Here is a 57,671-nt window from a genome sequence, read left to right as displayed (position 1 = left end):
GTGGCGCTGTCCCGCGCGACGATGGCCAACATCCACCAGAACGTAGTGTTCGCCATTGGCCTCAAGGGCCTGTTCCTAGTCACCAGTGTGCTGGGTATCACTGGCCTTTGGGTTGCTGTGCTGGCCGACACCGGTGCCACCGCTTTGGTCACGCTCAATGCGCTGCGCCTACTCCGCTTTAAGGGTGCCCAAGAGCCAGCCGATGGCCAGAACGGAGGTCATCAAAGCTCTGTGTCCGTACAGGATGCCCATTGAGGTATTGCAGAGGGCTTGAACTGCCGTTGTTGCGGCGCCAAGCCCTTCCATATCTTCATCTGTAAATCGATCTCCGAAAACATCGATGTTAGGCGATAAACGAATGCCTTTAGAACAACGAGTTTAAATAGATGGGATGATCGGACGTGGATAATGGGCTCAGATGCGTCCCTTTCGGCCGTAACTGCATCTCATGCGTTCACCGGGAGGCCGGAAGGTTCCAGAGCTTGTAGTCCAGTCCCATGCTCGTCATGGTCATCGAAAAAGGCTTGACCTTGACGTGGTTGTAAGGGCTAGCCTTTAGAAACATATGCGAACCGCTTCGGATGGACCGAAGCCCCGTAATAAAAAAGGTAACTTCCATGCATAAAAAAATCAGGATCATTTTGGTAGCTAGCGTCATCGCGGCCGTCGGGGGGATAGCGGTGGCTGCCCGAGATGGCAAGGATGAAAGTAAACCAGCAGCACCACCAGCTGGCGCGCCGATGGCGCCGATGGCGCCGCAGGTGCCCGTGGCCGAGGTCATCACCCGCACGGTCGCGCCATCGGCCGAGTACACCGGCTTCCTGGCCGCGCCCAAGACCGTCGAGCTGCGCTCGCGGGTCGGCGGCGCCGTCGATGCTGTGAGCGTCCCCGAGGGCAGCCTGGTGCGCAAGGGACAACTGCTGTTCCAGATCGACCCCCGACCGTTCCAGGTCACGCTCGACACGGCTGCGGCGCAACTGCAACAGGCCGAGGTGCTGGCCAGTCAGGCCCAGGCCGACTTCGACCGCGCCGAGCGCCTGGTGGCGACCGGCGCTGTCGCGCGCAAGACCTACGACGATGCCGTCTCCGCGCGCAGTGCGCGCCAGGCCCAGGTGCAAGCGGCCAAGGCCGCCGTCGCTGCGGCGCGGCTGGATCTGTCCTACGCCCGCGTCACGGCGCCCATCGCCGGGCGCGTTGACCGCGTGCTCGTGACCGAGGGCAACCTGGTCAGCGGCGGCGGTGCAGGAGCAGCCACGCTACTTACCACGATCGTGTCCATCGATCCTGTGCACGTCTATTTCGACATCGATGAGGCAACCTACGTCAATGTGGTGAGCCGCTCGAGACCTGGTTCAGGGACTCATGCTTCGTTGCCCGTTCAAGTAGGCTTGAGCACTGACAGAAACTTTCCGTACAAGGGCGTGCTCGACTTCGTCGGCAATGCGATTGATAGAAGTACCGGCACGATCCGCGCTCGCGCGGTCGTCCCCAACCCTGATGGACGGCTGACGCCTGGGCTGTTTGCGAGGGCCAAGCTCTCCACCGCAAGCTCTCGGCAGGCCGTCCTCATCGACGACCAAGCGGTTGGCACCGATCAAGGCCGAAACTATGTTCTGGTCGTGGGTGAAAACAACCAAGCTCAGTATCGTCCGATTGAGCTGGGTCCCGTAGTCGACGGTCTGCGCGTTATAAACGGTGGCCTGCAGGGTGGCGAAAAAATCATAATCAAAGGCCTCGTACGACCTGGTATGACTGTCACGCCGCGCATGGTGCCCATGCAGGGGCCGGCAGCACCGGCCGCCGGCGCTCCCGACGCGACTAAGACTGCGGCTAGTGCCCCGGCAGTCCCTGCGGAGTCTGCCAAGGCCGCTGGGGCGGCTGGGGCCGATCAGGTCAAGGCTGACAGCGCAGCTGGCTCAGCGGAGGCTCGCAAATGAATTTCCCCCGTTTCTTCATCAACCGCCCTATCTTCGCAATCGTCCTTTCGGTGCTGATGCTGATCGCGGGCGCGATCAGCTACTTCCAGTTGCCACTGAGCGAGTACCCTCAGGTTACCCCCCCAACGGTACAGGTCACGGCGAGCTATCCCGGCGCCAATCCGCAAGTGATCGCCGATACCGTGGCATCACCGCTGGAGCAGGCGATCAACGGCGTAGAAGGCATGATGTACATGCAGTCTCAGATGTCCACCGACGGGAAAATGGTGCTCACCGTCTCCTTCGAGCAGCATATCAACGCCGACATTGCGCAGATCCAGGTGCAAAACCGGGTCTCGCGGGCGTTGCCGCGCCTACCGCCTGAAGTTCAGCGCATCGGTGTTGTCACCGAGAAAACGTCGCCGGACGTTCTCATGGTGGTGCATTTGCTTTCGCCTGGAGGTCGATATGATCCGCTGTACGTCTCCAACTACGCCACACTTCATGTGAAGGATGAGCTGGCTCGTACGCCAGGCGTCGGCGATGTCCTAGTCTGGGGCGCCGGGGAGTATTCGATGCGGGTCTGGCTCGAACCCGCCAAGGTCGCTGCTCGTGGGCTGATCGCGAGCGACGTGGTTGCCGCCATCCGCGAGCAGAACATACAGGTTGCCGCTGGTTCGGTTGGTCAGCAGCCGGATGCCTCGGCGGCGTTCCAGGTCACGGTCAACACTCTGGGCCGACTGTCGAGCGAGGAGCAATTCGGCGAGATCGTCGTGAAGACGGGCGCCGACGGCCAGGTAACTCGCCTGCGGGATGTCGCCCGCATCTCGATGGGGGCCGATTCCTACTCTTTGCGCAGCCTGCTCAATGGCGAGCCGGCGGTGGGGATACAGATCATCCAGAGCCCGGGCGCGAACGCGCTGGATGTGTCTAGCGCGGTGCGCGCGGCAATGGACCGACTTCAAGCTAAGTTCCCCGACGGCATTGAGTATAGGATCGCCTACGACCCCACGGTCTTCGTGCGCGCCTCGCTCCAGTCCGTCGCCGTCACGCTGCTGGAGGCCATCTTCCTGGTGGTGATCGTGGTGGTGCTGTTCCTGCAATCCTGGCGCGCGTCGATCATCCCGCTGATCGCCGTGCCGGTCTCGCTGGTCGGCACGTTCGCGGTGATGCACATGTTCGGTTTCTCGCTGAACACACTGTCGCTGTTCGGACTGGTGCTGTCCATCGGCATCGTGGTGGATGACGCCATCGTGGTGGTGGAGAACGTGGAGCGCCACATAGCGCTGGGCGAATCACCCAAGGACGCGGCGCGCAAGGCGATGGATGAAGTGACTGGCCCGATCCTGGCCATCACCTCGGTGCTGGCAGCGGTCTTCATCCCCTCGGCGTTCCTGTCGGGGCTGCAGGGCGAGTTCTATCGCCAGTTCGCGCTAACCATCGCGTTCTCGACCATCCTGTCGGCGATCAACTCGCTTACGCTGTCGCCAGCGCTGGCCGCCATCCTGCTCAAGCCGCACCACGGCGCGGCCAAGCCCGATCGCGTCACGCGCATCATCGACGGCGTGTTCGGCGGCTTCTTCCGCCGCTTCAACCGCTTCTTCGACCGCGCCTCGAATTCCTACGTCGGGGGCGTGCGCCGCGCGGTGCGCGGCAGCGCCATCGTGCTGCTGCTCTACGTCGGCTTCCTGGGCCTGACCTGGCTGGGCTTCCACAAGGTGCCTGCGGGCTTCGTGCCCGCCCAGGACAAGTACTACCTCGTGGGCATCGCCCAGCTTCCGACCGGCGCCTCGCTGGATCGCACCGAGGCGGTCGTCAAGGAGATGACCAAGATCGCACTGGCTGAGCCGGGCGTCGAGAGCGTGGTGGCCTTCCCGGGCCTGTCGGTCAATGGACCGGTGAACCAGCCGAACACCGCGCTGATGTTCGCCATGCTCAAGCCCTTCGATGAGCGCAAGGACCCGTCGCTGTCGGCCTTCGCCATCCAGGGCAAGCTCATGGGCAAGTTCAGCCAGATCCCGGACGGCTTCGTCGGCATCTTCCCGCCGCCGCCGGTGCCGGGCCTGGGTTCTATGGGCGGCTTTAAGCTGCAGATCGAGGACCGGGCGGGCCTGGGTCCCGAGGCGCTTGCACAAGCACAGGGCCAGATCATGGGCAAGGCCATGCAGGCGCCCGAGCTGGCGAACATGCTCGCCAGCTTCCAGACCAATGCGCCGCAGTTGCAGGTGGACATCGACCGGGTGAAGGCCAAGTCGCAGGGCGTGTCGTTGACCGAGGTGTTCGACACCCTGCAGGTCAACCTTGGCTCGCTCTACGTCAACGACTTCAACCGCTTCGGTCGCACCTACCGGGTAATGGCCCAAGCCGATGCGCAGTTCCGCATGCAGGCTGAGGACATAGGCATGCTCAAGGTGCGCAATGCAGCGGGCGACATGATCCCGCTGAGCGCGTTCGCGACCATCGAGCGCAGTTCCGGCCCCGACCGGGTGATGCATTACAACGGCTTCCCCTCGGCGGACATCAGCGGCGGGCCAGCGCCGGGCTACTCATCCGGCCAGGCCACCGCCGCGATTGAGAAGATCGTGAGCGAATCGCTGCCTGACGGTATGACCTACGAATGGACGGACCTGACTTTCCAGGAAAAGCGAGTTGGCAATACTGCTATCTATATCTTCGCGCTGGCGGTGCTGCTCGCCTTCCTGTTCCTGGCGGCCCAGTACAACAGTTGGTCGCTGCCGTTCGCTGTGCTGCTGATTGCACCCATGGCGCTGCTCTCGGCGATCGCCGGCGTCTGGCTCTCTGGGGGGGACAACAACATCTTCACGCAGATCGGTTTCGTGGTGCTGATCGGCCTGGCCGCCAAGAACGCGATCCTGATCGTGGAGTTCGCCCGCGCGAAGGAAAGCGAAGGGGCCGATCCGCTGGCAGCCGTGCTCGAAGCCGCGCGCTTGCGGCTGCGCCCGATCCTGATGACGTCGTTCGCCTTCATCGCTGGCGTGGTGCCGCTGGTGCTGGCCAGCGGTGCGGGCGCCGAGATGCGCCACGCCATGGGCATCGCGGTGTTCGCCGGCATGCTGGGCGTGACGGTATTCGGCCTGGTGCTGACGCCGGTGTTCTACGTCGTGGTGCGCAAGCTGGCGCTGCGCCGCGAAGCGCGCCATGCCCGTGTCGGCATGAGCGACAAGCATAACGGCCAGGAGGAATTTTGAGATGAAGAAACCTTTCGCACTCACACAACCTGCCAAGAGCTTGGCACCGGTAGCTTTCGCGATAGCGTTAGCCGGTTGTTCCATGGCACCCAAGTACGATCGGCCGCCAGCGCCGATTGATATAGTATATCCTTCGGGCGCGGCCTATGCAGAACCGGCGAAAGCGACGCCAGAGGCCCCAGTCACGGACGCGGCCGATATCGGCTGGCGAGATTTCTTCCGCGACCCGCTGTTGCAACAATTGATCGGTATCGCGCTGGAGAGCAACCGCGACATGCGCAAAGCTGCGCTCAACGTTGAGGCGGCGCAGGCACTGTACCGCATTCAGCGCGCTGAGGTGCTCCCGAACTTGGGGGTATCCGGCAGAGGGGCCGCAGAACGACTGCCAGCCGATCTCAGCAACACCGGCGCTGCCGACGTCGTGCGTCGTTACGAGGTTGCTGGGGTGACCGCTGCCTGGGAACTGGACGTCTGGGGCCGTATCCGCAGCCTCAGCAACCAAGCGCTGGCTTCCTACTTGGCTATGGACGAGACTCGCATAGCGACGCAGATGAGTTTGATCTCTGAGGTTGCTAACGCCTATCTCACGTTGCGGGCTGACCAGGAGTTACTGCAGTTAACAGGCGAGACGCTCGGCACGCAAAAGCGTTCGCATGAACTTACTGCCCAACTGTTCGAGGCTGGCAATGCCACGCAACTTGACGTGCGCCGCTCGGAAATTGTACTGCGTACAGCCGAGGCCAACTTCGCGGACTACACACGTCAAACGGCCAAAGACCGAAACGCGCTAGTGCTACTGCTCGGCCAGCCGCTGACGCTTGAGCTGTCGCAGCAACTTGACAAAGCCATAGTGCTGCCGGATGGCATCGTGCCGACCGAACTGCCCAGTGGCCTACCTTCTGAGTTGCTCGTGCGCCGACCGGATGTGCGCGCGGCCGAGCAGGTACTTCTGGGTGCCAACGCCAGTATCGGAGCAGCGCGAGCCGCTTTCTTCCCCACCATCAGCTTGACGGGTTCGGCGGGGACGGCAAGCGCATCGCTTGATGGGCTCTTCGAATCGGGTTCGCGCGCCTGGAGCTTCTTGCCGCAGATTACGGTGCCTATTTTCCGGGGTGGCGCGTTGCGCGCCAATCTGGATGTGGCGCACGTAAAAAAGCGCATCGAGATCGCCAACTACGAGAAGTCCATTCAAGTTGCTTTTAGTGAAGTGGCTGATGGCCTTGCCGGCAAGCGAACACTTGATGAGCAGATTCGTTCAGAGCAATTCCTGGTTGCTGCTAGTCAGGGCATGTATGACCTGGCCGAGCAACGTTTCAGGGAAGGTGTGGACGATAACCTCACCTTGCTTGACGCGCAGCGTACGCTGTACAGCGCGCAGCAGACGTTGGTGCGTACGCGTCTGGCTCGGTTGAGCAACCTTATCGCGCTCTACAAGGCTCTGGGAGGCGGGTGGACAGAGAGCACACCAAGTGGTGTGGCGCAAGCGAGTCGATAGTTAGTTTTTCCCTACTGGCACTGGTATTGGATATTCGTACCAAGAAATGACGCATGGTGGCAGTCGCCTCCATGCGTGTGTAGATGAGTATGAAAACCGGCGAGCTTGCAAAGCTAACGAGGACTCCCTGGGTTCTACGAGGCTCAGGGTCTTTTACCTGCTCCTGATCGTTATAGCAACAACTAAAGGCAATAAAGGCAGGAGCAAGTTGAGCGGTTGCAGCTTATACTAAGTTGCAAAGTATTAGGTATCAGTCTGGAGCAGATCCGGACTATCTCAGGGGGTAGCTTTGACCGACATTTTTGATGTATTACAGGTAAATTTGGGATCGCTTTACGTCAATGATTTTAATGGATTTGGCCGTACCTACCGTGTAATAACTCAAGCTGATGCCCCATTCCGTATGCAGGCAGACGATATTGGATTATTGAAAGTCAGGAATTCTGCTGGTGATATGATCCCTTTATAAGTATTGATCAATATCAAACTAACTTCAGATCCTGATCGCGTTATGAGATACAACGGCTATCCATCCGCTGATATTACGGGAGGTACTGCATCAGGATATTCTTTTGGTCAGGCTACAGATGCTATTGAGAAAATAGTTAAGGAAAATCTACCTGAAGGTATGGCGTACGAATGGACTGATCTGACCTATCAGGAAAAATTAGCGGGCAATTCCGCACTGTATATTTTCCCATTGGCGGTATTCTTTGCATTCTTGATTCTTGCCGCTCAGTACAACAGTTGGTCGCTTCCATTTGCTGTGCTGCTTATTGCACCAATGGCACTCCTTTCTGCAATTGGCGGTATATGGATCTAAACGGTGATAATAACATCTATACTCAAATTGGCTTCGTTGTTTTAGTCGGGCTGGCCGCAAAAAATGCCATTTTAATCGTTGATTTTGCAAGGACTCAGGAGAATTAGTGACGATCACCGCTTGGGGCCGTACTCGAGGCAGCGTACTTACGTTTGCGTCCTATTTTGATGACTTCTCTTGTATTTATTGCTGGTGTGATATCTCTTGTACTAGCTAGTGGTGCTGGAGCAGAAATGCGTCACGCCATGGGTATTGCAGTGTTTGCCGGTATGCTTGGTGTAACCTTCTTTGGATTACTACTTACGCCGGTGTTTTACGTTATAGTAAGAAATCTGTCATTAAGAAAAAACGCAGAAAGTATAGTCAATCTTTAGTGAAAAGATATCAGAGTGAAATGAGTTTAGACCTTGACCTTACAACAGTGGAAAGCCCTACAATCAGAAGTACTCAAACCAAACTGGAGGTATATAAATGCAATTTCATTTAGAAAATATGACATGTGGGGGCTGCGCCCGGACGGTAACTAAAGCAATTAAGGATATAGACCCAGAGGCTACAGTTTTAACTGATCCTCCGACTCGTAAGGTGACGGTAAAAACTTCATTATCAGTTGAAAAGGTCTCCTATGCTCTAATTGAAGCAGGCTTCCCTCCTCGGGATTAGTATTTTCCTTTTACGGTTGCCTCCTGAATGAGGCAACTTTAAATTTCGCATTCAGGGCATTCATTCATAGACTGGACCTTAAGAATTAAGCCCATGCAGTATCCCATCTAACGTGATGTTTTGTTTGTCTTTTGACTGTTGGGCTTTTTGGGCGTTCTTCGTTATATAACGGGTCGCCCAATCTATCCTCTCCGCTATTTCTGACCATGCGTGCTGGCTGATGCTTTCAAGATCGGCAACAGCCAAATTTCCACATTTTTGGCGGCCTTGAATAGCTAGACTGATGGCATGATTTGAAGAAAGACGCTTCGCCGAATGATCAGAGCGAGCAGGCTTGACCATACCAAACCATCTACAATCGCTTTCTGTGCCGCCATAAATTTCTGCAAGTTTGTATGGGATTTCAACTCTTTGAATCGCAACTTCACCTGCCAGCGACAACGATAGATTGCCATAACATCATCCGCTTAGTAGGTTTCCCGCGGGAGGTTGATAAGCCAGATGCAAAATCGTATTTCTCCGGCAAAACAGAGCCTTATTACTCTGAATATCTGCTTTCCTCGACGAACTTGCAAATCGAGCGTAAGCGCCTCATAAACCGCGCATTCTAATCACCTAACACGCAGAATAAGATCAAGTCTCCAACCATAAGGAGATTTAAAATGGCAAACGATGCACCAACCAATAATGGCAAACGCTAATCAAGCAATCTGAATCGAGTTCATTATCAACACTCACATTTTGTAAGCTCAATCAACTCAATCCCTCAACGTTCTCTGCCAAGCGCCAGCAACTCAACAACACTGGCGCATCTCAAGGTTTTGTTAGAGCAGAAGTCGTTGAAAAGATAACTCAGTATCAGGCCCAAGTGGCAACCGCCAACATGACACTCTTCGTCAATGATATCGAACTGCGCAATCCCCAATGCACGCCAGTAAGTAACCTGGCTGAACTCATCGGTGCGCTATCATGAAAGGCATGCTGAGCTCACTAGAGATTTATCTGTATCGTGAAAGTGTCGATTTTAGAAAGTCCATCAACGGCCTTGCCGCGATTATCGAAAGTGACACCGATTTACCGTTAGTAAGTGGCGCATTATTCCTGTTCACCAAAAACAGCGCGATAAAATCAAAGTGTTGTGCTGGCGTGTGCCACGAACAAAAGGTTAATACCTTTTGGATCTGTATTTCTGATGAGAGAAGGCCTCTCGAAATCTACCTGTAGGGGGCGGTTTCAAAACCACCAAGTGCTTCTGTAAAGTGCGGTTTGGAGACTTATCTGATCGCTCATTCAACACTGAGTTCACCTTCGCAGGTGATCTACACTTCGGAGCAGCTATTTAGTAAGGTATTCAATTCTTCAATCTATCTAACCGAGTCCACATAGGACAACTGCATAGACTGGAGCCTCGATTTACATTAACGAGGACTCCTCATGCGAAAACTATCTCCAATTATTCTGGCGCTTGCGCTGTCTCCATTGGTTCAAGCTGAACCTGTGTCTGAAGTGTCGCCCGTTGGCAAAATTGACGGCATGGTTTCTTTACCTGTCACGGGTATGAAAGCGGTCGAAAGCAATGGCCGTATTGTTTTCATGTCAGACAGTGGCCGGTTCGTCATTGATGGCACGCTCTATGATGCCTGGTCCAAAAAGCCGCTTACCAGTCTTGAAGAAATTCGTGAAGCGGGGAACACGCTGGACTTAAGTCGTCTTGGCTTAAAAATGGATGATTTGAACCCACTGACGCTGGGCGAAGGCAAAAAGAAAGTGGTGGTCTTTGTTGATCCACGATGCCCGCACTGCCATGAGCTTTTGAAACAAGCTTTACCGCTAACCAAAGAATACACCTTCCAAATACTCCCTGTGCCAGTGCTTGGTCCTGATTCAGAGCGTCAGGTTCGCCAGCTTGGCTGTGCGCGTGACAAGAAAGCGGCCACCGATGCATTGCTCAATGGCCGGATTGGTAACCTAGAACAGGATGATGCCTGCAACTTAGAGCCAATGCAGCGTACCTTGGTGACGGCTCAAATCCTGGGCATTCAAGGTGTGCCTTTCATCGTCGCCAATGATGGTCGCATCAGTCGAGGCCGTCCTTATGATCTTTCTGCTTGGTTGGAGGGGCGTTAATGAAAGCCTCTCTGTATTCAGGGCAACGCGCTTCAGAGCTGTTGCCAGTATTGGCCTATTCAGACGATGAGCAACTGTTTTTCATGGAAGACCAGAGTGTTGGCTTTGGTTTTCTATGTGACCCATTGCCGGGTGGTGATGAGTCTGTTGCAGATAGGGTTAATGTTCTACTCAACAACGACTGGCCAAAAGACACTTTGCTGCAATTTGGCCTGTACGCCTCGCCTGATATTCAAACCGACCTTCAACGCATGATGGGCTTACGGCATCGTCAATCCGATCCATTGCTCAGGGCGTCGATACGCAAACGTGCGGATTTCCTCGATGGGGGCACGGTTCAACCGATAGAAGAATCGACCCAGACTCAGGTACGCAACTTTCAACTGATCGTCACCTGCAAATTGCCTTTGGAAAGTCCTATACCGACGGAGCGTGAGTTGAGTCGAGCATCCGCGATTCGGGCTTCTTTCTCGCAAGCGCTGGCAACGGTTGGTTTTCGCGTCACTGAGATGACTGACCGAAATTGGCTCGCGGCATTAAGTTCGCAACTTAACTGGGGAAAAGATGCTTCTTGGCGCAATCCATCTCCAATCCGCAGTGAGGCAGATAAACCACTTCGAGAGCAAGTGTTGGATTATGACCGAGCTATCAAGGTGGATAGCCAAGGTCTGATGCTGGGCGATTACCGAGTTAAAACCTTATCGTTTAAGCGCTTGCCTGAGCGGATCTGGTTTGGTCATGCCGCAAGTTTTGCGGGCGATATGATGACGGGCAGTCGCGGTTTACGCGGCAGCTTTTTGCTGAATGTCACCATTCACTTTCCTTCAGCCGAGGCCATGCGATCTCGTTTAGAGACGAAGCGTCAATGGGCGGTCAATCAGGCCTATGGCCCGATGCTCAAGTTTGTGCCGGTGCTTGCAGCCAAGAAAAAGGGATTTGATGTTCTTTTTGAAGCCTTGCAAGAAGGTGATCGTCCTATTCGGGCAAACATGACCTTAACGCTGTTTTCCCAAACGGAAGAAGCGTCCATCAGCTCTGTTTCAAATGCTCGAACTTATTTCAAAGAACTCGGATTTGAGCTGATGGAAGACAAGTACTTCTGTTTGCCCATTTTTCTGAATGCCCTGCCATTTGGTGCCGACCGCCAGGCGATGAACGACTTGTTTCGATTCAAGACCATGGCGACACGGCATGTGATCCCTCTGTTGCCTTTGTTTGCGGATTGGAAAGGCACGGGCACGCCAGTGATTAACTTTGTTTCCCGTAATGGCCAGATCATGAGTGTGTCCCTTTATGACTCGGGCAGTAATTACAACTGTTGCATCGCGGCGCAATCGGGGTCGGGTAAGTCATTCCTGGTGAACGAAATCATCTCCTCCTACTTATCTGAAGGCGGCCAATGCTGGGTGATTGATGTTGGCCGCTCTTATGAAAAGCTGTGTGAAGTCTATGACGGTGAGTTCTTACAGTTCGGGCGGGACAGTGGCATTTGCTTGAATCCGTTTGAAATTGTTGAGGACTATGACGAAGAAGCGGATGTGCTGGTTGGGCTATTGGCTGCAATGGCCGCACCTACGCAGTCATTAACTGATTTTCAGATGGCCAACCTAAAGCGTCAGACCCGTGAACTTTGGGAGAAAAAAGGTCGTGCCATGTTGGTTGATGATGTGGCTGAGGCCTTAAAAAATCATGAAGACCGTCGTGTGCAAGACGTGGGTGAGCAGCTCTATCCGTTTACGACACAGGGCGAATATGGCCGTTTCTTTAATGGTCACAACAATATTCGTTTCAAAAACCGTTTCACTGTTCTGGAGTTAGAAGAGCTCAAGGGGCGCAAGCACCTACAACAAGTGGTGTTGCTTCAGCTTATCTACCAAATCCAACAAGAGATGTACTTAGGTGAGCGGGATCGTCGCAAGATTGTGTTCATTGACGAAGCCTGGGATCTGCTGACTCAAGGTGATGTCGGTAAGTTTATCGAGACGGGTTACCGTCGATTTCGAAAATATGGCGGCAGTGCTGTAACGGTAACGCAGTCGGTCAACGATTTATACGACAGCCCTACAGGTAAAGCCATCGCTGAAAACTCGGCCAATATGTACCTGCTTGGCCAAAAAGCTGAAACCATCAACGCGCTCAAAAAAGAAGGCCGCTTGCCACTCGGTGAAGGCGGTTATGAATACCTGAAAACCGTTCATACCGTCACTGGTGTCTATTCCGAAATTTTCTTTATTACCGAGATGGGCACCGGGATTGGCCGCCTCATCGTCGATCCGTTTCACAAGCTGTTGTACTCGTCCCGTGCAGAAGATGTAAACGCGATTAAGCAGTTAACGCGTAAAGGCCTTTCTGTTGCTGATGCCATCTCCCAGTTGTTAAAGGAGCGAGGCTATGAATAAGTCCACGCTTTGGCCATTTATGGCCTCTATTACTTTGTCTATTGCAGGCAGCGGTTTAATGACCAGCTGGCTCTTAATGAAAACACTCGAACCTATCCACAGCCAGTTGGCGTTAAGTACGCCCATTGCAGTCGTGGATTTTGGGGAGGCGGTGCTGTCACTGGGCCCCAATGCCAGCGAACAAGACATCGAATCCAGGTTGCTTCAGACCAATCAGCAAATTGAAAAGCTAAAAGCAGCCGGTTTTATCGTGCTGGATGCCCAAGCGGTGGTGGGTGCTGATGATTCCATATTTGTGCCAGTAGGCTCAAAGGAGGTGTCTCATGCAGATACTCCGTAAAAGAATGCCTTGGCGGCCATATCTCATCCGGTTGGCCGCTCTTGCGTTAATCATGGCCTTGGTAGGCACCTACGCCATGATGCGCTACCGAATAGGTATTGATACCCAGCAAGAGCGCTGCCTGCCTGATACCACGGTGTATCTGATTGACCTATGGAATAAAGAGCCCGTTAAGGATGGTTTGTATGCCTTCCACTCAAAAGGACTTGCTCCGTTATATAACGACGGTACTCGTATGCTTAAACGCCTAACAGGGATGCCAGGGGATGAAGTCAAGGTGACGCCTGAGCATGTGCTGGTGAACGGTGCTGAAGTCTCTACCGGCATGGCATTAGCCCAGCGTCTTGGTGTGGCTGAAACAGAATTTAGCCGCTCATTGATGCTGCAAGAAAACGAATATTGGTTTTCCGGCGAGGCCGCAACGAGTTTCGACTCCCGCTATTGGAATGCCGTTAAGCGCGAGCAGATTGTCGGTCGCGCTTGGCCGCTTTGGTAGGAGGTGGAAGATGAGAAGACTATACCTCTTATTTTTGTTGGTTGCGCCATTGGCTTGGGTTCAAGTGTCCTGGGCACAAGAGCCTTATCCGTTGTCTGACGAGGACAAAAAGATCGTCGAAATGAGCCGCAGCATTTTACAAAGTGCTGTGGATGGTTCATCTGAATTTATCGAGCCTTTTTCACCGATTGAACAACCTGCGTCGCTCAAAAACAACGATGAATGGTTGATATTTGCGTCGTCCTCACTGGGAGATTCCTCACTGAAGCAGCTATTTAAAGAGGCCAGTGCTACCGGCGCTATTGTGTTGTTTCGGGGAATTCCTGAAGGAAAGAACTTGGGGGCGGCTATCCGTGATTGGCATACGCTGATGACGGGGCTTGATCCTGTTCCTCAGGTTCGAATCGATCCGAAAGCCTTTGTGCACTGGCGGGTGACTAGCGTGCCTGCCATTTTCCGCATAGAAGATGACAAGGTGACTGCAAGTGCACTAGGGGTTTACAGCAAGGACTGGTTGCAGCGTCAAATTGAAAAAGGCAATACCGGTTCATTGGGTCAACGCGGTCCTATTCATTCCATTTTAGAACCGGATTTGATGCAAGTGGCGATGCAGCGTTTACAGTCGATTGACCTGGGCGCGTTAAAGAAAAAAGCCATTGAGCGATTCTGGTCTCGCCAAACTTTCACTGAGTTACCCAAAGCCACGCAGTATCGGATAAGAATGGTTGATCCAACCATCGTCATGCAGCGGTCACTATTGGATGCCAGTGGCCGAACATTGATCCCAGCAGGAACGCGTATTAACCCGCTAAAAGCCTTGCCGTTTACTCAGCAGCTTGTGGTGTTTAATGCGTCGAACGCTGAAGAAGTGGACGCAGTAGCGCATTGGCTTGAGACGCAAGATAGGACACTGCGCCGCATTACGCTTATCACCACGCAGCTCGACCGTGCCCAAGGCTGGAATCGCCTCAATGCGCTCGAAAAGACATTGGACAGTCCGGTTTACCTTCTCAATGGCTCGCTAAAGCAGCGCTTTGATTTGCAAGTCACCCCGTCGTTTGTTCAAGCAAAGGGGCTCGCGTTTGAAATAGAAGAAATTCCAGCAAAGGAGCTTGTTCATGAAAAAGCTCAATAATACGTATCGTCTGTTGCGGACTCTCATTGTCATGTTTGTCCTTGGCGCATCTATTCCTGCAAAAGCCGAACTGACCTGCCCAGACGCGGGTTTATTGTCGGGTAAGTTGCTGACGGATGTTTGCTGGTCATGCATTTTTCCTATCCGAGTTGCGGGTCTTCCTCTTGGCTCTGGCAGTGTCCCAAGCGGCGCATCAAACAAGTCATTTTGCTTATGTGAAGATAACTTAGGCGTGCCAAGGCCAGGTATTGTTACCAGCATGTGGGAGCCAGCGCGTTTAATTGAACTGGTCAGAACGCCGGGTTGCTCGCCTTCCCTGGGAGGGATTCGTTTACCGTTAGGTGATAGGCGGCTGCAAGGTGGTCATGGCGAGGGTGAATACGATACCGGTGATCTCGCTTTCTACCATTACCATTATTACGCCTTTCCGCTTTTGGTCATGCTCGATTTGTTCATGGATGGCAATTGCAATGCCGATGGTTACATGGACTTTGACTTGATGTATTTGTCCGAATTGGACCCCACATGGATGAACGATGAACTGGCCTTTTTTACTCAGCCTGAAGCTGCTGCCGTTGCCAATCCATTGGCTATATCTGCTTGTACCGCTGACGCTGCTTCATCAACGCTTGGTAAACCCATCGATCAGTTGTTTTGGTGTGCTGGCAGTTGGGGCCATCTCTATCCCTTATCTGGCCACACCTTAGCCTTTGGCTCATTAGCAGAAAACACCAGCCATTTAGCAGCGCGAGCAATCGCGGCTCAACACAGGCGTGGTCTTGCAAGGCGAACAATGGGGAACAGTGCGCTATGCCGACCTGTTATCGAACCCATGCTGCCGAAATCCCAATACAAGATGAGTATGTTCTTCCCTGTACCGGAAACTGAAAGTGCGCATGTCATCGGTGAAAGCACCATGAAATGGGGAGAGTGGCGAACGATCCCCGGTGCCGGTGAAGATGCGCTCTACATTTTGTGGCGCTGGCAAGACTGCTGTAACTCGGGAGGTTAACCATGAAACCAACACTTTTTACCCGAGTTTTAGCGGGTATTTTATCAATCACTATGGCGTGCCTGCCCTTACATGGTGTGGCCGCTGATGTGCAGCGCCAATCCGGCCTAAGCGGACAACAAGAAGGTAAGCAATTGCTGCAAAACTGGACGATGCCCGCACTCAATGGCAATACATTGTCGGTGCCGAATGGCAGTGGTAATGAGTCCATTAACTTGCAAGAGCTTTTCCCTGGTATGGATCAGGGCTCATTGGATGTCTTAACGGGCGTTTATGGCTCTGATGCCAGCATGAATCAAATGGGGACACAGCGCCAAGAGAGCATGGCATCCGAAAGTGGCGCTACGGGTGAGGCGTTTCGTTCGCTACAGCAAATCAAAGACAGGTCTCGGCCAGATATGGTCAATGATCCGCTTTGGGCATTAACTGATGCGGTTCAAACTGCCCCCAATCTATTAACGCAAAGCTTCCCCGGCTGTGAGTCTCAAGGTGAAGGTAGCCCAAATTACCAGCAATGCGACAGGCTCAATACAGCGGTTAACAGCTGCACGATTACTCACGATTACACGGCAGGCATTATTGAGCATGTTTCAGGACCAATGAACCTTCGCTCTTGTGGTGAGGGATGTCTTGAAGTTTGGATTGGACGAATTGGCGACAACTACTGGAGTGGCCGTTGTAAAGTGTTTGAACAGGCCATCACACTCAAAGTCGTGAACCCCGATGCGATTACTTCAGCCGTTCTTGAGTACGCCAAATGGGATGACTACATGCAGGTGTGGCTTGGCGATCAGAAAGTCTGGTCTGGGCCGAACAATAACTTTCCACCAGAAACGGCAGGTCGCTGCGAGCTCAGTACCAGTTGGGAGCGCAATCCAAATACCGATCTCACTGCCAGGCTAAAAGCGGTAGAACCAGGTTTAGAAGTGCCGGTAAAAATTCGCGTATCGGTCACTGGTAGTGGTGAGGGGTATGCACGCATCAAGGTGCGCTTTGATCCAACCAAGGTGGTGATGAATGATAGTTGGTCGCCACAATCCTGTATCGAACAAGCAGCGGATATCCCGACGAAGTTTTCAGACTACAGCATTCAATGCACGGATCAGCCTTCTTCAACCAACGGATGTACGGTGGTCAATGGTGTTTCAGTTTGTGAATCCTACTTTGCCCCAAGCCCAGTGGCTGGCATATCGCCTTTGTGTCGGCGTGTTCAAGTTAGTGTGGATGATGAAAGCTATAAGGGGATTGAAAATCAGGCCTGCCAAGTGCTTGAAGCGAATCCTTCCTGTGGATTCATGTCGTCAGAATGTGCCGAGACCAATGATAAAGGTGAATGCATTCGTTTTACCGATACCTATGACTGTGGATTGCAAACCAGCGATCCAAAGTGTGTGGTATCCAACCTTATGCCAAGTAGTTTTGAAGCTTGTGAGCCTACTCAGACGATTACGCCATTTACTGAAACCAAGCATGTACCGGATTACCAGGTGTGCGAGAAGATCAGCACGCTTACTGAGTGTCAGTTAGAACGACGTATATCCGCCCAAACCCATCAACAAAGCTGGTCCATTGAGCGTGGTTGCTTTAGCTCCGAAACGCTCAGTTTTGTTCCACAGCACAGCAGCACTATGCAAACTGGAAACGCGACGCTGAGAGTGTTTGATAATCAAAATACTGAGATAAAAATCACCGAGTCGCCGTCCAAGGCAAATGGCTGGAAAACGACACTCTCATTGACGGGCAACAAGGAGACGGTCACAGAGACGAAACCGTCCATTAAATACCCTGAAATGACCTGTCCAAAAGGAACCTTAGTTGGTTCATTGTGTAAGGTCGTTAATGGGTCGATTATTTCGTGGCATGAACCTCAGGAAGTTACTCGTTCCAGATGTGAATCCGGCTGGAACAAAGTCGATTTCGATACTTGCAGCCGAGAAGTTCAGAAGTGTTTGGCTCCTGCGAAACTGAGCGCTTCATTGACCTTCTCTGGCAAGTACTTAGAACAGGACGTTGTTCATCAATCAAGTGATCCGGGCATAGACCAATGCTTGATGCAAACGGATCAGTTTACTGCCGTGCAGTGGCAGTGTTTGGATACGGGCACAAAACGAATCGACGGGTTAACGGTTGGTAGTGGCGAGTTGGCCAATCTTGGGAGCCTTTATCCAGCGGTTGTTTCGTCTCCTGTTCATTTAACCAGTCGTGGCAGCTCTGATGGACTGGGGCTCTCATGCTGGAGGGCAAGAGCAACCTACAATGCTTCGACTGCTCATCCAGAGTTCAACATGGGCAGCTCAGATAGCTGGGTAGATGCCAATGGTAATACACAAACCATCGTTAATAACGGACAAAACACGACCACCAATACGTGTGCCGCGCTGGAGCAAAACCTGGCCTGCCAGTACGTCAGAACCGAATGCACTGAAGGCGGGGCTGGTCATGAAGGCTTCTGCTATATCCAAAGTTTGGTGTATGACTGCGGACAAAGCGTTGAAGTGCAAAATGCACGAATGGAAACTCAATACAACTGTGAGGGGCCAGTTCGCTGTATGGGCACAGATTGTTTAGAGCCAGAGTCAATCAAGCAGGCTAACTTTGCAGAAGCCGCAGCGATGCTTAATGCGGCGCAGTTTATGACCAATGATATGTCATGTACGGGAGCTGATGGCCAAGATAACGTCGAGTGTACGGTCTTTAAAGGTAATGCTGGCCAGTGCAAAAAAGCCGTTGGTGGCATAGTGGATTGCTGTGAAAAGCCAAGTGGCGTGTCGTTATCGGATTACATCACAATGATTGTGGCGGTCAACAAGCTTGATACGGCAGTCATGGCCATGAATCCGTCGTCGGCAATCTATGGTTCCTGGAATACGCTTAGGGAGCCAATCACGAGTACTTGGAGTGCGGTCAAAGAGCCCTTTGTGTCTGCTTGGGACTCTCTTATGGGGGCTGGGCCATCAACGGCTGCTGGCGCGGGAGCGGAGCAAGCTGCGACTGGCTTCATGCAGGTGTTGACCAACAAAACGGCTGAATGGGTAGGTACGACCTTTGGTTCGGGGGCGCAATCGGCACTGTTTAGTAACGTTGGTGGCGCAGTTGGAGCCGATGGTGTCGTTTCGGGTGGTAACTTTGCGCTGGGTGGCGCTGCGGGCGCGGTTCTGAGTACGGTTATGACGGCCTACATGATTTACTCAGTCACCATGATCCTCATTCAGCTTATCTGGAAATGTGAGCAGAGTGAGTTTGAGATGAACGCTAAGCGGGTATTGAAGAGTTGCCACTATGTGGGCTCTTACTGCAAGTCTAAGTTCTTAGGTGCCTGTGTTGAGAAACGGCAATCATATTGCTGCTTTACTTCGCCGCTTTCACGGATCATTCAAGAGCAAGTGCGTCCGCAATTGGGCCTTGGCTGGGGCAGTGCGAAATCTCCAAACTGTGAAGGATTGACCGCGAGTCAGTTAAACCAGGTGGATTGGAGCCAAGTCAATCTGGATGAATGGATAGGTATCTTATCGATAACAGGCAACCTACCCGAAGTACCGTCACTGGATCTGGAAAGACTCACAGGCTCAGGAAGTACGCTAAACGTTGATGGAAATCGTCAGAGTGCCGCAGACAGAGCCCTTGAACGGCTAAACGGAATGGATGCCCAGAAACTGCGTCAGGAGGCGACGGAGGAAATTTCGGGGAATAACTAGAAGAAAAAATCTTTGTCAGCTCCAGTATATTTTGGAGCTGACATCGCGCTAGATGTTGCATTATATTTAGTAAAGAGAACGTTTTTGAGGACGGTTTATGGCTTTGCAAGTTTTGAACTGAGTAGTTTAGCTAATGACTTTTTAAATGTGCGTTAAATCGGTAATAAACTGTGCTGCATATTGAAGATATTCCTGTTGTGGAGTTCGAATTACATCCCATCTTTTAGCATAGTTAAGGGGCCTGTCGCGTTGTTTAGCGTATGTAAGAACAAGCCGACGCTTGGCACGGGATACACCAACAAAGAAAGCACACAGATTAGAATCTTGATCCCCAAAAAATATTTCGTTCTCAACGGCCAAAATTATCGTTGAGTCGAACTCCAATCCTTTGCTCTTATGGATAGTCAGAATACGCACAGCCTGATCATCAGAGAAACGAGTCAAGGCTTGAGGCAAGTCGGGGGTAAGTTCAAGCAATTCTTCAATGCGCGCTTTGGTATCTCCCACAACTTCACCTAATCTGGCATGTGACTCATAGTCAGGCGAGAGAGCAACAAGAGTCTCCATTCCTATTTTCTTCAAAAATCTACACACAGAATCCCACCATCCCGAAAACGGTTCATCCAACAACTCGGCCATGGCGATGATTTTTCGCTGTTCCTTGAAGAAGCTTTGGAAATTTTGCCTGACGCTAGACTGCACCTCGTCATCGGCAAAGGGAATCAATTGATTCATCAGCCGAATCCAGGCTTTGGGCTCTCGCTGGCCATAGAGACAGGACAAATAGTCAACAACGAGCCTTGCGGCAGGTTCGACAGTAATATCCTGCATCTCCTGCTCATTCCGGTACGGTATTCCCCTAACTTCCAATGCCACCATCAGGTGATTGGCGTAAAGATCTAGTTGTTTGGACACTAATACGGCGATTTCGGATAACGGAACCTGTTCATTTCTTATCCACCCGGCAATCAAATCGGCCAAGTACTCAGCTTCACCCTGGGCATTCTCGAATTGCCACGCGAAGACCTCTCCCTCTTCACCAGCAAGTTGGTGATCTGGCATGACGGAAGCCGGATCGAGCACGCGAATTATCTCGTTCTGCATCCGAAGCAGGCGTGGTTTTGAACGAAAGTTTCGGTACATGTTTAATGGGACCGCTGAAAAATCCCTAGCGAACGTTTGGAAAATTCCGTCCAATGCACCTGCCCATCCCATGATTTTCTGCTTGGTATCACCGACAGCAGTGAGACGAATGCTCGTACCTTGGAAGGCTACCTTCACGAGTTCATACTGCTGATCCGTGCAGTCCTGGAATTCATCCAAGAAAACATCGCTGTAAGTTTGGCGTATGGCATTTCTTGCGACAGTGGAGGCCTTAAGAATTTGAATTGCTAGCGGTACAAGATCATGAAATGTAATTTGCCTTTTTGTGACTTTTCTTTCGCCAATCGAATAATCCAGATCAAGAGCATCATTACCAGTAAGCACTACTCGGAAGCGATCAATAATACGCTTTGCAAACGCATGAAATGTGTAGCTATCAAAACGGGAAGCCAATTCTTGTCCACAGCGTTGCTGGATTCGCTCCTTCAAGTTTTTGCTGGCGTCAACTTTGAAAGAGATAGCGAGTATTCTCTTCGGATAACGGCAGGTTCCGGTTCGTAGGAGGAAGTCAGCTCTTTGTGCAAGCATTTCCGTCTTGCCCGCGCCCGGCCCCGCCGTCAGTGCAAGACAGCGCGCTTGTTCCTTCGCAGCCCGCAGTGCATTGGGTTCAAGAGTTAGCCCATCCGAAGGCAGCCATGCATCTACAGCAATCACTCGGGCAGTTCCGCAAGCTTGGCGATCACGGCATCAGTGAGTCGTCCAAATGATTCAGGCATGTTCGCCAGCAAATCCTCGTCGCTTAGTTGAGCGAGAGCTTCGATATGAGCAGCGGGCTTGCTGCCCAGTTTAAAAAGCTTGTGATACGTAGAGAAAAGATTTAACTCGTCATAGCTATATTGGGATGGGTCATGATGGCTCTTGCCTAACACGGCTTTAATTGTTGAGTCATCCGGAACTTCCTGCTGAACACCGTAAGCATCTGGGAAAGCAAGGAGCATTGAAAAATCTAAATCCATTGGAAATGAGAAAAACACACCACGCATTTCCAGCTCTGCAAATACACTCTTAGTGCCGTTTTCAAAGAAGTGGTGGGTACGAACAGGTACTTTGTCATCATTCCAATCTGATAAAGAAAAAGTATTTGGCAGAACTTTTTCAGGTTGATATAAGCCAAGTTGGTTATTTACATACTTTATTCTTCCCCAGCCCGCTTGATATCTGCCCACATCTAAATCGAGAAGGGTCAAAAATGGGATTTGCAGTGCTGATAACAGGCGCCAAAAATGATTGACATGCCTACCTCCAAGCGGAGCAATCGTAACCGCTGATTCATCAACTGGCGCACCCTTTGCTTGGAAAAGGCGCGGTAGTACAATTTCTTCGCTATCCCCTTCACCCAACACAACCAAACGTGAGAAGTAAATCTCAGGGAATGCCTGGACAGCCTCGCGTACAAACTTGTGCGCTTCATCGGTTTTAGCGGGTAATTGGATTTTCGTAATTCTTGATTGCCGGGTTTCGGTAAGTCGAAGATATCGAATATGTTCCGGATCGACACGTCGTAACATTGACGGAGCATGCGTAGCGATTAGGGCCTGAGCATCCTCGTTGCTCGTCATGGAGTTCAGAGCGCTGACAATCCGCCCCAGATAGTGAGGCGAGAGGCTGTTCTCTGGTTCCTCAAGGGCAATCAAAGTAAAGACTGGCGGACGCAATTTTTCTGGGTCAAAAGAGCCGTCCTCACCGGCAAGGACAGCACGCCCAATTGCTTGAGATGAAAGAACCAATGACAGATAGAGCATCGACTTCTGGCCGTCACTGAGTCTGGAAAAATCGACAAGATGTTCATCATGTCCAGGCGAGAATGATACGGACAAATGACGAAGCAACGCCTCGATCTCAGATGCCACAAAAGTAATCTTGGGATCTGTAAAGTAGCTGCCTTTATGAAGGGTGCCCCAAGTTTTCTTCAGGTGGGCACTAAAAGCATTGACCGATGGATTAGCAGCCAAACTCTCACTAATCTGGTCGGTGAACCCTTTGACTTCCTCCCGTTCATTTTCCCAGTTCACTGCCCGTAGCAAGCGGCCAAGCAGCGCGTTCGTTCCATATGCTATGTGGTCAGTCGGATCTCTTCTTGCGGGCAGATAGTGGACTTGTATGTGATTTCGTTCAGACCTTGGAACCGTTTGAGGATTTAGAGGCGAACCATCCGGGCCAGCTTCAAGCACATACACAAAAGTCTCATCAATATCCCCATCCAGGCCCATAGTGGCACTTAGGCGATATCGTACCCTAGGAATTCCGTCAGGGTCATCAAGGCGCATGTGACTGAAATGGGGAGCAACGGTCGAGTTATCTTCTTCATCCTCCAACTCGGGGAACACGAAGTCCGCCTCAATCCATAACTGCCTTTCTTCGGGCGCTTCTTGTTCATCGTGCGGGACATGGAAGTCTGAGCGCTGAATACGGCGTAATGATGGATCAAATGCAAACAGTCGGCACAAAGCCTGGAGTGCAGCAGTCTTGCCTGACCCGTTGGGGCCAATCAGATAGGTAATATTTTCCAGTGTCAGTTCTGTTGGTTCAGCACCAAAACTCTGAAAATTTGAAACCCGAATACTGTGCAGTTTCATCCTTTTTTCCTAATACATATGGCCCGAAAAATTAAATCTTCCCGTTCCATGGGTGATTTTTACAGAACAAGAATTCCCTACACTCGAGCCCGTGCACGTTCTCTAGCCTTAAGCTCTATGCGTTGTGATATTTGGCTATACAGCTGGGCTTCCTCATTCTCTCGATCAGTGACAGTCACAACCAAGGCATAGTCTTCTTGTTCGAAACTCAACGCCTCACCCCAATCTCTATCTTGTCGAGTAATTACAACAAACCACTTTTCAGAAGGCTTCGGCTGTTTAATCCGCCAAGTTGAAGATTGAACTGTACCTTTACCTCTTAATTCAGCACTTATGTCCCTATTACTTGTAGCATCATCATTTCTGGTTTTAGTTTCATCCTGAGTACTGTGATTGAAATGCCTTTGAACAGACTCAAGCGACTGATCTTTGACTAACCTAAAAGACATTTTAGTGGCCACATAGTCTATCCTAGTTGTCCTGACCGCTGGACAATAAGACAGAGTAACTCTAATTTCTCTGGAAGCACGCTGAGACCTTAAAAAATCATCGGGAAGCGGCAGTTCGAAAAAGTGATGCGAGTTGTTTTCAATTTTCTCTTCAGCCATTAAGACAACGGCATTTTGTGAAGATCTAAAAAGCTCCCCCTCATCAACAGCACCATAACCAGCTATATCTCTAAACGCATCTCGTCCATTTGCGCTCCTATAAGATTTCTTCATATCTTCAGGAAAGCTGCTTTCAATCTCCGACAGCATATTCGCATGATTAACCAGTAGTGCTCTGAGCAAATTAGCAGAAGCCTTCGGGTAGTTATTCAATAAACGACCTGCAAGATGGGTAATGTAAGGTGCCGCAAAACTTGTTCCGCTAATTTCGCTAAACAATGTGTTCCCAACGAATCGACTATTACAGGTCAGTACCCCCATGCCTCGCATAACTGCATTGAGTTCGTTGCCTGTTCTTATTGGAGAAGCCAAGTTTCCACCCATAGCTACCAGCTCGGGTTTAATTGCACCTTTAATAGTGGGACCGTGACGTGTAAATGGGGATGGTTGATTTTCTGTGGCTGGAGCCAATTGCCCAATTTCAGGATACCGTTGAGCATCGAAAGTCGCATTATGTCGAGCCAAGCTTCCCACCGTTAGAACGTTTAGTGCCGGAGCTGGATCTATGATAATACTTTCGTCAGCTAGAAGGTATTCTGGAAACTCGTCTCTCCAGCTATGTCTTGGCACATCTGGATCGATAGAGCCTGAGAAGTTCCCAGCAGAAACGACAAATAAGATATTGAAGTCCCTAGCCAATTTATCCAAGACATACGCAATTCCTCGAATATGACGATTATCGTAAGGTGCATTGGAATTCCCTAACGACAAATTGAAAATCCGACATTGGTGTTCTTCGACAAAATAGGTTACAGCTTCAATGAGAGTTTTTTCGATAGAACTGGAGTCAAATTCTGCATTCTCATCAAGAATTCTACCATTGAAAATCCAAAGTTCAGGGTGCCAATAATTTGTTGAGTTACACGCTTCCAAGTCACCATACAGAGCTACACCAGCAACAGCAGTGCCATGACCATTCAAATCCATGCCGTCTGTATCACCAATAAAGTCTGCACTTTCCGCAATTGCGGGTGCCAACAGGGGGTGGTTAGTATTTACTCCGCTATCAAGGACGCAAACTCTTGCAGCTTGATGAGTAGGGGATTGTATTCCTTCAGGAATTCTATTGATGTCACAATTTAGTTGGCTATAGCGAATACCGCTCTTGGGGGGGAGATCAACAAGTCTGACATCAGAGTGATTCAGCAGTAGATTAGCCTGACTAGAGTTAACCTCCAAACGGTACATTACTAAGCTATCAAGGTTAACTTTATCTGTTCGCCGTATTCCGTTATGAGCTAGCCAACGCTCAAATGCATCACAAGTGCTTAATCTCTCTGGGTGATGAGCAACAGCTACAGGCCAAAGCTCTACATCTAAGAGAAACTTCTCTGACCTTGGTAAGCCATGCCTTCTTAGAGCCCAACTTTTCCGGTCATCACTTGTCCAGTTATCGATTCCCTCTATGGCCTCGAGAATCTGCTTGTACGTCAATTCTGTCTCGTCCAAACCTAAGCGTTGCAGGTGATCTTCAAACACAGTCATTCCGGTTTCATCAACAAAAACAACACACAGATGATTGTCTTCTTGGCTTACAAACTCGATACCATGTTTGTTTAGATGGGTAATATCGAGAAGTCCTGTATAACGAATTTTCAGTACAAAATTACCCGGACGTGACGTTTGCTGACTTTGTGCGAATCTGATTGATTCAGTTAAGTCTCTAGATAATTTTTGACCATGCCCCCGAAGATCACCTCGTGGATGTTTTGGGATATTGACTTTCCTTGTTCTACGTTCATTTTCAAGCAGTTCTCTTTCAATCTTAAGATGTTCATAATTAGCCATTCCTAGTCCCTTTTTTAACTTTCTCGAGAAGCTGCTTGCTTCAAGTCCTTAACGGTCAAAAATTCCTGACTACGTAGGATCATCCTTTTTACTGCTCTACGAACAATACGTTCAATATCAGCGCCACTCTTTGTAGAAAATATCCCGAGGATAGATTTATCATCTAACTCAAATTGGCGACGTACACCACGCAATTTGAGTGAAAGAATTTGTTGTATTTGCAGCTCATCAGGTAATGGGAAGTCAATTTTTTCATCGAAGCGTCGCCAGATAGCACTGTCTAAAATGTGCTCATGGTTTGTAGCTGCTAAAATTAGACTCTTCCCTTGATAAGCGTCCATCATCTGAAGCACTGCGTTAACGACGCGGCGTAACTCACCATGTTCACCTGAGTCAGAACGTTCTTTGCCTATGGCGTCAAATTCATCAAATAAAACCACCATAGAATGTTCAGAAACAAAATCAAAAACTTTGCGAAGATTCGCGGCTGTTTCACCCAAAAAAGAAGATACCAACGCATCGAGACGAACAATTGCAAGAGGTAAATCAAGCTCAAAAGCAATGACCTCAGCTGCTAAGGTTTTCCCGCAACCTGGAGGACCATGAAAAATAATTTTTCCAGAAGGCTTCATTCCAAAACTTCTCAGTACATCGACACGGCGGTGTTCCTCAAGAAGTTCCTCGATGGGTGCGATACTAGATTCAGGTAAAACCATTTCTTCTATTGGTCGCTGAGCTTGTCGAACATCTAAAAGTGGTAGTCCTCGCTCTTTATCTACAGGAGGAGTAGGCAAAGCGTTACGTCCATTTTGTTTAAGCGGTCTTAAATGCTCACCATACAATATCTGCTCAAGATCATTTGCAAGAAGGTGATGTTGCTTTTGACGCTCATCTTGAATAACAGCTTCTGAAGCAAGCCGAAAGGCCTCGGAATCACCAATGGTTCCAGCCCTAATCAACTGTCTCAGTATTTTACCGTTAGCCACTATTATTCCCCTTTGCAATGTTCATTTATAATCGAATTACTCAGTCGTTTATCGTATTAAATACTAATTATTTCATCATATTAATAACGATTTAAAATAATCAGACGTAACTACTTAGTATTATCTGAGGCTATGATGGTGCTTAGCCCATTCGATTTTGCATAATCCAAAATTAGTATTTCTATCATAGACGCTTGAGAGCGATGTTCTTTTTCCGCTGCTGCTTTTAGCAACAGCTTGATTTCTTTAGATGTTCGTATTGACAAAGTCTCTTCTTTGGAACGCGACACTGTGCTTCTCCATGATAAATAAGCAATACAATGTACTGCATTATGCGTACATTGTATACTGTTTATTGAACTCATTACCGATAGCATGGATAGCGATATAGTGCCCCTTCGAGAGGGGCTGGTTGATGGGAGCCTAGTTGGCTAGTTGGCGGGGTTATCTGTTTCCTCTTCAGTGATATCGTCATCGGTTGAAGGCACCGCTTGCTCAACTTCTGCTTCTTTACCCTTAGCTTGGGCTGATTTTCGTGCTCGAATTTCGATATCAATAATGCGTCGTGCAAGTTTGATAATGCGCTGTTGCCATGCGTAGTTGCCATCAACGCGTTGCTTGTTGCTAAGCACGCTAGATAACCAGAGTGTGTCCATTGAGATCATCAACGCATCGAGTTTGCGCACTAAGCCAACAAACTGGCCAACCTGAGGCGAGCTGATTTTGGCGTTGAAGGTAATCGGATCGGTGTAGTCAGGTACTTCATCGATACCGTTGGACTCCATCAGTTTGTCCAAACGAGCTTGTTCGTTGTCTACCGCCATAGCGCAATCCTCGATCAGCTGGCTAATGATCTGTTCCACTTCATCAATTTCGTTCTCATCGCCAATGATGCGTAGGATGACATCGATTCCGTAGAGCGCACTGACCGTGCGCCTAAAAACACGGTCAACGACACGTTGCGCCTGTAAGCTGTTAATTGTGAATGATTGTTCAAAGATGGGTTTTGAGTAATTGGGTTTTGCTTGGGCCATAAGTTTGCTCCTGATATGACAATAATCAGTCCCTAGACTAATCCTCTGTGAGGTAATGGCCTTTCAGCTAGGTGGAAGAATTGAGCATCTTTCTAACTATCCTGTCTGGATAAGACGGTTACACTGACTATCAAATATTGCTGATCTGTTTCAGTGATATCTGCGCCTGAGAGCATGAGCTCAAAGGAAGCCCGCCGCTGAGTTTTCTCAGTGGTACTAAGAGGTAGCTAGCCTCCTTAAACAAATAGCCTGCATGTTTTTACATGCTCAACCATGCGTTCCTTACGGTTCGCCTTTTCACCACCCAGCTGGGGGAGTTTTCCCCAGTTGGGGGTGACTCCTTCACAACCAAATTAAGGAGTCACCAATGGAATATATCTTCGGATTTATTATCCAAATCGCAGGCATTATGTTGCTTGCAAAACTGAGCTGGTCGCTTTTGCGATTGCTTGCTCGTCAATGCGTGCGCCCGTTTCGATTTGTACTTACTCAAATCAAGCGATTGCTCACACCAACACCAAAACGTCGTCCAATGGCAGTGCCTAAAGCTCCTGGTATGCCCCGTTTGACATCTGCGTTTTACAAAGAGCCACATCAGTACGACATGGCTTTACTCGAAATACCAACCTATCTGCGTCGTCAGTCTTCTTTGCCCAGCCGGGTAGAAGCGACTGTGTGCACAGAGTTCAACTAAGACGAGGAGAACATCTTGACTGCTCCCCTCCCTAAAGGAAGGGGATTCTTGTTTCAAGGCGTTATGCCCGAAGTTCATTAGAACAATCGGGACTTACTTACGCTCCACAAGCTAACACCGCTTGCCCAGCGGCTTTGATATTAATAGCGGCATTGGTATCACGGTCTAAGCGCGCTTCACACGCTGGACAAGTCCAATGCCTTATATGTAACGGTAGAGAATCAACTACGTGACCACAGCAATTACAACGCTTACTAGACGGATACCACTTGTCAATCTGGACAAGTGTTCTGCCGCGCCATTCTGCTTTGTACTCAAGCTGCCTAACCATTTCGCCCCAATTGGCGTCACCAATGGCCTTAGCAAGTCGCGGATTCTTGACCATGTTTTTAACGCTCAAACTCTCACAGCTAATCACTTGGTTTTCGTTTATCAACGTAGTGGTGAGTTTGTGGGTAAAGTCGCGGCGGCAGTCGGCAATCTTCGCCTGAATGCGAGCAACTTTGATTCTGGCTTTGTGGAAGTTGGCCGTTCCTTTCTTCTTCTTGGAAAGGCGGCGTTGCGCCTGAGCCAATTTCTTCTCGTACTTTGCAGTATGGCGGGGATTGCCAGATTTAAACCCGTCAGCGGTAATCACAAGGTCGGTCAAACCCAAATCAATACCCGTTGTCTTTTTGGTAACAGGCAGTGGTTTAGGCTCGAAGCGGCACAGCATAGACACGAAGTAGCGGCCTGCACTGTCTTTCGAGATAGTGACGGTAGTTGGTTCGCTAGGAAGTTCACGCGACCAGCGAATATCAAGCGGCTGTTTGGACTTGGCAATGTAGATATTGCCATCTTTGAACTTAAACGCCGACTTCGTGAATTCTGCGCTTTGCTTGCTGCGCTTCTTCTTAAAGGCTGGATACTTCGCCCTTCCTTCAAAGAAGTTCTTAAACGCAGTTTGTTGATGGCGCAAAGATTGTTGGAGCGGTACACACGACACGCTGTTAAGCCATTCAAACTCAGTTTGCTTCTTGAGTTCGGTCAGCTTAGAGCTTGCCGTGTTGTAGTTAACCTTTTTGCTTTCGTTGTAGAAAGCGTCGGTACGCCATTTAAGGATCGCGTTGTAAACGAAACGCACACAGCCGAAAGTCTGCGCAAGCAATTGAGCCTGTTCAGTCGTTGGGTAAAAGCGTTGTTTAATAGCGATCTCTTTCATAGTTCACAACAATACAGTTATTTTTGTGAAAGTAAATATTAACATTAACCAATCGGGTAGTTTTTGCTCCTTCGGAGCAACCGCTATCCCTCCTCGCCCTAGAAGGACGGGGTTTCTCGCGGGATTTAGATGAAAAACCAAGTAACACTCATAGGCTACGTTGGCTCTGAGCCAGAGACGCGAGCCTATCCATCAGGTGATTTAGTGACCAGTGTTTCACTGGCCACATCTGAGAAATGGCGCGACCGTCAATCCAATGAGCTCAAAGAGCATACGGAATGGCATCGGGTCGTTTTTCGAGATCGTGGTGGATTTAAGTTAGGGCTAAGGGCAAAAGATTTGATCCAAAAAGGAGCGAAGCTTTTTGTTCAAGGGCCTCAGCGCACGCGCTCATGGGAGAAAGATGGCATTAAGCATCGATTGACCGAAGTGGACGCGGACGAGTTTCTGCTTCTTGATAGTATGAACAAAGCATCTGAGCCATCACCGGCGGATGATGCGGGCTCCCAAGCTAATTGGGCACAAACTTATCCTGAACCAGATTTTTAACCGAGCGAAAATTCATTAACCCAGCCGGGAGTACTTTCCCGTCAGGGGCAGACTCCCACTTTGATTGTCGGAGTCCACAATGGAAAAACCAAAGCTAATCCAACGCTTTGCTGAGCGCTTTAGTGTCGATCCAAACAAGTTGTTCGATACCCTAAAAGCAACAGCATTCAAGCAACGTGACGGTAGTGCACCGACCAATGAGCAGATGATGGCGCTCTTGGTGGTTGCAGATCAGTACGGCTTGAACCCTTTCACCAAAGAGATTTTTGCGTTCCCTGATAAGCAAGCTGGAATTATTCCAGTGGTAGGTGTCGATGGATGGTCTCGCATCATCAATCAACACGACCAGTTTGATGGCATGGAGTTTAAGACTTCAGAAAACAAAGTCTCACTGGATGGCGCGAAAGAATGCCCTGAATGGATGGAATGCATTATCTACCGGCGCGACCGTTCGCACCCAGTCAAAATCACTGAGTATCTGGATGAAGTCTATCGACCACCTTTTGAAGGTAACGGCAAAAATGGCCCTTACCGGGTAGATGGTCCATGGCAGACGCACACTAAGCGAATGCTAAGGCATAAATCCATGATCCAGTGTTCCCGCATTGCGTTTGGCTTTGTGGGAATTTTCGATCAAGACGAAGCGGAGCGAATTATCGAAGGCCAAGCAACACACGTTGTTGAGCCATCTGTGATTCCACCCGAGCAAGTTGATGATCGAACCCGAGGGCTTGTTTACAAGCTTATCGAGCGGGCGGAAGCTTCAAACGCTTGGAATAGTGCATTGGAATATGCCAATGAACATTTTCAAGGTGTTGAGCTGACGTTTGCGAAACAAGAAATATTTAATGCACAGCAACAAGCAGCCAAAGCGCTCACACAGCCTTTAGCTTCTTAGCGCCACGCATTCATTTTACGAACCCTGGCGGGATTATTCTCCCGTCAGGGGGAAGGTCTCGTCTTTTTTTTTGGAGATCTTCCATGACTAAATCAGCCTCACTTTTTCGCTTGGTATTGGTTGTTGCCCTTGTCGTAGGTTCGATTCAAGCCGGTAAAGCGGCAATTGATTCGGTTCAAGCAAGTGTTGTTCAGCACCAAACAGCGTTAGCGCAAGCTGCAAAGTAACCACTTAACCCTGAAGGGGAGTTCTCTCCTTCGGGGGAGTCTCCCCCTCAAAGGAGGCAATATGAAGGTTATCGACCTATCACAACGTACTCCTGCATGGCACCAGTGGCGCATTGCAGGGGTTACGGCATCTGAAGCCCCAATTATTATGGGGCGTTCACCCTACAAAACACCTTGGCGATTATGGGCAGAAAAAACTGGATTCGTATTACCGGAAGACCTGTCGAATAATCCAAATGTGCTTCGCGGTATAAGGTTGGAGCCTCAAGCAAGGCGAGCATTTGAGAATGCGCATAATGACTTTCTTCTGCCGTTATGTGCAGAAGCCGATCATAACGCAATCTTTCGAGCCAGCTTTGATGGCATCAACGATGCGGGAGAACCCGTTGAACTGAAATGTCCTTGCCAGTCAGTTTTTGAGGATGTGCAAGCTCACCGAGAACAAAGCGAGGCGTACCAGTTGTATTGGGTGCAGGTACAGCATCAAATACTGGTCGCCAATAGCACGCGTGGTTGGTTGGTTTTCTATTTTGAGGATCAACTGATTGAGTTTGAAATACAACGAGACGCGGCGTTCTTAACTGAGTTGCAAGAAACAGCGCTTCAGTTTTGGGAGTTAGTACAGACCAAAAAAGAACCGTCAAAATGCCCTGAACAAGATTGTTTTGTTCCCAAGGGTGAAGCTCAATACCGCTGGACATCGTTGTCTCGCCAGTATTGCTCAGCACATGCCGAAGTTGTCCGACTGGAAAATCACATTAAATCTTTGAAAGAGGAAATGCGAGACGCTCAGTCAAAATTGGTCGCTATGATGGGTAACTACGCTCATGCCGACTATGCTGGGGTCAAACTCAGCCGCTACATGATGGCGGGCACGGTGGACTATAAGCAATTGGCCACCGATAAATTAGGCGAGCTGGACGAACAGGTTTTAGCTGCTTACCGAAAAGCGCCACAAGAGCGGTTGCGTATCAGCACCAATAAGCCAGAGCAGCCCGTTGAAACACCAATCAAAATCAGCCTTGAGCAAGAGAACTTGGTTCTGCCAGGTGACTCGCCGAGCTCATTTTATTTTTAACGTTCACTTGGAGCCGATTTCGGCTCCTTTCTCATGCGCTTACATTGAGTGCATCAGAAAGCAGTTTCACTCGTAGCCAATGCTGGGTACGAATGATAGAGCGAGCTGAACTCTTACATACACAGCCATACCACAATCAACACACCACCCGACGGGGACTTCATTCCCTGTTGGGGCATGGGGCCTCGTCAAAACAGATGAGGTTTAACATGACTGAACAATCCCCATTTTTGGTTCAAGTGAATCAAGCGTTTAATGTCCCCGCTCCTGATGCTTTCGTTCTCGAAGGATTTAGTGCCGACACTACCCATCCAAACATTCCCGTTCGCAAGGACGAGTATGTTTTTAGAAAAGAAGACTTACGTGACGTATTGGCGTTTTTGTCTAACCCAGACGGTGACGGTTTGTATATTACAGGCCCCACAGGATGCGGTAAGACCTCGCTAATTTGCCAAGTTGCTTCTCGATTGAATTGGCCTGTTCAGCAAATTACTGCACACGGTCGATTGGAGTTGTCCGATCTTATCGGTCACCACACGCTGGTTAATGGCAACATGACCTTTGTGTATGGACCGCTGGCACTGGCTGTCAAGCATGGCCATTTGCTGATCATTAATGAAATGGATCTTGCTGAGCCTGCTGAACTGGCTGGGCTCAATGACATTTTGGAAGGTGCCCCGTTGGTCATCGCACAAAATGGCGGAGAGATCATCATTCCACATAACAAGTTTCGTTTTATCGCTACCGGCAACAGTGCGGGCAGCGGTGACCAGACGGGCTTGTATCAAGGTGTGCTTCAACAAAATTTGGCTTTTCTTGATCGCTTTAGAATCATCGAAGCGACCTATGCAGAGCCTTCTGTAGAGGAAGCCATTCTGGAGAACGTTGCGCCAGGCTTGCCAGAAGTCTTTCGCCAAAAAATGGTGAAAGTGGCTGGTGACATTCGTCGTCTCTTTATTGGGGGCGCGGATGGCGGTGCAGAGCTTAGTATCACCATGTCCACTCGGACCTTGGTGCGCTGGGCAAAGTTAACACTTGCTTTTAAAGGCGCTCCTAACGCAGTGGAGTATGCACTGGTTCGGTCTTTGACGGCTCGTGCTGAGTTGGAGCAACGTGAAGCCATTCACCGTATTGCCGCTGATGTCTTCGGTGACCACTGGGAGGATTGATGATGGAAAAGTGCTTTGCTCTTTACCGTTACAGTCATTCTGATGGGACAGCCAAAGAATGGGCCATTTACGTTGGATCTGATACCCAGGAGATTGAAGTTCGGTTTGGAAAAGCTGGTCAATTGTCGCAGCAGCGATTGATTGACTCGACTGATCCTAACGCAGAAGCAGACCGACGAATCAATGAGAAAATCAACAAGGGTTATCGATTGGTTGGACACGTCGGCATTGATCATCAAGGGCGGCCATTTGAACTTTCAAATGCGCTTGATAGCGTCGCGTGCGCCAATAACGTCAGTTGGGAGTTTCGTACTCGCAAGGACGTCAATGGCCAAATCTCGCTGGCGCAAAAAGCGTTGTTCGATATGGCAAAGCTGCTTGAAGCCTATGGCTTGGCTGTTATTGATGAAAACCAGGTCAGGATTGGAGCATGGTCATTAGGGTTTTGCAAAAGCGGATTACCTAGTACCAATCAAATCAGCATGGTGTCAGGTGAAGGCGCTGGCATTGTTAACACTGATGATGGCCCGTGGCCATTGTTGCTGTTACTGGCCTTTAAGCGTCAATTACCAGCATTGTGTTCACTCACAGTAGCGAGTCCTGAAGGGATAGAGGTATCCGACCAACTGAAGTTAGAAAAAGATGTATTGCGGTTGCTAGGCAGTGATTTAGAGCGGGTTCGCCCGATAGCTGAAGCACTGGACTTAATGCCTGTGAAAATCGATCTCAACCAATCGTCGCCTGATTCGCAAAATTACTATTTCTGATAGTGATGTTGCCATTAGCGCGTCAACTACTACCACCCAAACGGGGGCCATTGCTCCTGCTGGGAGTGGTGCGTCCCCATCTCGCATGAGGATGCACTATGAGTATTCAAACCCTCGACAAACTTTTGATTTGTCACATCGACTGTTCCATCTGGAGCGGTAGAAAAAAACTAAGGCCTGAAGATTTCAGACTAGCCAATGGCAGCCAACTTCCACCGAAGGATGTTGCCAGCTTAGGGAGTAAAAAAATTTGCGACCCTGAGGCATTGGCGAACTTTGAAAGGCTTAAGAAAGAAGCGCAGCGCTTGTGTGAGCAAGTCGGTGTGCGGTTTTTAGGTGGCTATGCCGTCCCTGAAGACCGAATTGATCAGATTGTTCCAGAGCTTGACCGGATCGGTCAGGAGTTTGCGCAGTGTAAGCAGTTGTTCTTGGACAACTATGATCAGGTGACGTTTGACTGGGTTGCGAAACACCCGGAATTTGCAGATGCAATCCGACGTGCATTATCACCCGTCGAAGACGTGAAACAACGGCTTCAGTTCGATTATGCCATCTATCGAATGCAACCGGCTGAACAAGCTGGTGGCTTAGATGACAAGGTCAATGGCATGGGACACACCCTCTTTAGGGAGGTGGCTCGTGATGCCAATGAACTGTTTGAGCGTTCCGTTGCAGGTAAGAATCAAATCAGCCAGCGAGCCCTTAATCCTCTCAAGCGATTAAGAGACAAGTTGGATGGTTTGTCATTCCTGGATCATCGAGTTCAGCCGATGGTTGAAGCGATGGACAATTTATTTGTTCGTCTGCCGAAGACCGGCCCTGTGACAGACAATCTCTATCACGAACTGATGGCGACCATTTTAATTTTGTCTGATCCAGACAAGATGAGAATGCACGGTGAAGGTCAATTGGATATCAGACAACTGATGCCCAAACCTGAACCTAAACCCGCACAGCCAGTATCTACTCAGGCAGATAACTTACGTGCAATACCACAACCAACCGTCAGACCAAACCTTGGTTCGACTGTACCAAACTCATTTTATTTCTAACGTCCTTGAGGGCATGTTGCCCTGAAGGGCGCATGTCCTCTGAACTATGTAAGAGGAAATTATGCAATCAACCATCCATAACCCCAGCCAACTGAACCAGTTTGAACCGCATTTTCGTGGTGTGACTGATGCGGTTGAAAGTGAATCGATACCAGAAGTGGCGTGTTGTCGAGCGTTAGTACAACGGTCGTACTCAACACATAGTGTCGTGATCCCTAAGAACCCTGTGCTGATCGCAGATGCGGACGCACAAGGTGTTTGGTTATCAGCCATGGTATTTGTTCCAAACATGGCATTGCAGCAAGCCGCTTTTGAGCGGGACTGGCTGCAATATCAACACGAGGTGTCTACTCAGTTACAGGACCAGTACGGTCTGACATTGGATGACATCCTGAGTTTAGACCAGCTTAAAACGTCATTTGAACAGCACGAGAGTCCAGCTCAATTGGTGGCTTGGTTAGGTCAAAAATACGACCTGGATAAGCTAAAAGCACAGGTTTAAACATCCACATTCCCAGCGGGGAAACGCTCCCGCTGAGGGAGTATTCCCCCTAATGATTAGGAGACTCCCATGAATCATCCATTAAAAAACGCACTGCCAATCGTTGCCGCCGCTTATGGCGAAAAGTTTGGTGTGAAGGTGCTTATTCAAGGACAAGATGCGTTTACCGATGGTGAGCGGATTGTGATCCCAACAGCAAACCCAGACGACCCACACTATCAACAGATAGCTTGGGGTTATCTGGCTCATGAAGCGGCGCATATTCGGCATACCAATTTTGACATGGTGCAGAAGGCGTCGTCCAAGCCGATCCGAAAGGCACTTCTCAATATCATTGAGGATGTTCGCATTGAAAACGAATTGGCAAAGGATTACCCCGGAACCCGGCGCAGTATTTCGCAAGTGATTAAGTACATGGTAGACACACAGCAAATGTGTGTACCTGAACAGCTTGAGCCTGCATCTAACTTGCAAGCATGGTTGTTGTTCCGCTTGAGATGCCATTTTCTCGGTCAGAAAGCACTGACGCCTTTGTATCAAGTTGTTGATGAAAGAGTCAGACAACTCTTTCCTGCCGCAGCGATGAGCCGGTTAAGCGCCATGCTGACAGTAGTGCCTAGCCTAGCGTCTACAGGTGAAGTGCTAAAACTTGTCGATGCCATCGTTGCCATGTTGGAAGAAGAATCTCGTCCACCACAGGATGAGTCGGATGCTGATAACGGTAATGACATTGGACAAGATGCGAGTAATGACAGCAATAACAGTAGTGACAGTCAAACCCCGGAAGCAGACTCGTCTGCAATGGGGGATGCTGCTGAAACGGGGGATTCAGATAACTCTGATCAAGCTGACAATTTGCGACAAGCCTTAGAGGCCAGTGCCGCTCAGTTTGAACCCGATACCTTTGCCCAAGTGGCAGAAGTGTTGTCGGAACAAGCTGAAGGACATCAGGGTGTCACTCCACTCAGTTTGCCCCAAGCAGAGCACGCTATGTTGGGTGATGAGGCCATCTTGACCTTATCGGCGTCTGAGTCCGCTCAAATTCGAGCCCGACTTAGGGGCATGGTTCAGTCCAGTCAGGACAATCGGAATCATGCCAAACGGCACGGTCTTCGAGTTGCAACCCATCGTCTTGCCGCTTCACAAGCAGGTGAGTCGAGATTGTTTATTCAAAGGCAACCTCGCATTGCGCCTAATGCTGCTGTGCACTTGCTGGTCGATATATCGGGTTCAATGGGTAAACCCATTGGAGAAGGTAATCGAAAGTACTTTCATGTTGCCAATGAAGCCGCTTTGGCTTTGGCCATGGCACTGGAAGGCATACCGGGTGTTGTACCTGCGGTCAGTTATTTTCCTGGTATTCATCAGGAAGTTTCTATCGCGTTATTGCCCAAGCAATCGGTTCGACATCGGGCCGCCTGTTTTGACCAAAAACCACGAGGTTGTACGCCTATGGCGCAAGCGATGTGGTTTGCGGCAAACAGTTTGTTAGCGCAAAAACAGAAGCGAAAGCTAATGATAGTGCTAACGGATGGTGACCCAGATGATTGGACTGCCACGCATGACATTGTTGACCGGTGCAGACGCAGTGGCTTTGAGCTGCTGGGGATCGGGATTCAAACACGCAGTGTTGAAAAATTCTTTCCTCAAAGCATTGTGATTAATGACGTCAAAGATCTAAAGCGTGAGTTATTCGAAGTAACACAACAACTGTTAATTCAGTAACCACATCAATTTTACCACCCTGCGGGGACGATTCCGTCTCCGTCAGGGCATGGGTTCGTCTCCGCTTTTTTTTGGAGACTCCTATGAAAAACAGAAAGTTCTTAGCTGGCGAAGAAGCCGGTACTTACATCGTTCCTGAGCAGGTGACCGAGGCGGATATCTTAGATATGGCGCTCAAGCTTGCTCGTGGTCGATTGAGTAAAGGTCGCAAAATTGAACAGCCATCGTCGGCGTTCTCATACCTGCAAACACTGATGCACGAGTATGAGCACGAAGTCTTTGGCGTGCTGTTTCTTGATACAAAGCATCGCGTTATTCGATTTGAAGAGCTGTTCAAAGGCACTTTAGATGCAGCGAGCGTGTATCCAAGGGAAGTAACAAAGCGAGCGCTAGAACTTAATGTAGCAGCAGTGATATTGGTTCATAACCATCCATCGGGTGATCCTGAACCCAGTGAATCTGATAAACGCATCACTCATCGACTTCGTGACGCCTTGTCACTTGTTGATATTCGAACGCTTGACCATGTCGTGGTCGCATCCGAGGGCTGCGTTTCGCTTGCCGAACGCGGTTATCTGTAATGAATGGGCGTATTGCCCATTCTCCTACATCACAAAAGCAGTCCCATCAGCACACATCAGCACAGCTCGAATTTCTATTTGAGTTTGATGATGCCCCTGTCACTTGGTCTGACACGGAAATCTGGCAGTTACGCGAAGGCATTCTATTGGATGCGATCCGTGTATTGCTAGACGGTCGTGTCAGTACTCGATTGCGAAAGGATGTGTTGTCGTGGATTCAAAATGACGAATTAGCGCCATTTTGCTTTCGTGTTTGCGCTATGGCTGCGGTTGTCGATCCTGATGTGCTTCGTGATTCCATCATGTGGCTATTAAGACGACATGGTATCCAGCTTGACTAACGTTCCTGCATTAACCAAACGGCTCAATGCAGGACCCAAGCTGACTTTTACCACCTGTGGTAGGAGTCGGCATTTTACTTAAGGAGGTTATATGGCGTTACCTTTACAAATTGAAACAGTAAGGCCATATCTTAATGGCCAATGGCTTCAAATACTGGCGGCGTTGGCGCCAGAACTTGATGCCGCTATTGCTCGAAAAGGCCGTCATGTGGCTTGTCCTGTTCATGGCGGTCGTGATGGCTTTAGGCTGTTCAAAGATGCTGAATATACCGGAGGTGGCGTTTGTAACACCTGCGGTATCTTTCATGATGGCTTTGAACTGTTGTCTTGGATTAATGGATGGAACTTTGCTCAGTCTATTGAAGCAATCGGCCAAGTTCTAGGTATTCAACCCGGACAAATACAAGCGCCTACTCGGCCAATACCGAGTAACGCTGTTGATTGGAAGGCTAAAAAGCAGGAAGAGGACAAAGCGATTATCCATCGCTTGAATCAAACCTGGGGAGAAACGTTATCTCTTGCAGATACTCGTGCGCAACCAGTTTGGAACTACTTGCGTCGTCGTGGCATTGTTACCCGGCTTCGTCCTGAATGGGATTCGGTGCTGAGGTTTCATCCAAGCTTGCCTTACCATGATGAAGATGGTCTGTTGATCGATAGCTACCCAGCGCTGCTAGGTAAAATCGTTACGCAGCAAGGGCGTTCGGCCACGTTCCATCGGATCTACCTAAGTGAAGATGGATTCAAAGCGCCGGTTGAAAAGCCTAAAAAGATGATGCCGATACCAAGTGACAGAACAATCACTGGCGGTGCCATTCCGATTGGTGAGCCTGGTGAGGTACTAGGTGTTTCTGAAGGTATCGAAACGGCTTTAGCTGTTACCAGAGCAACGGGACAAACATGTTGGTCGGTTGTGAATGCAACGCTACTTGCTAGGTTTGAACCACCAAGTAATGTGAAAATGCTGTACATCTGGGCAGATCATGATCTATCTGAGACCGGCCTGAATGCAGCGAATGAACTCAAGAAAAAAGCCTGGCAAAAAGGCATTCTGACACAAATGTTGATCCCTCCGATACCAACGTCACTCGGCGTGAAAAGTTGGGATTGGAATGATGTGCTGAATGTTTACGGTGCCATGGGCTTTCCGAAAGTTCATATCTGATCCAAGGGGCTTCGGCCCCTTTTTTTGCGCCTTGCATATTTGAAAAAACATGGAGAATGAAAAATAGATAACCAATAGGAGAAACAAATATGATGGTATTAACCCTGTTAACAAAGCAGATTGATGGTGAGTTTACGGTTTACTGGAAGACCGGCCTTCGAAGAGGTGGTGAGCTAAAGGTCGATTTAGGTGAGCAATACGACAAGCTACCTGAGCAGCAAAAGCCAATTGCAGCTGAGGTTTATGCTATTCATCACCTACTGTCAGTGAAAGAGGTGATGGGGAGTAACCGAAGCGGTAATGGGCTTCAAATCCGGGTCAGTAAAGGAGCCATCAAAAAGTTACAGAAACAACGCTCAACTCAGCATTCACTTTACAGCCTGACTAGGTTCTTGCTCACCCGCTACCAAGAAGCACAGATATCGGTAGAAAAACGGGAAGAATGGCTCTCCCATTCCTTCGAAGAATACTGCGTCGATAATGCTACCGTGAGAGAAATCGATGAGGTCATCAATGTGCCAAGTATTGGGCCTGTCGTGGTGACTCGTCATGCACAGGAACGGTTTGTGGAACGGCTTTCAGACGGTGTACCTAAGCATCCTTGGAAGGCTTTGTGCTCAAAGCTGCTATGTTCTGCGCTAACTAAAGCCCAGTTACCAGAAAGCGTCACTATCCAAAAAGCAAAAAAATATGCACAAGAGGCCGAGTTCTGGCAATACATGGGGAGCAAGATGTACTTTGTTATGGTTCCAAGTGGCTCAATTAAAACTTTGGTTACGGTTTTTGCAGTTAAGTGAGCTAATGTAGTATTCGCACTTTATGAATATTACTTATGTGCCAAAAGCGGACATCACTATTTTAATCAATCACAACTCAAGTTTTTTTACATATTGCTAATATTTACTAGAATAGTGAAAGCAGTATCTAAATTAACTATGTTAGTGACAAGGTATGCAGTTTGTTGCTGTTCCAGTTAAAGAACTGTACTTTAATGCACATTAAAGTGCAGAATAGAATCTATGTCTTATCATTATCTAATGTATGTAGTCTCTAAAGAGTACACTTAAGTTAAGCTTTAATTTAATAATCAGTGATATGCTTCGCGTCTCTTATTTAGCGATCGAGGATTGCTCTTTTCTTTCGCAGACTCATTATCTTAGTGATAGTAAATGAATAAAAAAATTAAACATGAGTACCAAATCAGTATGCGCTCAGCCATGGAGGCTGAACAAGTCAATGATTTAGACAATGCGTTTAAGTCTCTTGAAAGAGCGCATATTTTAGGGCAGAGATATTTTATACCGCACATAGCGACGCACTGGCAGATGTTACGAATTGGGCTTAAACGCAATGATAATCGCGAGGTTATTGGTCAGATCGTCCGTTTGATAGCAACGGTTCCGGGTTTTATATTTGGTTGGGTTCCAAGGGGAAATCCTGGAGGCGCGAATATCTCTGCTTTAAAGCCAGTGCCCTTGCCAGCTGACTTGCAACCCTTGCTAGCTGACAGCCCCATTTGGCGGGACGTCTTAATACGCCTGACTATTTACGCGGTTATCGTTTTAATCGTATTAGCATAAACACCCATACTATTGCCAAAACGTTCTTCGCTGCAGCCCAATGCTGCAGCGAAGCAGGTTAATGATTATTCCGTTTGCTGTTTGCGGTTATCGTTTTTGTGCACCCAATGATATAACACGGGCAATACCAACAATGTCAGCAAGGTTGACGAAATAATACCGCCAATCACCACTGTCGCCAGCGGGCGCTGCACTTCAGCACCGGTGCCAATATTAATCGCCATCGGCACAAAACCGAGGCTCGCGACCAAAGCGGTCATTAGCACAGGGCGCAACCGGGTAAGCGCGCCTTCCGTTATCGCTAACAGCAAGTCACCTTTCTCACGCCAGAGATCGCGAATAAAGCTCAGCATCACCAGACCGTTCAACACCGCTACGCCTGATAAGGCGATAAAGCCAATGCCAGCAGAGATTGATAAAGGCATACCCCTCAAATACAAGGCCAACACACCACCGGTGAGCGCCAACGGCACACCGCTGAAGATAATCAACGCATCTTTAAATGACGCAAAAGCCATCACCAGAATACCTAAAATCAGCAGCAACGTAACAGGCACCACAATGCTAAGGCGCTGACTGGCGGACTCCAGCTGCTCAAAAGTACCACCATAGTCCAGCCAGTAACCGGCTGGTAATCTAACGTCACGGTTGATTTGGGCCTTTACCTCTTCTACAAAACTACCAAGGTCTCGCCCGCGCACATTCGCGGTTACCACTACCCGGCGTTTGCCATTTTCACGACTAATTTGCGCCGGCGCAGGCGACACATCTAAGGTAGCCACTTCCTGTAACGGTACAAAGTCCCCATTTGGTAATGGCACCGGCAACACCGCCAGTTTGTCCAGATCGCGACGCAGGGTTTCCGGCAAGCGCACAATCAGCTCAAAGCGTCTGTCACCTTCATACAGAATACCGGCCGACGTACCTCCAATTGCCGCTGATACCCAGTCCTGTAGTTCAACCACATTTAAGCCGTAACGGGCAAGCGCAGTTCGGTTGGGGATCACCGACAAGGTTGGCAAACCAGTGACTTGTTCCACTTTAGTATCCGCAGCACCTTGCACCTTGTTGACGGCTTGCAGAATTTGATTAGCGCTTGTAACCATCTGATCTAAATCATCGCCAAATACCTTAATAGCCAGATCAGCTCGTACACCGGAAATCAGTTCATTAAAACGCATCTGAATAGGTTGGGTAAATTCATAGTTATTGCCCGGCAATGTCGCCAAAGCAGCCTCCATTTCAGCGACCAATTGGGCTTTGGTTTTATCCGGATTGGGCCATTCACTGCGCGGTTTTAATATCACAAAGTTGTCAGCCACATTGGGTGGCATCGGATCGGTCGCCACTTCTGGGGTACCAATTCTGGCAAACACTTTATCAACCTCAGCAAAGGTTTTGATCTTCTGCTCCAGAATTTCCTGCATTGCAACGGCTTGTTCTAAGCCGGTGCCCGGAATACGCATGGCGTGTAAAGCGATATCGCCCTCATCAAGCTGAGGCACAAACTCTGCCCCCAACGTGGTCGCCAACCACAGACACACACCAACCAGAGCACTGGCCAAACCAATCACCAGCCAGCGAAATTTGAGTGCCAGCGCTAATAGCGGTGCGTACAGGGTTTTAGCGCCTCTTATGACCGCACTTTCTTTTTCACTGATTTTACCATTTAAGAACACCGCCACAGCGGCAGGCACAATGGTCAGCGACAACACCATAGCGGATAACAGGGCCATCACCACAGTCGCTGCCATAGGATGAAACATTTTACCTTCGACACCGGTCAGCGAAAAAATAGGAATATACACGATAGTAATAATGGCCACACCGAACAAACTGGGCCGGATAACCTCTGCAGTTGCCAGATACACCGTATTTAAGCGCTCTTTTAGCGGTTGGATACGGCCGTTGTGCTGTGCCTGCGCCAGGCGGCGAACCGCATTCTCGACAATAATCACCGTACCATCAACAATTAAGCCAAAATCCAGCGCACCCAGGCTCATCAGGTTGGCAGAAACGCCGGCTTGTACCATGCCGGTAATGGTCATCAGCATTGATAGCGGGATCACCGCCGCAGTGATTAACGCCGCCCGCAGGTTGCCCAGCAGGATAAACAACACTACGATCACCAGTAATGCGCCTTCCAGCAGGTTTTTACTGACGGTTGCAATGGCTTTATCCACTAAGGTGGTGCGATCATATACGGCTTCAGCAATAATACCCTCTGGCAGAGAGCTTTTGATCTGCTCCAGCTTTTGCGCGACATCGCGTGCCACTGTGCGTGAGTTTTCATCAATTAACATCATGGCTGTACCCAGCACAGCTTCTTTACCATCCTGAGTTGCCGCACCGGTTCGCAGCTCTTTGCCAATGGCAACATCGGCAACGTCACTCAGCTTTACCGGTATTGTGTCGTATTGCGTAATAATGACATTAGCAATGTCATCCAGAGAGGTTAACTGACCGGGCGAGCGTACCAGCAGTTGCATGCCCTCACGTTCAATATAACCGGCACCCCGGTTGTCATTGTTGGCTTGCAGGGCCAGTTCAACATCCTTAATACTCAGGCCATAATTAAGCAGTTTCAGTGGGTCGGGTAACACATGGTATTGCTTGTTGTAGCCACCAATACTGTTTACCTCCACCACACCTTTAACCTGTGCCAGCTGAGGTTTTATTATCCAGTCCTGGATTTCCCGCAGTGCCATGGCATCGTAAGGTGAACCATTTTGTTGCAGCGCGCCCGGCTTGGCCTGCACCGTATACATAAAGATTTCACCAAGACCGGTTGAAATAGGGCCCATTTCAGGCTCTATGCCCTCAGGCAACATATCCTTGATAGCGCTTAACCGGGTGTTGATTAAATTGCGGGCAAAGTAGATGTCCGTGCCTTCTTCAAACACCACCGTTACCTGTGACAAGCCATAGCGTGACAATGAGCGGGTATAACTTAAATTGGGTAAGCCATACAGGGCAGTTTCTACCGGATAGGTAATACGCTGCTCTGCTTCAAGTGGCGAATAACCCGGTGCCGCCGTGTTTATTTGTACCTGAACGTTAGTAATATCCGGCACTGCATCAATCGGTAACTGTTGGTAGCTCCAGCTACCAATGGCAATAATCAACAGTGTCAGCATTAAAAATAGATACCGCCTCGCAATAGCCAGGCGCAACATGGATTCAATCATAGTGCCCCCTTAATGATCATGCTCGGCTTCAGATTTTTCAATATCCGCTTTTAACAGATAGCTGTTTGTAGTGACATACAACTGGCCGGGCTTTAAACCGGCAATCACTTCGACATAATCCATGTCGCTACGGCCAAGCTGCAATGGGGAAAAGACATATTCGCTATTATTTTTCACGAAGACACCGCTTTTATTGTCCAGTATTTGAATGGCCGATTTTTTAACGGCAAGCTCAACGTTGAATTCACCGCTTATCACAGCACCTTCGATCAATTGCCCGGACGACAGTTTACCGTCACGGTTATCCAGCTTAACTCTGGCCAGTTGATAGGGCTGGGTTAATGATGGGATGATATGCGCAATTACGCCGTTAATCTCAGTTTCAGCGGCCATAATGACCACTTTTTGTCCTGTCGCGACAGCATCTTGTTGTGACGGGTACAGGCGAAAATCTGCCCACAGGCCGCCAAAATCAGCAATGCTAAACAGCGTCTGCTGCTGTGCGACTTCACCAACATTGGCGCTGCGCTGAATAATAACGCCGTCAATTGGCGCTTTAATGGTATAGGTATTTAAGCTCTCATTTGACTCGACAACGGCCAGTACATCGCCTGCTTTTACGCTGTCACCCAGCGAGAATTTCACCGAGGTAAGAATACCGGGAAAACGGGCATTAACATGGCTGATGCGGTTTGGATCAGCGCTAAGCTTGCCATAAACAACCTGATGTTGGCGTAATCGCTGGCTGTCAGCACGGTCTGTGACAATATTAACTGCCGTAGCCATATCATCACTAATGCGGCTGCTTAGGGTTTCGTTGTGTTCATGCTCGTCGTTTTCGTCGTGCCCTTCATGCTCATTGTGTTCTTCATGTTTTTTGTGCTCTTCATTTTTCTTAGTGTCAGATTGCGGCTTTACCGCTTGTTCTTTGGCATGGACGTGAGCTTGTTCTTGCTCATTGGCGGCCATTACATGCATCGGCATCAGCCAGGCTGCAATAAACATTGCCAGTGTTACATGTGGTTTCATAATGCTATCTTCCTGTATGTTCTGTTTGCCACGTCGCACAGTTAATTAAGTGCGGCAGCGGGGCAATAATCTTGTCAGTTACTGCGTTACCGGCTCGGCGGTAAGCTGTTCAATCGTCGCCTGGCTCAATAGCACCGCAGTGGCGGTTTCCAGTAAGTGTCTTTTTGCCTGCAACAATTCTTGCTGGGCATTAAGCCAATCCTGATAATTTGAGCGCCCGCGCTGGTATGCATCACGCGTAAGATCCAGCGCTTGTTCCAGGTTGGGGATCACGTACTGCGCCAACTGTTGGTGACTGGTAATAAATTGCTGTCGTTGCGAGTACGCATCAAACAAGCGTTCATGCAGGATCAGTAAGCTATCCTGCTGTCGATACTCGACATTGTTTCGCTCTGCCAGCGCAGCTTCGATGGCTGCACTATTGCGACGTTCAGCAAATAACGGCACTGAGATACCAAAGGTAAGGCCTGTATCATCACTGGCCTGATAGCGTCTTACCCCTACCTGCCAACTCAGATCGGCGCGATTCTGGCTTTGTGCCAGTCGCACTTCAGCGTCTTTTAACCGACGTTCAGAGGCAAAAATGGTTAACGCCGGCGATTGTTGCAGCCGCTGATACAGCTCAGCAAAAGGGCGGCTTTGGCCAAAAGCAAACAAGTTACCTGCCACAACGTTAAAGTTGGCGCTGGTATCACCCCAAAAACGTGCTATGGCTATTTTTTGCCGCTCAATGCGCTGCAACAGGGCGTCCCGCCCGATCTGAACCTGCGCCAGTTGCGCCTTTGCCCGCATGATTTCAGCATCTGACAAGGCACCGCTGGCAGCACGTTTTTCAGCGCTTTGCAGCAGGGCTTCTGAGAGCGCTACGGCCTCTTCTGTCAGTGTCAATTCCTGCTGGCTGGCCAATAGATTAATATAATTGCGGGTAAGCTCTGCCAGCACATCCAGGGTTTGCGCCTGTTGCTGCCATTCAAGAGTATTGAGCCTGGCGTCTACTACCGCAGCGCGCCATTGAGCTTTATTATCCAGCTCTATCACGGAAGATAAGGCGATTGTCAGCTCAGCACCGGCCAGCCCTCTGGCCTCTCCGGTGCCCGCAACATTCTCAAGCTCTACACCGAGTTGATAACCGGGTTTAAGGCTTTGCAAATCACGCTCTGCAAACAGACGCTGTTGCGTAAATTTAAACTGATGCAGCTGAGGGTTGTGTTGCAGCGTTTTATCTATTGCCTGTTGTAATGTCAGTGCTTGCGGCTCTGCACGTAGCGGAAGCGCGCAAAATACCGCCGCCAGTATTGCTGGCAGCATTAGTGTCATACGCATGGGTATGCTCCTGAAAGTTAATCGTTAATAAAAAAAGATAAACAAGCAGGATCAGATATTTGGCGGCGGCACCGGTGGGGGATAGCTAATGAGGTTTAACCCTGGTTGGGTAGCGGCTATAACACTGTCACGGAAGTTAAGCAGTTCCATGCCCTGAAAAAAAGCGATATAGCAGGTCACATGAGCATGATTACTGTGTTCGTCGGCATCATGCTCAGAGTTATGTGCAACGTTATGTGCAGTGACTTGCTCACTGCTTACGTCGAAAAGGGTATCTGAGTGGCAGTGTTCATGTTGCAGGTCAGTGTAGGCATGGGCATGATCAGGCAAATGCATAACTAACGCATCACAGGCCATCACGGCATGATTCAGCATAATCAGCAACAGTAATAATAAGCCTGATGTACGACCTAACATAAATCCCTCAGTAAGTTAGCGCTATGGTAGCGCTATTGCGACTTACGCTTTTAGCTGTAAAATCCTGCGCGCACCATTGAGTACAACTAATCCAATGATGAACCCTATTACCAGATCCGGATAGCGTGACCCGGTCCAGGTGACTAATAATCCGGCCAAAATCACCCCAGCATTTGCGATAACGTCATTTGCAGAGAAAATCCAACTGGCTTTCATATGCGCGCCGCTTTCTTTTTGTTGATGAATTAACGAAAGACAGATCACATTAGCAACCAAAGCAATAGCGCCCATAATTAACATCAACGTCGACACTGGCTCGTTACCAAACAGGTAGCGCCGTATCACCTCACTGATCACCCCAAAAGCTAAAATTAATTGCAGCCAGCCGGCAAGCTGTGCGGCGTTTAATTGAACCTTGCTACTACGCCCGACTGCGTATAGCGCAACCCCGTATACCGCTGCATCGGCAAACATATCCAAAGAGTCGGCTATTAACCCGGTTGATTGAGCCAGCCAACCGGTCACAAACTCTACTGCAAACATCACCGCGTTAATGCCCAGCAACCATTTTAAAATTAACTCCTCACGCAGCGAACCTGATTCTGTGGATTGTCTGGCCTGCGTTACCTCTTCGGGTTTCACCGGCCCGGTCTTTGTCAGCGATGCGCCCAGCCCTAAGCTGTGCATTTTTGTTGTAATTTCATTGGCATTCACCGTGTGAAAAACGCGAACCTGCCTTTGTCGGATATCAAACTGTAACAGAACACCGGGCTCAACTGTTTCCAGCGCCATACGGATCAAACGCTCTTCGGCAGGGCAGTCCATTTTAGGCACCCTAAATTCACTAAGGTAGGCATATTTTGCATGCTTATCAGGTGCATCAACGGCGCTATTTTCACTGTTGCCCGTTTCGCTACACTTATCATTGGAACAGCATTTTGCATTCATAACCGATAAACCTTGGGTTGATATGAAACCTAGTTTAAACTCTGTAGTTACTATAGAGTCAATAGGCAGTATCGAGATGATCAAGATTGGAGAGCTGGCAAAAATCTCTGGCTGTTCTGTGCAAACCATCCGTCACTATGAAAAGGAGCAGCTTCTTGCGGCGAAACTACGTAGCGATGGTAATTTCCGCCTCTACGATCACGCTGATATCGAGCGGTTGCTATTTATTAAACACTGCCGGAGTTTAGATCTGAGTTTGGCAGAAATTCGTCAGTTACTGAGTTTGAATGACTCGCCAATGTCGCAGTGTGATGATGTTAATCAGATGATTGAACAGCATATCGAGCAGGTAGAACGTCGCATAGCGGATTTAACGCAGCTTAATAAACAACTAAAGGCTTTACGTCTTAGCTGCAACTCGAAGCGCACGGTAGAGCACTGTGGTATTTTAAAACAATTGAATGAAGCCGTTAGTCAAACCAACTAAGTTGTTATCAGCAATAAATAGGTGAGTCTTAATGCACCAGCACAACCATTCATATATCAAAGACGACAGCGACAACCGGATCGCTATGGCTTTTTTCTTAATGTGGGTTTTACCCTAATTGAGTTTATCGGCGGTTGGTTAACCAACAGCACAGCAATTATGGCAGATGCAGTGCATGACCTGGGTGATAGCTTATCTATTGGCAGTGCATGGCTGTTGAACCGGCTTGGCCGAAAGTCTGCAAACCGACAATTTACTTACGGCTACCGCAGATTGTCATTGTTTGGCGCCTTAATTAACGGCTTGGTATTGATTGCCGGATCGGTTTGGGTACTGACTGAGGCAATACCGCGGCTGGCTAACCCGGTAATGCCAGTGACAGAGGGAATGCTGGCTTTAGCTGTGCTGGGTGTTGCAGTCAATGGCTTTGCCGCTTACCGCTTGAGCAAAGGAAATACACTGAATGAAAAAGTGCTGAATTGGCATTTGCTTGAAGACGTTCTTGGGTGGGTTGCAGTTTTGGTTGTGGCTATTGTGCTGCAATTTGTGGATTGGCCTATCCTTGACCCTTTGCTTTCTATTGGTTTCACCTTATTTATTTTGGTTAATGTTTTACGAAACCTCAGCACAACTGCGCGTTTATTTCTGCAAGCCGCGCCAGATAGCAAATTGCAAAATGAAATCCAAGATACTTTGCTGAAAATTGATGAGTTAGACAGCATTCATCACCTGCATCTCTGGTCGCTTGATGGTGAACATCATGTACTCACCGCACATGTGGTAACCAATGCCAGCAAGGCATTTACTGCAAACCATTATGCCGATATTAAGCTGCGTATTGCTAACGCATTGGAGCAGTTTGATTTAGCACATACCACGATAGAGCTGGAGTTAACACAAGAACATTGTCGGGATGAATTCCCGGATAAGGTGCAGTGAAGTGACCGTCATTACAACGTTAGGTTTATTTATCATTACTGCAATAGCAGAAATTGTCGGTTGCTATTTGCCTTACTTGTGGCTGAAAAAAGGAGCTTCAGCCTGGGTGCTGTTACCTGCTGCAATCAGTCTGGCATTATTTGCCTGGTTGTTAACGCTTCACCCAACGGCTGCTGGACGTGTTTACGCGGCTTATGGCGGAGTATACGTAACAATAGCAATAGTCTGGTTGTGGGGAGTAGATGGCATTCAACCACACCGCTGGGATCTGGCTGGCGTGGTGCTAATGCTCGCAGGCATGGCAGTGATCATGTTTGCGCCGAGATAAACAATTTGTTTTGAGCACGGTATTACGAAAAGAAAGACTTAGGTACTTTTATCATTTATAGCAATGGTTTTTCTGTTCTTGATTAAGAATTTTTCAGAATACATTGTGTATCAAATGTTAGTCGCCCACAAAAATGGTTACAGCAGTGCCTGATTTACCTATTTTTTACAAGGTGTACGCTTTGTTACTATTTCAGTTAAAAAGCTGCACTTTAATCACTATTAAAGTGCGAAATGAGCATGGTTTCTTTGTATTGACGTAAATGTCTGCTTTTCGCTCAAAGCGGTCCAATCATAAATTTGGCTCGTTAAAATTAGCTGTTGTTACTGGTCATAACAGCTAGTCAGAAACACACACGATTTCTTCATCTATCTGGCCAATCACCTTAACGGCGTTCCTTAGCATGTTAGCTCTATGAAATTTCTGGAGCTGACAATGAGAACGCCTTTGTTACCTTGGTTTATCCTATGGGTGACCATCCCAATCATTATTTTCTTTCTATTCATCTTACCCGCCTATGCCAGTGACGAGCCATTCTATCAGCGTGGTCAGGAAGGCTGGTTTTGGTATCAGGTCATTCCTGGGCCAGCGGAGGCTGAAGAGCTTATTAAGCCGGAATCTGGTGCGGCAGAGTCGAGTAAGAGCGGGCTAAAGCCTTTCAGTGCTGCCTGGTTTCGTGAGCACATGCAGTCGTTCATGGACAAGGCAATTGATGAGCCGACGAATGAGAACGTCAGAGCCTATCTGTATCTCCAGCGCGTCATGATGGATAAGGGCTCACAGTTTGCTGATGTTAGTCAGCAGGTAGTCATGGGCGATCCAGTTTTGGATGAAATCAGTCGCAGACCCTTGGCTACCTATGCTGCCAATCGGATGGATCGAGAAGCTGGCGCTCAACGAGATATTGCTTTAGGTGAAGTAGCAAAACGGGCTGGCTTATTCTTCTTCTATCGTTCTGATTGCCCTTACTGCCATGCTCAAGCGCCTATCATCGAATCAATGGCTTTGAACTATGGTTTCGAGGTGTTTGCTATTGCAGTCGATGGCTTGCCTTTACCTGGTGGAGAGTTTCCTCATTACAAAGTCGATTCAGGACAAGCCCAATCCTTGTCCGTTACGACTGTTCCAGCGGTCTTCTTAGTAGACCCGCCTAATGTCATCACTCCGATTGGCCAAGGTGCAATGAGCCTCGATGAGCTCAATAATCGAATCATTCTCGCAGCCCATCAAGCCGGTTGGATTGACGATCAAACTTACTATGCCACCAGACCTGTTCAACCCGGCGTGTCACTCGCGATGTCAGCGCAAGAGCTTAACGAAAAAATATTACAGGACCCTGAGTTTCTTGTTCGCTATCTGCGTGCACAAGGAGGGTTATAACGATGAAAAAAGTATTCCGAGTATCGCTTATCGCCTGTGCGATTGGTTTTTCATCTATGAGCCAAGCAAGCTTGCAACAGGAGATGAATCAGTTGTTTGGTTCAATGACCAACACCACTGCGCCTGGTGTATTCGAGAGTCAACGACGTGGCGTTATATCTGGAGGAAGTGTTGTTGTTCGTAACAGGATCATGAATGAGAACCTCGTCTCTATGGTGCCACCGTCATTCCAAGCCGGTTGTGGCGGCATTGATATGTTCGCTGGAAGTTTGTCATTTGTTAATGCTGATCAGTTCGTTCAATTGCTTCGCTCTGTGGCGGCAAATGCCAAGGGATATGCATTCCAACTGGCGCTCAGCGCTATGTGTGAGAAATGCTCACAGCACATGGAGACTCTGCAAAAGAAAATCCAGCAGTTGAACGAGTATTTTGGCAATTCCTGTCAAATGGCTCAGGGAGTCGTGAACGATACCTTGGCTGCTTTTGGTAAGAAGGGGCAAACAGAAGCCAGCATGTTGAGCTCACTTAAAGGGGCTGGAGACGTTTTTACCAGTTGGAGTGAGTCCAATGGTAAGAACCCTTATGAGAACGCTTCAAGTGTCGCGGCATCTGATGTGAACAAAACGATTAAAGGCAACTTGGTTTGGCGAGCACTGAAACGTCACTCGGCATCAAGCTGGTTTGCATCGGGGGATGACCGTTTTCTTGAAGCGGTTATGTCAGTGACTGGTTCGATCATTGTTGGTGATTTGGCTAATGCGGCTGATGGTCAAGGTAAAGCCCCAAAACTGACCAGACTGAATGGCAATAAAGTGACTATTGAGCATCTAATTCATGGCGGTAACGTCGCTATGTACCGATGTGACACAGTGACACAAGACGGCTGTCTGAATCCGACAATCACTAACGTGACCCTAACCGGGTTATCAACCCAGGTAGAAAATTTACTGCTTGGTACAGGTTCTAGTAACGGCATTATTTTTAAGTTTGCTCGAAATACTGGGGCAGCTAGCACCACCGAAAAGGCTTTTATGACCTCGGCTCCTGCGAGCATTGGCGGCATGATTCGAACACTTTCTGCATTAAATGAAGGGGCTGCTAGGTCGTTTGCTTCAAGAGCTGCGCCATTTATTGCTGTTGAGATGGCCCGAGCATTGGTTGAAGACATGCTCAATGCAGCTAGAAGTACCTCCGGTGTGGAAGATCATGCCTATGCGAAGTTATTAACGGAAGACCTTGAACGTGCACGTCGCCAAATCAATGAGGAGTACGCTGCGTTGCAGCGAAGATACGGCTCAGAGCAAGAATTGCTGGCGCATTTTAACCAGGTGATACAGACCATTCGCAAACAGCGTTATTACACCGTTAAATCTACGGCACTGGGGGAATAGGTCATGTGGGAGATCTATTCCATCGGGGATTCGGCATTTTTAGAGCAGGTCTTGAACGCTGTCGCGATGATTACTGGTACAGGCGACTTTACTTCAATGGTTCGCATTGGCTTGCTCATTGGGGTATTGATGGTCTCTGTTCAGGCCTTAATGCAAGGCGGTCGTGGCATTAACTTTCAACACGTTTTAGTCTCATGGCTAGTCTTTGCAACCATGTTTGGACCCAGTACCCGAGTGAGCATTGAGGATGCGTACACGGGACAAGTTCGAGTGGTTGATAATGTGCCCATCGGTGTTGCTGCCGCAGGCAGTACGATTTCAACTGTCGGCTTTCAAATCACGCGATTGTTTGAAACGGCGTTCTCAACTCCCGCCATGACGGAATACGGCTTTGCATCCAGTTTACAGTCACTGATTAAAGTGAGAAAACAGGTGATGGATCGCTCGGGGTTGGGTGATGCAAATCGTGTCGGTGGCTCAGATATCGAGCAATCGTGGTTTAACTACATCAAAGAATGCACCTTGATTGGCATCGACATCGGCCAAAAGAACCTAGATCAGGTGCTGAGTGATCCTAACCCGATGACTGCGATTAGGTTTGATTCGCGCATATATGGCACACGCATCATGCTAAGTGGTAGCAGTAGCGATCTGGACTGCACCGATGCCTATAGCCAACTGAAACTCATGACAGAATCAACCTTCATTCCGAGGCTTAAACAGGTTCTGTCAGCCTCATTGGGGACTTCGTCAGCAACGGATACTGATGACGTGATCCGAAATGCACTGAATAACCTTGGTTTGGCTTTGGTTAACACCCAAGAGTACATGACCGCGTCAGTGCTTTTGCCTATTTATGAGCAAAGCGTGACGGGCAAGTATATGGATGATCAAGCTTTCACCGCCGCCGTTATGGTTAATCAAGCGATTGAACAGCGCAATACACAATGGGCGGCGGAGCAGACTCTTTTCCAAAGTATCGTTCGTCCGATGATGACGTTTTTTGAGGGTTTCATTTACGCCATCACCCCTTTGATGGCCTTTGTGATAGCCCTAGGCCAAATCGGGATGCGAATGGCTGGGAAGTACTTGTTAATCCTGCTTTGGATTCAACTTTGGATGCCTGTCATGGCTATCATTAACCTGTATATTCATTTAACCGTTGCAGGGAAAATGTCGGCTCTTGATGCCTTTGCAGGTACAGAAGTGCCATCTTTTGCTGGGTTGATGCAGATGGATTCAGTGCTGCAAACCTGGATAGCTACTGGCGGCATGTTGGCGTCGAGTGTTCCGGCAATTTCGCTCATGCTCGTGTATGGCTCAGCAATAACTGCAACCCACTTGGCTGGACGTCTTCAAAACGGTGATGCCATTGATGAAAAGATGGCAAGTCCAGATGTCGCGAAAAATGCCCCGGTGATGCAATCACAGTCAATGTTCCAAAATTCAGCCCTCACTGGTTCTGCTATGACCGGCGCGTCAAACCTACTTAGCAGTTTCTCTGTCGGAAATGCGGTGGGTTCAATGGTCGGCTCTGCAAAAGAATCCATGACTCAGGCAACTCAAGCCTTTAGCCGTCAAGTTGGCAATACCATGAGCCGAACTTTTGGTGAAAAGCTAAGTTACGACAATCTATCTTCAGTTGGACGTCAAATCGGTTCTTCTAATTCCGCATCTAGCGCCGTTGTTAATCAGGTTACTGATGACCTACAAACTCGGTATGGTTTCGGAGACGATAAAAAAGATGCTGTACGTGGCTTGGTATCTGGCGTGTTATCGGGAGGCCTAAGGGTCGGTGGCGATGGAACTATTACTAATCCCGGTGAGAAAGAAGTTGCTGATAAGGGTTTTCTTGGAAGGCTTCTTGGTACGGGCGGCAATGATTCTCCACAGGGCAACTTGCCAGGAATGGATAAGCCAGATTCATCTCGTGTACCAAAACTATCAAGGGTACGAGCTGGGTTGGATCTAGGTGGTAACTTTAGTGGCCAAGTTGAGTCGTCAGAAGGCAGTTCTCGGTCTACGACCGCAAATACGCTCACTGGGGAGATGCAAAGCTTGGCATCGAGTGATTCACGACGTGCTGAGTTTCGCGATGCGATGGTTAAGGACCTTTCAGATTCAAGACGCTCTGGCGTTGAGATGTCGTTGTCTAATCAAGACTATCAGTCACTTCAGAGTTCAGCACAAGACGTTATCACGGCATCAAACCGCTTTAGTGAGCTTGATCAGGCCAGCTACAGTCTATCAGGACAAAGGAACACGGATGGTGCGACGTTAACTCGATTAGCAGCGGATAATCCTGAAGTCATGGATTATTTAGGTCGCTATATGAACCAGCATGTTGAAGCAGGTAACCGATTACGTGAAAACCTTCCAATGTATCAGCGCTTGCTACCTGATGATAATCAGGCGTATGTGGCCGCAGCTATGGAGTCTTTAACCTATAGCAACTCCTCGACGCCCGCTGAACGAGACAATGACTATCAAGCAGCAATGACTGTTATGGCCATGGCTACCGGAGCCGATTTACGATCAATTCAGCCACGCTCTAATGAAGGCTTGTCATCAACGGCACCTACTTTTGGTGGCACTCAAAGCCAAGTTGAATCCGGTGTTCTGGGAGGCTATGAGGGTGCTGCAAGAGTTCAAACGCAGTTCAATTCGGCTCAATCTGCTTACCAAACCAATCTTTCTGGTGTAGATGGACAGCTGAATGCGCATCAGCAACAAGCCCAGCAGGCCGTAGCTTCTGACACAAGTACCTATCAATCTGGACTAAACAGTGAAGCTGGCTCTCAGTGGCGATCTCGCATTATGGCTGATGATAGCGGAGTCTCTGGTGCTGAAATGTTCTTCAACAGCGCCAGTGCTATTGGTGATTTCAGTGGCAAGCATACTGATGCAGCTCTGCATACCTTGAATCACTTTGGCGAAGACTATGAGAGTTACAAAGAACAAGCGCTTGAAGATCCTGGCTCACGAGGTTTCTTGCACAACGCAACGGTGGCCAGCAAATCAACCTGGGATGGGTTAAAAGCCGCCGTTGATGCCGGAACCTCTTTGGAAAATCCATTGACGGCGTTTAATGATGCATACAGTGGATCGAGTTCGCAGTATGCCTCCGAAGTAAACTGGGGCACTAAGTCTGAAGCCATGTTGGCGGGGGCATTTGGTGCGGCAGTTAACAATCGATATGGTGAGTTCTTAGAACAGTATGCCGATGATTTCAAACAGGAAGCATACAGCGAAGGGCAGAGAATGGGATTGACCCCGATTCAAAGTCAAGTGTTCGCTCAAGCTTTCAATGAAGGTTTGGCGGGACGCGTATTCAATTCTGAAGACTCATCGAGTTGGTCGCCTGAAATGCTAGGTCTAAGGGAGCAAATGCTAAATGAGTATCGTCAAAAGGATGAGAGTGGCGCTTACATCCCTGACAGTGTGTCCGAAGAAGATAAAGCATTTGTGGATAAGCAGATAGCGGTGATCTCAAATGCATCGCTAGCGGGAGATTATGCTCAGAACAACTTGATCGATATTAGGGCTTATAACCAGGCATCAGGAAGGAACTGAAAATAGAAGGTAGCCAGCTTGTGGTGGGCTGGCTATTTTTTTGGCTTTTTGGGATACCTTGGATAAAAGCCATCAAAAAACGAATGGAGCTTATACCAATACCATTTTTCTTCAATGCTCAAAGTTCTACCCGAATCTTTAACTTGGCTACTCAAGAATCTAATTCCAGTACAAATAGCTATGAAAAAGAGTCCCAAACCAACAATTGTCCAACTCGCTTGCCAATATGCGATTGCTAAAAGCATCGTGATGATGGCTATTAGGCCGATGGGGTTACAGGTCGCTTTGAATCCCAAGTAGCCGAAAAAAACGACGGTGCAGAACAGAAATGGTAAAGCCGCTAACTTGGCTGATGCTGTTAATATTTCTGATGGAAAAAAATGAGCCGCAGCCAAAGTCGCCAGAAAAAGCCCCAGTGATATAAACCAGCAGCGTGCTGGTAAAGATTTAAGTAAGTTTGTCATCTTCTTAGTACTCTCAAAGTGCACGGGCGGTGCACAATCAAATCATGCATCAGCATGTTAGTTCTCAAAAAGTGCTCTAGTGGTTTGCTCGGCCATAATCTCACACACAGGACATTTAAGCTGAATACGCTGTTGAGATACCGTCAAATAAAGACTGCCGCATCGACACCGGTGTAAGGATGCTAGTTGTGATCTTAAATCACGAGCTAGAACCCAACCTTCATTGATGGTCAGTTTTTTCCAGGGGATCTCAGCTGGAAGATCTGCTTCTTCTCTTGCAACCAAGTACGCATCGTAAGCCTTCATCAAAGCATCGATATTTAATTGCTTGTAGACATTATCACCACCAATATTGACATAAAGCGCCATCAGCAGGGAGCCTTCAACTAAGGCTCTTCTGCTTTTAACGATGGCATCAGATTCTGGCAATTGACCAGGACAAGGTGACTTGCCAGTCACTTCTTTGTGGAGTCTTCTGATAATGTGGATTGGCAAACCTGTATCGAGCGCGATAATGGTGGTTCGAAATCCGTATTTAATAAGCAGCGAGGCTCGGGTAAACAACTCACTTTTGGACAGGTTATCAATCATGCATCCCCCTTGTTGTTTAGGGTTGATAATAAATAAGCGATTCTTGTGATACCTGTGCCTTTGCTCTTCACCATCTCAATCAGTTGGCTTTGGTTACCCCTTGGTTGAAACAGCATGAATGATGAGGTCGCCACTCGTTGCAGGTCGTCAACTCCAGCATTAATCAGCGCATCAACCACATCGCGTGTAAGTCCAAAGCGCAAGACGGCCTCTTGCGGATCAATGCGCGCCAATTCCCGTGCTGCGTGTAGGTATGCCAAATTTAATTGATAGAAGTCTTGTTGATTGGTTGTCATTGACGGACCTCCAGTTCATGTAAAATATTGCGATAGATAGAAAGCACTCTTTGCCCATACCAGCGTGCACGCTCTTCGTTCCAACTGTGATAGCGGCCTATGCCAAGCTCTAAATCGTTTGGTGAAGACTTGATTGCTTCGGCCAAAATACTGGAGCCGACAGTAAGGTTGGTGATGGGGTCTAGCAGTTCGGCTGCTGAGCTCACTCGATGCCCATGCCAATGCAAATTGATTTGCATAAGGCCAATATCGAGCTGGTATT

50 protein-coding genes and 5 pseudogenes (2 of these 55 cut by a window edge) are annotated in these 57,671 nt (G+C 49.1%); 38 read left to right on the top strand and 17 right to left on the bottom strand.

Annotation, left to right across the window (positions count from 1 at the left end; all coding sequences use genetic code 11):
* The 8 genes and pseudogenes from CEQ32_RS10155 to CEQ32_RS10110 all read left to right on the top strand — a co-directional run.
* A pseudogene (locus CEQ32_RS10155) lies at positions 1 to 255 on the top strand (heavy metal translocating P-type ATPase) (it extends 2,400 nt beyond the left edge of the window).
* Positions 256 to 617: 362 nt separating this feature from the next.
* Complete coding sequence (locus tag CEQ32_RS10150) at positions 618 to 1,937, top strand: efflux RND transporter periplasmic adaptor subunit (RefSeq protein ID WP_088585955.1); 1,320 nt, start codon at positions 618 to 620, stop codon at positions 1,935 to 1,937.
* Positions 1,934 to 5,125, top strand: coding sequence for an efflux RND transporter permease subunit (locus CEQ32_RS10145; protein ID WP_122040757.1), 3,192 nt, complete (start codon positions 1,934 to 1,936; stop codon positions 5,123 to 5,125). The genes CEQ32_RS10150 and CEQ32_RS10145 overlap by 4 nt, the downstream gene beginning before the upstream one ends.
* A 1-nt stretch (position 5,126) precedes the next feature.
* On the top strand, positions 5,127 to 6,620 hold the full coding sequence (locus CEQ32_RS10140) for an efflux transporter outer membrane subunit (RefSeq protein WP_011788495.1): 1,494 nt from the start codon (positions 5,127 to 5,129) through the stop codon (positions 6,618 to 6,620).
* Between the two features lie 216 nt (positions 6,621 to 6,836).
* Positions 6,837 to 6,926, top strand: a complete 90-nt coding sequence (locus CEQ32_RS23325; protein ID WP_122040756.1) for a hypothetical protein — start codon at positions 6,837 to 6,839, stop codon at positions 6,924 to 6,926.
* Positions 6,910 to 7,443 (top strand): annotated as a pseudogene (locus tag CEQ32_RS23320) (efflux RND transporter permease subunit). Before CEQ32_RS23325 ends, CEQ32_RS23320 begins: the two are co-directional and overlap by 17 nt.
* Positions 7,434 to 7,817: pseudogene (locus CEQ32_RS23315) on the top strand (efflux RND transporter permease subunit). Before CEQ32_RS23320 ends, CEQ32_RS23315 begins: the two co-directional pseudogenes overlap by 10 nt.
* Positions 7,818 to 7,914: 97 nt before the next feature.
* Positions 7,915 to 8,106, top strand: a complete 192-nt coding sequence (locus CEQ32_RS10110; protein ID WP_015066565.1) for a heavy-metal-associated domain-containing protein — start codon at positions 7,915 to 7,917, stop codon at positions 8,104 to 8,106.
* Positions 8,107 to 8,184: 78 nt separating this feature from the next.
* On the opposite strand, the pseudogene CEQ32_RS10105 reads toward CEQ32_RS10110, so the two are convergent.
* A pseudogene (locus CEQ32_RS10105) lies at positions 8,185 to 8,687 on the bottom strand (IS4 family transposase); the annotation flags it as partial.
* A 119-nt stretch (positions 8,688 to 8,806) separates the two neighbouring features.
* Between CEQ32_RS10105 and CEQ32_RS23310 the strand changes: the two are divergent.
* The 9 genes from CEQ32_RS23310 (at position 8,807) to traN (ending at position 19,310) form a co-directional block, all read left to right on the top strand.
* Positions 8,807 to 9,079, top strand: coding sequence for a hypothetical protein (locus CEQ32_RS23310; protein WP_071979591.1), 273 nt, complete (start codon positions 8,807 to 8,809; stop codon positions 9,077 to 9,079).
* The gene (gene tnpB / locus CEQ32_RS10095) at positions 9,076 to 9,330 is read left to right on the top strand and encodes an IS66 family insertion sequence element accessory protein TnpB (RefSeq protein WP_011788498.1); all 255 of its coding nucleotides are present in this window, start codon (positions 9,076 to 9,078) and stop codon (positions 9,328 to 9,330) included. Before CEQ32_RS23310 ends, tnpB begins: the two co-directional genes overlap by 4 nt.
* A 210-nt stretch (positions 9,331 to 9,540) precedes the next feature.
* Complete coding sequence (locus CEQ32_RS10090) at positions 9,541 to 10,233, top strand: DsbC family protein (RefSeq protein ID WP_001228924.1); 693 nt, start codon at positions 9,541 to 9,543, stop codon at positions 10,231 to 10,233.
* Positions 10,233 to 12,632: a type IV secretion system protein TraC gene (traC, locus tag CEQ32_RS10085; RefSeq protein WP_011788499.1), complete on the top strand. Its 2,400-nt coding sequence runs from the start codon at positions 10,233 to 10,235 to the stop codon at positions 12,630 to 12,632. Before CEQ32_RS10090 ends, traC begins: the two co-directional genes overlap by 1 nt.
* Positions 12,625 to 12,972: a hypothetical protein gene (locus tag CEQ32_RS10080; RefSeq protein WP_011788500.1), complete on the top strand. Its 348-nt coding sequence runs from the start codon at positions 12,625 to 12,627 to the stop codon at positions 12,970 to 12,972. The genes traC and CEQ32_RS10080 overlap by 8 nt, the downstream gene beginning before the upstream one ends.
* Complete coding sequence (locus CEQ32_RS10075) at positions 12,956 to 13,468, top strand: S26 family signal peptidase (protein ID WP_011788501.1); 513 nt, start codon at positions 12,956 to 12,958, stop codon at positions 13,466 to 13,468. Before CEQ32_RS10080 ends, CEQ32_RS10075 begins: the two co-directional genes overlap by 17 nt.
* Before the next feature lie 10 nt (positions 13,469 to 13,478).
* The gene (locus tag CEQ32_RS10070) at positions 13,479 to 14,603 is read left to right on the top strand and encodes a TrbC family F-type conjugative pilus assembly protein (RefSeq protein ID WP_088585954.1); all 1,125 of its coding nucleotides are present in this window, start codon (positions 13,479 to 13,481) and stop codon (positions 14,601 to 14,603) included.
* The gene (locus CEQ32_RS10065) at positions 14,587 to 15,615 is read left to right on the top strand and encodes a TraU family protein (RefSeq protein WP_011788503.1); all 1,029 of its coding nucleotides are present in this window, start codon (positions 14,587 to 14,589) and stop codon (positions 15,613 to 15,615) included. The genes CEQ32_RS10070 and CEQ32_RS10065 overlap by 17 nt, the downstream gene beginning before the upstream one ends.
* A gap of 2 nt (positions 15,616 to 15,617) precedes the next feature.
* Positions 15,618 to 19,310, top strand: a complete 3,693-nt coding sequence (gene traN / locus CEQ32_RS10060) for a conjugal transfer protein TraN (protein WP_088585953.1) — start codon at positions 15,618 to 15,620, stop codon at positions 19,308 to 19,310.
* Between the two features lie 141 nt (positions 19,311 to 19,451).
* On the opposite strand, the gene CEQ32_RS10055 is transcribed toward traN, so the two are convergent.
* From CEQ32_RS10055 to CEQ32_RS10030, 6 genes are all read right to left on the bottom strand, one after another.
* Positions 19,452 to 21,128 carry a UvrD-helicase domain-containing protein gene (locus CEQ32_RS10055; protein ID WP_015066574.1) on the bottom strand — a complete coding sequence of 559 codons (1,677 nt, stop codon included), beginning with the start codon at positions 21,126 to 21,128 and terminating at the stop codon, positions 19,452 to 19,454.
* Positions 21,125 to 23,050: an ATP-dependent nuclease gene (locus CEQ32_RS10050; RefSeq protein WP_015066575.1), complete on the bottom strand. Its 1,926-nt coding sequence runs from the start codon at positions 23,048 to 23,050 to the stop codon at positions 21,125 to 21,127. The genes CEQ32_RS10055 and CEQ32_RS10050 overlap by 4 nt, the downstream gene beginning before the upstream one ends.
* Positions 23,051 to 23,127: 77 nt before the next feature.
* Positions 23,128 to 25,506: a S8 family peptidase gene (locus tag CEQ32_RS10045; protein WP_015066576.1), complete on the bottom strand. Its 2,379-nt coding sequence runs from the start codon at positions 25,504 to 25,506 to the stop codon at positions 23,128 to 23,130.
* A gap of 14 nt (positions 25,507 to 25,520) precedes the next feature.
* The gene (locus tag CEQ32_RS10040; RefSeq protein ID WP_020744900.1) at positions 25,521 to 26,492 is read right to left on the bottom strand and encodes an AAA family ATPase; all 972 of its coding nucleotides are present in this window, start codon (positions 26,490 to 26,492) and stop codon (positions 25,521 to 25,523) included.
* Between the two features lie 110 nt (positions 26,493 to 26,602).
* Positions 26,603 to 26,782: a hypothetical protein gene (locus tag CEQ32_RS10035; protein ID WP_015066578.1), complete on the bottom strand. Its 180-nt coding sequence runs from the start codon at positions 26,780 to 26,782 to the stop codon at positions 26,603 to 26,605.
* A gap of 141 nt (positions 26,783 to 26,923) precedes the next feature.
* Positions 26,924 to 27,526, bottom strand: a complete 603-nt coding sequence (locus CEQ32_RS10030) for a hypothetical protein (RefSeq protein ID WP_015066579.1) — start codon at positions 27,524 to 27,526, stop codon at positions 26,924 to 26,926.
* A gap of 367 nt (positions 27,527 to 27,893) precedes the next feature.
* Here CEQ32_RS10030 and CEQ32_RS10025 point away from each other — a divergent pair, with 367 nt between their 5' ends.
* Entirely contained in the window at positions 27,894 to 28,220 is a 327-nt protein-coding gene (locus CEQ32_RS10025; RefSeq protein WP_088585952.1) for a plasmid-related protein, read from the top strand.
* Positions 28,221 to 28,317: 97 nt separating this feature from the next.
* On the opposite strand, the gene CEQ32_RS10020 is transcribed toward CEQ32_RS10025, so the two are convergent.
* Positions 28,318 to 29,421, bottom strand: coding sequence for an RNA-guided endonuclease InsQ/TnpB family protein (locus CEQ32_RS10020; protein WP_032479266.1), 1,104 nt, complete (start codon positions 29,419 to 29,421; stop codon positions 28,318 to 28,320).
* A 129-nt stretch (positions 29,422 to 29,550) separates the two neighbouring features.
* On the opposite strand from CEQ32_RS10020, the gene CEQ32_RS10015 reads away from it, so the two are divergent.
* From CEQ32_RS10015 to CEQ32_RS09955, 14 genes are all read left to right on the top strand, one after another.
* A complete protein-coding gene (locus CEQ32_RS10015; RefSeq protein WP_088585951.1) occupies positions 29,551 to 29,970 on the top strand; it encodes a single-stranded DNA-binding protein in 420 nt (139 codons plus the stop codon).
* A gap of 79 nt (positions 29,971 to 30,049) precedes the next feature.
* Entirely contained in the window at positions 30,050 to 30,868 is an 819-nt protein-coding gene (gene bet / locus CEQ32_RS10010; protein ID WP_000414662.1) for a phage recombination protein Bet, read from the top strand.
* Between the two features lie 83 nt (positions 30,869 to 30,951).
* The gene (locus CEQ32_RS22960) at positions 30,952 to 31,095 is read left to right on the top strand and encodes a hypothetical protein (protein ID WP_000167275.1); all 144 of its coding nucleotides are present in this window, start codon (positions 30,952 to 30,954) and stop codon (positions 31,093 to 31,095) included.
* A gap of 61 nt (positions 31,096 to 31,156) precedes the next feature.
* Positions 31,157 to 32,173, top strand: coding sequence for a YqaJ viral recombinase family protein (locus tag CEQ32_RS10005; protein ID WP_000862954.1), 1,017 nt, complete (start codon positions 31,157 to 31,159; stop codon positions 32,171 to 32,173).
* A gap of 209 nt (positions 32,174 to 32,382) precedes the next feature.
* On the top strand, positions 32,383 to 33,342 hold the full coding sequence (locus tag CEQ32_RS10000; RefSeq protein ID WP_088585950.1) for an AAA family ATPase: 960 nt from the start codon (positions 32,383 to 32,385) through the stop codon (positions 33,340 to 33,342).
* Positions 33,342 to 34,109, top strand: coding sequence for a hypothetical protein (locus CEQ32_RS09995; protein ID WP_088585949.1), 768 nt, complete (start codon positions 33,342 to 33,344; stop codon positions 34,107 to 34,109). The genes CEQ32_RS10000 and CEQ32_RS09995 overlap by 1 nt, the downstream gene beginning before the upstream one ends.
* 98 nt (positions 34,110 to 34,207) lie before the next feature.
* A complete protein-coding gene (locus tag CEQ32_RS09990; RefSeq protein ID WP_088585948.1) occupies positions 34,208 to 35,161 on the top strand; it encodes a DUF3150 domain-containing protein in 954 nt (317 codons plus the stop codon).
* Between the two features lie 61 nt (positions 35,162 to 35,222).
* Positions 35,223 to 35,663 carry a hypothetical protein gene (locus tag CEQ32_RS09985; RefSeq protein WP_015066586.1) on the top strand — a complete coding sequence of 147 codons (441 nt, stop codon included), beginning with the start codon at positions 35,223 to 35,225 and terminating at the stop codon, positions 35,661 to 35,663.
* 69 nt (positions 35,664 to 35,732) lie between these two features.
* The gene (locus tag CEQ32_RS09980; RefSeq protein WP_088585947.1) at positions 35,733 to 37,388 is read left to right on the top strand and encodes a VWA domain-containing protein; all 1,656 of its coding nucleotides are present in this window, start codon (positions 35,733 to 35,735) and stop codon (positions 37,386 to 37,388) included.
* Positions 37,389 to 37,471: 83 nt separating this feature from the next.
* Positions 37,472 to 37,969: a RadC family protein gene (gene radC, locus CEQ32_RS09975; RefSeq protein ID WP_088585946.1), complete on the top strand. Its 498-nt coding sequence runs from the start codon at positions 37,472 to 37,474 to the stop codon at positions 37,967 to 37,969.
* On the top strand, positions 37,969 to 38,310 hold the full coding sequence (locus CEQ32_RS09970) for a hypothetical protein (protein WP_011788518.1): 342 nt from the start codon (positions 37,969 to 37,971) through the stop codon (positions 38,308 to 38,310). The genes radC and CEQ32_RS09970 overlap by 1 nt, the downstream gene beginning before the upstream one ends.
* 91 nt (positions 38,311 to 38,401) lie before the next feature.
* The gene (locus CEQ32_RS09965) at positions 38,402 to 39,475 is read left to right on the top strand and encodes a primase-helicase zinc-binding domain-containing protein (RefSeq protein ID WP_011788519.1); all 1,074 of its coding nucleotides are present in this window, start codon (positions 38,402 to 38,404) and stop codon (positions 39,473 to 39,475) included.
* A gap of 89 nt (positions 39,476 to 39,564) precedes the next feature.
* On the top strand, positions 39,565 to 40,272 hold the full coding sequence (locus tag CEQ32_RS09960; RefSeq protein ID WP_011788520.1) for a hypothetical protein: 708 nt from the start codon (positions 39,565 to 39,567) through the stop codon (positions 40,270 to 40,272).
* Positions 40,273 to 40,644: 372 nt separating this feature from the next.
* On the top strand, positions 40,645 to 41,055 hold the full coding sequence (locus CEQ32_RS09955) for a DUF3703 domain-containing protein (protein ID WP_008985542.1): 411 nt from the start codon (positions 40,645 to 40,647) through the stop codon (positions 41,053 to 41,055).
* Between the two features lie 65 nt (positions 41,056 to 41,120).
* Here CEQ32_RS09955 and CEQ32_RS09950 read toward each other — a convergent pair whose 3' ends face one another.
* The 5 genes from CEQ32_RS09950 to CEQ32_RS09930 all read right to left on the bottom strand — a co-directional run bounded on the left by CEQ32_RS09950 (position 41,121) and on the right by CEQ32_RS09930 (position 47,960).
* Positions 41,121 to 44,243, bottom strand: a complete 3,123-nt coding sequence (locus CEQ32_RS09950; RefSeq protein WP_011788521.1) for an efflux RND transporter permease subunit — start codon at positions 44,241 to 44,243, stop codon at positions 41,121 to 41,123.
* 9 nt (positions 44,244 to 44,252) lie between these two features.
* Positions 44,253 to 45,272, bottom strand: a complete 1,020-nt coding sequence (locus CEQ32_RS09945) for an efflux RND transporter periplasmic adaptor subunit (RefSeq protein ID WP_011788522.1) — start codon at positions 45,270 to 45,272, stop codon at positions 44,253 to 44,255.
* A 78-nt stretch (positions 45,273 to 45,350) separates the two neighbouring features.
* Positions 45,351 to 46,595, bottom strand: a complete 1,245-nt coding sequence (locus CEQ32_RS09940) for a TolC family protein (RefSeq protein ID WP_008985545.1) — start codon at positions 46,593 to 46,595, stop codon at positions 45,351 to 45,353.
* Between the two features lie 51 nt (positions 46,596 to 46,646).
* On the bottom strand, positions 46,647 to 47,012 hold the full coding sequence (locus CEQ32_RS09935; protein WP_011788523.1) for a hypothetical protein: 366 nt from the start codon (positions 47,010 to 47,012) through the stop codon (positions 46,647 to 46,649).
* A gap of 42 nt (positions 47,013 to 47,054) precedes the next feature.
* Positions 47,055 to 47,960: a cation transporter gene (locus tag CEQ32_RS09930; protein ID WP_011788524.1), complete on the bottom strand. Its 906-nt coding sequence runs from the start codon at positions 47,958 to 47,960 to the stop codon at positions 47,055 to 47,057.
* A 22-nt stretch (positions 47,961 to 47,982) separates the two neighbouring features.
* On the opposite strand from CEQ32_RS09930, the gene cadR reads away from it, so the two are divergent.
* The 6 genes and pseudogenes from cadR to CEQ32_RS09900 all read left to right on the top strand — a co-directional run bounded on the left by cadR (position 47,983) and on the right by CEQ32_RS09900 (position 56,058).
* A complete protein-coding gene (cadR, locus tag CEQ32_RS09925; RefSeq protein ID WP_011788525.1) occupies positions 47,983 to 48,447 on the top strand; it encodes a Cd(II)/Pb(II)-responsive transcriptional regulator in 465 nt (154 codons plus the stop codon).
* A 31-nt stretch (positions 48,448 to 48,478) separates the two neighbouring features.
* A pseudogene (locus tag CEQ32_RS09920) lies at positions 48,479 to 49,386 on the top strand (cation diffusion facilitator family transporter).
* A 1-nt stretch (position 49,387) separates the two neighbouring features.
* Positions 49,388 to 49,714, top strand: coding sequence for a YnfA family protein (locus CEQ32_RS09915; protein ID WP_011788527.1), 327 nt, complete (start codon positions 49,388 to 49,390; stop codon positions 49,712 to 49,714).
* 435 nt (positions 49,715 to 50,149) lie between these two features.
* Positions 50,150 to 51,094: a thioredoxin family protein gene (locus CEQ32_RS09910; protein ID WP_011788528.1), complete on the top strand. Its 945-nt coding sequence runs from the start codon at positions 50,150 to 50,152 to the stop codon at positions 51,092 to 51,094.
* A gap of 2 nt (positions 51,095 to 51,096) precedes the next feature.
* Positions 51,097 to 52,485 (top strand): conjugal transfer protein TraH, encoded by a 1,389-nt coding sequence (locus tag CEQ32_RS09905; protein ID WP_011788529.1) that lies wholly within the window; start codon positions 51,097 to 51,099, stop codon positions 52,483 to 52,485.
* A gap of 3 nt (positions 52,486 to 52,488) precedes the next feature.
* Positions 52,489 to 56,058, top strand: coding sequence for a conjugal transfer protein TraG N-terminal domain-containing protein (locus CEQ32_RS09900; protein ID WP_011788530.1), 3,570 nt, complete (start codon positions 52,489 to 52,491; stop codon positions 56,056 to 56,058).
* Between the two features lie 32 nt (positions 56,059 to 56,090).
* Here CEQ32_RS09900 and eexS read toward each other — a convergent pair whose 3' ends face one another.
* The 4 genes in view from eexS to CEQ32_RS09880 are tightly spaced (at most 57 nt apart) and all read right to left on the bottom strand, a layout consistent with a single transcriptional unit that may run on beyond the window.
* Positions 56,091 to 56,522 carry an entry exclusion protein EexS gene (eexS, locus tag CEQ32_RS09895; protein ID WP_011788531.1) on the bottom strand — a complete coding sequence of 144 codons (432 nt, stop codon included), beginning with the start codon at positions 56,520 to 56,522 and terminating at the stop codon, positions 56,091 to 56,093.
* Between the two features lie 57 nt (positions 56,523 to 56,579).
* Positions 56,580 to 57,113 carry a FlhC family transcriptional regulator gene (locus tag CEQ32_RS09890; RefSeq protein WP_000566753.1) on the bottom strand — a complete coding sequence of 178 codons (534 nt, stop codon included), beginning with the start codon at positions 57,111 to 57,113 and terminating at the stop codon, positions 56,580 to 56,582.
* Complete coding sequence (locus CEQ32_RS09885) at positions 57,110 to 57,409, bottom strand: flagellar transcriptional regulator FlhD (RefSeq protein WP_011788532.1); 300 nt, start codon at positions 57,407 to 57,409, stop codon at positions 57,110 to 57,112. Before CEQ32_RS09885 ends, CEQ32_RS09890 begins: the two co-directional genes overlap by 4 nt.
* Positions 57,406 to 57,671: the end of a lytic transglycosylase domain-containing protein gene (locus CEQ32_RS09880; protein WP_000848909.1), read on the bottom strand. Its footprint extends 283 nt past the window's final position; the window shows 266 of its 549 coding nt (coding positions 284-549); the start codon falls outside the window, past its right edge; the stop codon is at positions 57,406 to 57,408. Before CEQ32_RS09880 ends, CEQ32_RS09885 begins: the two co-directional genes overlap by 4 nt.

Source organism: Shewanella sp. FDAARGOS_354, assembly GCF_002209245.2.
Lineage (GTDB): Bacteria > Pseudomonadota > Gammaproteobacteria > Enterobacterales > Shewanellaceae > Shewanella > Shewanella xiamenensis.
Note: the sequence above shows the minus strand (reverse complement) of the source record. Positions and strands in the feature narration are given on the sequence as shown.

Bases quoted from the DNA above. Each gene is read 5' to 3' on its own strand.
- CEQ32_RS10150 (WP_088585955.1), top strand. From the start codon at position 618: ATGCATAAAAAAATCAGGATCATTTTGGTAGCTAGCGTCATCGCGGCC.
- CEQ32_RS10145 (WP_122040757.1), top strand. From the start codon at position 1,934: ATGAATTTCCCCCGTTTCTTCATCAACCGCCCTATCTTCGCAATCGTC.
- CEQ32_RS10140 (WP_011788495.1), top strand. From the start codon at position 5,127: ATGAAGAAACCTTTCGCACTCACACAACCTGCCAAGAGCTTGGCACCG.
- CEQ32_RS10110 (WP_015066565.1), top strand. From the start codon at position 7,915: ATGCAATTTCATTTAGAAAATATGACATGTGGGGGCTGCGCCCGGACG.
- tnpB (WP_011788498.1), top strand. From the start codon at position 9,076: ATGAAAGGCATGCTGAGCTCACTAGAGATTTATCTGTATCGTGAAAGT.
- CEQ32_RS10090 (WP_001228924.1), top strand. From the start codon at position 9,541: ATGCGAAAACTATCTCCAATTATTCTGGCGCTTGCGCTGTCTCCATTG.
- traC (WP_011788499.1), top strand. From the start codon at position 10,233: ATGAAAGCCTCTCTGTATTCAGGGCAACGCGCTTCAGAGCTGTTGCCA.
- CEQ32_RS10080 (WP_011788500.1), top strand. From the start codon at position 12,625: ATGAATAAGTCCACGCTTTGGCCATTTATGGCCTCTATTACTTTGTCT.
- CEQ32_RS10075 (WP_011788501.1), top strand. From the start codon at position 12,956: ATGCAGATACTCCGTAAAAGAATGCCTTGGCGGCCATATCTCATCCGG.
- CEQ32_RS10070 (WP_088585954.1), top strand. From the start codon at position 13,479: ATGAGAAGACTATACCTCTTATTTTTGTTGGTTGCGCCATTGGCTTGG.
- CEQ32_RS10065 (WP_011788503.1), top strand. From the start codon at position 14,587: ATGAAAAAGCTCAATAATACGTATCGTCTGTTGCGGACTCTCATTGTC.
- traN (WP_088585953.1), top strand. From the start codon at position 15,618: ATGAAACCAACACTTTTTACCCGAGTTTTAGCGGGTATTTTATCAATC.
- CEQ32_RS10050 (WP_015066575.1), bottom strand. From the start codon at position 23,050: ATGAAACTGCACAGTATTCGGGTTTCAAATTTTCAGAGTTTTGGTGCT.
- CEQ32_RS10045 (WP_015066576.1), bottom strand. From the start codon at position 25,506: ATGGCTAATTATGAACATCTTAAGATTGAAAGAGAACTGCTTGAAAAT.
- CEQ32_RS10030 (WP_015066579.1), bottom strand. From the start codon at position 27,526: ATGGCCCAAGCAAAACCCAATTACTCAAAACCCATCTTTGAACAATCA.
- CEQ32_RS10025 (WP_088585952.1), top strand. From the start codon at position 27,894: ATGGAATATATCTTCGGATTTATTATCCAAATCGCAGGCATTATGTTG.
- CEQ32_RS10020 (WP_032479266.1), bottom strand. From the start codon at position 29,421: ATGAAAGAGATCGCTATTAAACAACGCTTTTACCCAACGACTGAACAG.
- CEQ32_RS10015 (WP_088585951.1), top strand. From the start codon at position 29,551: ATGAAAAACCAAGTAACACTCATAGGCTACGTTGGCTCTGAGCCAGAG.
- bet (WP_000414662.1), top strand. From the start codon at position 30,050: ATGGAAAAACCAAAGCTAATCCAACGCTTTGCTGAGCGCTTTAGTGTC.
- CEQ32_RS22960 (WP_000167275.1), top strand. From the start codon at position 30,952: ATGACTAAATCAGCCTCACTTTTTCGCTTGGTATTGGTTGTTGCCCTT.
- CEQ32_RS10005 (WP_000862954.1), top strand. From the start codon at position 31,157: ATGAAGGTTATCGACCTATCACAACGTACTCCTGCATGGCACCAGTGG.
- CEQ32_RS10000 (WP_088585950.1), top strand. From the start codon at position 32,383: ATGACTGAACAATCCCCATTTTTGGTTCAAGTGAATCAAGCGTTTAAT.
- CEQ32_RS09995 (WP_088585949.1), top strand. From the start codon at position 33,342: ATGATGGAAAAGTGCTTTGCTCTTTACCGTTACAGTCATTCTGATGGG.
- CEQ32_RS09990 (WP_088585948.1), top strand. From the start codon at position 34,208: ATGAGTATTCAAACCCTCGACAAACTTTTGATTTGTCACATCGACTGT.
- CEQ32_RS09985 (WP_015066586.1), top strand. From the start codon at position 35,223: ATGCAATCAACCATCCATAACCCCAGCCAACTGAACCAGTTTGAACCG.
- CEQ32_RS09980 (WP_088585947.1), top strand. From the start codon at position 35,733: ATGAATCATCCATTAAAAAACGCACTGCCAATCGTTGCCGCCGCTTAT.
- radC (WP_088585946.1), top strand. From the start codon at position 37,472: ATGAAAAACAGAAAGTTCTTAGCTGGCGAAGAAGCCGGTACTTACATC.
- CEQ32_RS09970 (WP_011788518.1), top strand. From the start codon at position 37,969: ATGAATGGGCGTATTGCCCATTCTCCTACATCACAAAAGCAGTCCCAT.
- CEQ32_RS09965 (WP_011788519.1), top strand. From the start codon at position 38,402: ATGGCGTTACCTTTACAAATTGAAACAGTAAGGCCATATCTTAATGGC.
- CEQ32_RS09960 (WP_011788520.1), top strand. From the start codon at position 39,565: ATGATGGTATTAACCCTGTTAACAAAGCAGATTGATGGTGAGTTTACG.
- CEQ32_RS09955 (WP_008985542.1), top strand. From the start codon at position 40,645: ATGAATAAAAAAATTAAACATGAGTACCAAATCAGTATGCGCTCAGCC.
- CEQ32_RS09950 (WP_011788521.1), bottom strand. From the start codon at position 44,243: ATGATTGAATCCATGTTGCGCCTGGCTATTGCGAGGCGGTATCTATTT.
- CEQ32_RS09945 (WP_011788522.1), bottom strand. From the start codon at position 45,272: ATGAAACCACATGTAACACTGGCAATGTTTATTGCAGCCTGGCTGATG.
- CEQ32_RS09940 (WP_008985545.1), bottom strand. From the start codon at position 46,595: ATGCGTATGACACTAATGCTGCCAGCAATACTGGCGGCGGTATTTTGC.
- CEQ32_RS09935 (WP_011788523.1), bottom strand. From the start codon at position 47,012: ATGTTAGGTCGTACATCAGGCTTATTATTACTGTTGCTGATTATGCTG.
- CEQ32_RS09930 (WP_011788524.1), bottom strand. From the start codon at position 47,960: ATGAATGCAAAATGCTGTTCCAATGATAAGTGTAGCGAAACGGGCAAC.
- cadR (WP_011788525.1), top strand. From the start codon at position 47,983: ATGAAACCTAGTTTAAACTCTGTAGTTACTATAGAGTCAATAGGCAGT.
- CEQ32_RS09910 (WP_011788528.1), top strand. From the start codon at position 50,150: ATGAGAACGCCTTTGTTACCTTGGTTTATCCTATGGGTGACCATCCCA.
- CEQ32_RS09905 (WP_011788529.1), top strand. From the start codon at position 51,097: ATGAAAAAAGTATTCCGAGTATCGCTTATCGCCTGTGCGATTGGTTTT.
- CEQ32_RS09900 (WP_011788530.1), top strand. From the start codon at position 52,489: ATGTGGGAGATCTATTCCATCGGGGATTCGGCATTTTTAGAGCAGGTC.
- eexS (WP_011788531.1), bottom strand. From the start codon at position 56,522: ATGACAAACTTACTTAAATCTTTACCAGCACGCTGCTGGTTTATATCA.
- CEQ32_RS09890 (WP_000566753.1), bottom strand. From the start codon at position 57,113: ATGATTGATAACCTGTCCAAAAGTGAGTTGTTTACCCGAGCCTCGCTG.
- CEQ32_RS09885 (WP_011788532.1), bottom strand. From the start codon at position 57,409: ATGACAACCAATCAACAAGACTTCTATCAATTAAATTTGGCATACCTA.